We start from the raw sequence: 41,192 nt of genomic DNA on the forward strand, positions 1-41,192 counted from the left end.
CTCTTCGATCTCGGTGCCGCGCCCGCTCGCGCCGTGCCCGCTGGCGCCGTGTCCGCCGACTTCGGCCGCGCCGCGTCCACCCGCGCCCCGTCCACCGACTCCGGTCGCGCTGCGTCCGCTTCGACCGGCGGCTGGGTCTTCGTTGCGGCCAAGCGGTCGCGGAGGTCGTCGGCTTCGCGCTCCAGGGCGGCGACTCGTTGCCGGAGGTCGGCGGCCTCGGCTTGGGCACGCGCCAGGTCGTCCGGCGGGGGCACGTGCCGGACGCGTTCGTACGCGTCCACCCACCGCGTGACCTCGGTGCCGGGCAGCCCGCAGGCCGCCGCGAAGTGCCCGACCCGGGTGACCTCCCGGTCGCTCGCCGACCGCCACCGGTCCTTCTGGAGCATCGCGCTGATCGTGGCGTCCGGCAGCATGCCCCACGAGCGCTTCTCGATCTCCGACTGCCGGGGCGACCCCGCCCACGCCCGCAGCTCCCGCAGCAGCGCGTAGAACTCCCGGACGTCGCGCGCCGCCGCCGGATCGGGCAGCCGCCGCCCGCCGCCGAACACCGGCTCCGTCCACGGCGTGAATGCCAGCGGATGCCGTGCCGCCAGCCGCCGCCACGGCACCTTCGGCCGGTACGCCTCCACGATCCGCGTCGGCTTGCCGTGCCCGTTCCGCTCGAACGCGGCGCGCAGGCCGTTCCCCCGCTCGTCCCACTGGGCCTGCTCCACCGCCGCCCAGCGGCCCCGCACGTCCCCGACCTCGCCGCCGTCGATTCCCGCCGCCGCCAGGCACGCGCTGACGACCTCCCACGACATCAGCTCGCCCGTGCCGTCCAGCAGATCCCGGACCGTCGACTCCAGCAGACCGGTACGCTCCGCCAGGACGCCCGGTCCGCTCCCCTCCAGCCGGACGGCCAGATCGCGGGCGAAGGCGGCCTTCCGGTCGAGATAGGAGTCCAACGCCCGCTCCGTCCGTCTCACGCGTCCCCGCCCCGAGGCGACCAACCACGATGCAGTGCCCGCGCGCGCGAGGTGGGCGAGTTATCCGGATGTTCGCGTCCACGTGGCCATCTGTACGGACGAGGGCCCCGGCCGGGACGCTTCCGGGAACGGACCGGCCTTCCAGGAACGAACCAGGAACCCCCAGAACCCACCAGGACCCCGGCGAATCGGCGGTACCCGCCGGTGTTCGGCCACGCTGGCACCCATGAGACGTGGATGCCGACCCCGCTCCGTTTCCTACGCCGCCCTGGCCGTCGAGCGCTTCCGCAACTGGCCCCTGGCGGTCCGCCGTGCGGACTGCGGCCCCGGCCGGGCTCTCACCCTCGCCGGCATCCAGATCGTCCATCTCCACCAGGACGACCTCGCCGAGGTGCTCCTCACCGAACGGGTCATCGGCCGCCTCAGCCCCGCCCTCACCTCGTCCGGCCGCGTGGACATCCTCCCGGACACCCCCTGGGTCCAAGTCCACCTGGACACCGACGGCGACCTCTTCCTCCTGCAATCCCTGGTCAGCCTCGCCATCCAGACCAACGACCCCCCCACCCCAACCCACCGCCGCCCCAACACCCCCTGCCCCTACCTACGCCCCACACACGTCCCCGCCCCGCCCAGACCGTTTTCCCAATCCGCCCGCCTCTAGGGACCCCGAACGAACGGAAGGCCTCCGCGATCACGCGGAAGCCCTCTGTCCTCACTGCTCAGCCTTCGACGGCGATCGGTTCAGCCGACGGTACGGCTGAGCTCCTCGGCATCTTCGAGAGCGTGCTTCTGCATCTCGACGAGGTGCCCCACGGCCAGTCCCGGGACGCTTCGCAGGATCTCCTCGACCTGCTCGGCCCGTGGCTGGTCATCAGGAAGGGGGGCCGAGCCGGACACCTTGAACTCCGTGATCAGGCGCGCGAGCGCGACGCCGGCGACGATCTCGAACAGCGGTGGGGGATCGCCCTTGTCGATGAGGATCTGGAACGCCTTCTGCAGCCGGATCGGGACCAGGTGCCAGACCAGATCGAACACCAGGCACTGCGGGGCGTACCGACCGAGGGCGTCGACGGCCGCACGGCCGAGCGACTGGACGGGAAGCGACTGGCCGGCGAGTTCGATCACCGGATCCGACCAGAGGGCCTGCCACCAGCGCGCGGCGCGCATGGCGGCCTGCCTTCCCGGTGGCGCGAGCCAGATGGCGCTGTTGACGAAGAAGTGCTCGATCTTGCGGAACTGAGGCAGCCAGCCGTGGGTAACCGGATCGGTGAAGCCGGTGCGGTCCGGTACGCCGGGCAGGCCGCGGAGGTTGATGTCGAAGTGGTGATGCCAGGTCGAGTCGGCGACGATCCGTCCGACGGTCGCCGCGTGCCCTTCGTACGCAGAGAGGACACCGACCTCGCGACCGGGCGTGTTGGAGCTGGGGTCCACGATCGTCCCCCAGGCGACGACCTGCGGGACGGCTCCGGCAGGCCATTCCGGTGTCGGTTGCGGCGGCATCGCCGGAGCGACGGCCTCGCCCTCGTGTTGGTGGTCAGGGAAGATGTCGATCGGTCCGGCGGGGCTGCACAGCAGCGGATGCGGCGCCGTCAGGAACGGGCCGGCCCACCGCCGGCGGAGCCGCAGTGGCTGCGGCGTCGAATCCGACTGGTCGTCGAACTGGAAGGCGGTGTCGGCGCCGGATCGCAGGGTGGTGTTCCAGCCGGGCGGGGCGGCGTCCGGTGCGGGCAGCCGCCGCATCTTGCCCGCGCGCGGAAGGCTGCCCATGGCCATGCCGAGGTTCGCGTGGTCGCCGGTGATGAGGACGCCGCCCGCGCGGCCGTTCATGAACGCGGTGACGGCGTCGAGTTCCGCTCCGGCCAGTTGCGGTGCGGACTCGATGCTGTAGAGCCAGAGCTCATCGAACGCGTCCAACTCCAGTGCCCGGTCGAGCGTGAGGTTCTGGTTGGGCGTGGACGGGTCGGCGCGGCGATGCGCCGTCGTCACCTCGAACCGGACCCAGGGATAGTGGCTGCTCGTCAGAGTCGAGATGACCTGTTGCAGTCCGAGAAACGGGCCGCCGTCGAACCTGATCCCTCCGTCCGCATAAAGGAGGATCTTGACGACTGCCGGTCGCAGCCAGGGAAAGAGGCGCGGCCAGTCGGGTGGGGGAACAATGAGATCTGGCACGATTCACTCCCGTGCGCTCGACGTCGGGCCATGTAGTCCGTCGGGCCCGTGTTTCGATTCCCGCCCAGGGTAATCCCGTTAAGGAGCTATAGCCCTGTAATGGCCGAATGTGGGCATTGGTGACAATAAGGGGGGATTGTGAGATGGAAGTGAACGGTGAGGTCTTTACTTGAAAGATCGAATTTCATCGTTCATGAGGGAGAGATCGCCTGCGCTCGAGACGTGGGCCTGAGTCAGGCCCGCTGGGTCGGGCGCGGACGAGGAAAGTGCGGCGGTAGGTCGTCCGCCAACCCGGCGGCGGCATCCGGTCAGGACGCCTCGGTCGCTCCGGGCGATCACCTGCGCGAATGTCGGTCGACGGTGTCTTTCGGTTCTCTCGGCCGCCCGGAGTTCTTCCGCGTCATGCGCGCTCATCTCACTTGCTTGACTCTCGTCATTGCGGACAGATTGGCGCGGATACTCGTGCTGATAAGGTCGATCGCTCACGCGATGGTGTCCTAAGTGGTGGGCATGGCGTGATTCTGCCGTGTGCGCGTTCACCGCTCTGGCGGCGTACGGGGAAGTCAGGATCGCTCGTGGCGGCGACCACGCGGGAGCGGAAGCCGGATCCTCGGTCGTTGGGCCAAGGGATATGAGAGGAAGGAAAGTGTGCGAAAGGTCCATCGAATCCCGCACCCGGAACCTCCTTGATCTCTCGGTCGGCCCGGTGGCGGTATTCGTCGGACGCGCGCCGAGGTCGGCCGCTCATTCCTTCTACGGTCATATGACCCTGGCCAAGGCGGCATCGGGTCAGTGGTTCCCCGGTTGGGAGATAACCCGGACCTACGTCGAGGCGTGCGGGGAGACGTCCGTGTGTGGCGGCGGCACCGACACGAGACGGCCGCCCTGATCCAAGCCGCCGATCGGGCAGGAGGCCACGGGGCGTCGTGTTCCAACGGGTGGAATCGGGGCGTTGACAGGGGCGGGGGAGCGATCAGTGTGGAGGCATGATCCGTATCGCTGTCGCCGGCGTGGTGCTCGCGGCGTCCGGTGTTCTCATGCCCGCCGCTGCCGCTCAGGCCGGGACGGTTCGCGCGCCGGTGGTGAATCTGGCGCTGGCAGGGACGGCCACGGCGGACACCGGGACGGCATCGGCCGCCGTGGACGGGGACGCGGCGACGGCGTGGTGTCCGGCCGGGGCGTCCGGTGCCGTGACCGTCGATCTCAAGCGGGTCAGGCGGCTCGACGGGTTCGGGGTCACGCTGCTCGGCAGCGTCTCAGCGCGGGTCAGGATCGCTACGGCAACGGCGTCCGGGCGGTTCCGCGTCGCGCGCACGGCAGATGTCGCGGCCGGGACGCCGGTGTGGCTGCGCGCGCCGGGCAAAGCCAGGTGGGTGCGGCTGTCGATGGACGGGGACGGCGGCGTCCCCTGCCTCGGTGAGCTGCGGACGCTGGGACGCGGAGAGCCGATGATCGTCGGGCATGACCTGTCGTTCGCCGTGCAGGAGGCGGCGGCCGGTGCGCGGTACACCGACCGCGGTAGGGCCGCGCCGCCGGAGCGGATCCTCGCCGATCACGGCGCCAACTACGTCCGGCTAAGGCTGTGGGTCAATCCGCCCGCCGGGTATAGCGACCTGCCGAACGTGCTGGCCATGGCGCGGCGAGCCAAGGCCGCGGGGATGCGGTTGCTCCTCGACCCCCACTACAGCGACTTCTGGGCTGACCCGCAGAAGCAGCCGACCCCAGAGGCGTGGGCTGGCCAGGACCTGGACACCCTCGCCGCCACCGTGCGCACCTACACCCGCGACGTGCTGAACCGGCTGAGCGCCCAGGGCACCCCGGCGGACATGCTGCAACTGGGCAACGAGATCCGCAACGGGATGCTGTGGCCGACCGGGTACATCGACTGGTCCAAGGGGACCGGCTGGGACGCGCTCGGGACGCTGCTGCGTGCCGCCGCCGCGGGCGCCCGGGACGCCCGGGGCCGCACGCCGAGGCTCGTCGTCCATTTCGACCAGGGCGGCGACAACGCGTGGAGCCGGTCGTTCTTCGACCACGTCGTGGCGCAGCGCGTGCCGTTCGACGTGATCGGGCTGTCGTACTACCCGTTCTGGCACGGCACGCTGTCCGACCTGCGCGCCAACCTCGACGACCTCGCGGCCCGGTATCGCCGGGACGTGGCGGTCGTCGAGACGCAGTACGGCTGGACGCTCGCCAACGGCGACGGGCTCGGCAACTTCCTGTGGCAGGAGTCGCAGCTCGTCCCGGGGTATCCGGCGAGCCCGGACGGGCAGACGGCGTTCCTGTCCGATCTGCTGTCGATCGTCGCGGCCGTCCCGCACGGTCGTGGCGCGGGCGTCTTCTACTGGCAGCCGGAGTGGATTCCCGGTGTCGGCTGGGCGCCCGGGGAGGGGACGCCCAACGACAACCTCACGCTGTTCGACTTCCAGGGCCGCGCCCTGCGGTCGGTCGGCTTCACCGATCCGCTCCGCGGCTGACGGCCGCCCGGGCCGGTCCTCCGGCCGCGGCGGTCAGGCGGGGCGGGGGAAGGCGACCGGGCTGTGGTGCCCGTCGTGGTCGAGGGCGCGCACGCCGAAGAAGACGTTGTCCTTGGACAGGTCGATGGTCGCCGAGGTGACGTCGCCGACGGGGATGGCGTGTGTCCAGTCGGGGCTGGTCGTCTCCCGCCACACGACCTCGTATCCGGCGAGGTCGGGTTCGGGGCCGCGCGTCCAGACGAGGTCGGTGTCGTTGGTCAGCCGGTCGGTGCGGATCCGGACGTCCTTCGGCGTTCCGGGCGCCTGCGCCAGCGACCACAGGGCGGCGGCGTTCACGCGGGCGACGCGCGCGATGTAGGGGAAGTCGCAGAACTCGGGGAGGTCGCCGTACCGCTTGCCGCCCTCCACGCGGACGTCCTGGTGCTGGTGGTCGAAGTTCTCGTTCGGCTCGGTGAAGCGGGCGGCGGGGTAGCCCTGTTCGAGGAAGCCGATGTGGTCGCCGCCGCGCAGGTAGCGGTCGCGCCGGTAGATGATCCGGACGTCCATGCCGGTGGCGCCGTTGTGCGCGACGGAGCGGGTGAAGCGGGCGAGCTGGCGTGCGGGGGAGTCGTTCTCGCCGCCGACCGCGCGGCGGACGTTCGCCTCCTCGGGGGTCTCGGCGGTCGGGACGCCCTCGGCGAACAGCCGGACGGTGCGGGGGTCGCGCGTTCCGTCGTCCGCGGTGGCGCTGCCGACGATGTCGTTGGTGAACATCGCCTGGACGTCGGCGCCCGCGGCCTTGTAACGGCCGGCCATGTACCGGGCGCCGTACAGGCCCTGCTCCTCGCCCGCGACGGCGGCGAAGACGATGGTGGCCTTCGGGCGGCGGGTGGCCATGACGCGGGCGAGCTCCATGGCGACGGCCACCCCGGAGGCGTCGTCGTCGGCGCCGGGCGCGTCCGCGGTGGCGTTCATGACGTCGGTGACCCGCGAGTCGTAGTGGCCGGACACGACGTAGATCCGGTCGGGCGTGGCGGAGCCGCGCAGCGTCGCGACGATGTTCGTGATGCGCGTCGGGACGGGGATGCGGGACGCGGGCTCCTGGACGTAGGACTGCGCCTCGACCGTCATCCGTCCGCCGGACGCGGCGGCGTAGCGGCGCATCTCCGCGAGGATCCAGTCGCGGGCGGCGCCGATGCCGCGGTTCGGGTCGTCCTGGCTGGAGAGGGTGTGCCGGGTGCCGAAGCCCACGAGCCTCCGGACGGTCTCCTCGACGCGGCGCCGGTCGATGTCGCGCAGCAGCGCCCGCAGTTCGGCGTCGGGTGGCTGGGCGGTGACGGGGCGGCCGGGTCCGGCCATCGCGCCCGCCTCCCGCGCCGCCGCCGGACGGCCCCGCGCCGCGACGCCGGTGGTGACGGCGGCCGTCGAAAGGGTCAGGAAGGTCCTGCGCCGGTACTCGTTGATGCCCACGAAAACGGTCTATTCGGGTATTTCGGCGCTGTCCAGGGTCGAAGGATGCCAGGGATCGGGCCGCGCGGGTGGCGATGATTGCGGGCGGCGGTGCGTGATCGGCGCTTCCGCCGTACACTCCGGTTCCCGGAGCCGCAGGATTTCGTCCGGCTCCTTTTGATCCGCGGAGGCGGGCATGGCCGTGCCACGGGGTATGGGAATCCTTCTTCGTTTGCTCGTCGCCGCCGGACTCGCGGTCGACGCGTGGATCCACTGGCGTTTCGCCCCCGACATGGCCCCCGGCAAGAACGCCCCGAGCGGCACCATCGCGGGGGACGACCTGTTCCGCGCGCAGGCGATCGCGGCCGTCGTCGCCGCGGTCCTCGTGCTCGCGTGGGCGAGCAAGTGGACGTACGCGATCGCGTTCGTGGTGGCCGCCAGCGCCGCCGGGGCCGTCCTCGCGTACTACTGGTGGGACTTCGGCCGGATCGGCCCGATCCCGCGCATGTACGACCCGTCCTGGTACAGCGACAAGACGATCAGCCTGGCGGGCGAGGTCGTGGCCGCGCTCGCCGCGCTCGCGGGGTTCTTCACCGTGGGCGACCGGGAGCGCCGCCGCAGCACCGCCCCGACCCGCTGAGCCGCCCCGACCCGCTGAGCCGCCCCGGCCCGCTGAGCCACCCCGGCCCGCTGAGCCGCCCCGGCCCGCTGGGCCGCCCTAGCCCCGCGCGCCCGCTCAGTGGGGGGCGCCGGGCGCCGGGGGTCAAAGCGGCTCCTGGGGGCCGCCCCCCAGACCCTCGGGGCTACCGCCCCAAAGCGCTCAGCGCCGTGGCGGCACGCACATCGTGTCGAGGCCGAGGACGTGGTTGAGGCGGCCGAACGCCAGCCAGGAGCCGATGCTCATGCTCAGCTCCACGATCTCGGCCTGGGTGTAGTGCGCGGTCATCCGCGTCCAGAACTCGTCGTCGAGGCCGTGGTGGTCGAGCGCGTACCGTTCGGCGTACTCGGCGGCGAGCCGGGTGCGGTCGTCGAACGCCTCGGTGGTGCGCCATTCGGCCACCGCGCCCGCGAAGCCGTCCTCGACCTTCCGGCCGTCCCGCTCGGTGCGCCAGTCGAGGCAGAAGACGCAGCCGTTGATCTGCGCGATCCGCAGCCGCGCCGCCTCGAACTCGCGGAGCCCGAGGGTCGTGTGGGCGTAGACGGACAGCGAGAAGTGCGAGGCGGCCGTGCCGATGCCGGGGACCATCTCGCCCCACACGTACTCGATCGGGTCCTTGCCCTCGGGGATGTCGATGTTCACGGGCGTCTCCTTCCGAGCCTGCCGGTCGCGGGGCGCAGCGGGACGTCGAGCGCGTCGTAGAGGCCGGGCTCGGCGTCCGCGAGCCAGTCGATGGCGCCGACCAGCCGTCCCGCCGCGGTGGCGTTCCCGCCCGCGGACCGGTTGCCGCCCTCGTCGGTCGCCTCGACCGTGACCTCGATGCGCGGGCGGCCCTCGACGATGACGCGGTGCGCGCCGGCGCCGTCCGGCGGGACGGGCCAGTCCGGCGCGCAGGACGGGTGGACGCGGGTGACGTGCTCGATGACGATCAGCGGTTCGCCGCCGACGATCCCCTGGACCTCGAACCGCACGGCGCCCTGCGTCCCGGCCTCGAACGCGCCCATCGTCTCGGTGCGGACGGTCGCGTCGAGGGGGCGCCGCTCCAGGGTCTCGCGGATGTCGTCCAGTTCGGCGCCGAGGGCCCGCGCCATCAGCCGCACCTGGCCGCCCCACACCATCGCGGGCACGGTCGGCGCGAGCATCGGCGGCTCGTAGTCCATCGGCTGCCCCATGCCGACCAGGTACCGGACGGCGTCCTCCTGGTCGTAGGTGGAGTAGTCGAAGACCTCCTGGCAGCGGATCGCGTCGACCGTGCCGCCGAGGCCGCTGACCAGCAGCGGCAGCACGTCGTTGCCCCAGCCGGGATCGACGCCGGAGACGAACAGCGAGCCGCCGCCTTCCTTGATCGCGGCGAGCACGGGCCCCCGCACCTCCGGCGGCGCGTTGCGCTGGTCGTAGAGCGCGTACAGCGCGGGCGTCACGACGACGGCCCCGGCCCGGACCGCTCTGACGACGTCGGCGAGCGCCTCGTCCGGACGGACGTCGCCGGACGCCGCGTACACCACGGCCCTCGGGCGCGCGGCGAGCACGGCGTCCACGTCCCGGGTCGCCGCGACGCCGACCTCGCGTCCGAGGCCGCCGAGCGTGCCGGCGTCGCGCCCGTCCTTGGCGGGATCGTGGACGATCACGGCCGCGAGCTCCAGCGCCGGATGGGCGAGGACGGCGCGGACGGCCGCCCGCCCGACGTTGCCGGTGCCCCACACGGCCGTGGCAATCATGGCCCGGACGCTAGCAAGCGCTTGTTCAGAAGTACAGGCCTCCGGGAACGGTCCGGAATCGGCCTCGGCGGGGGCTTGTGCGGGAGGGAACGCCGCCGTCACCGTGGTGCCACACTCGGTGGCGGACGGGGCGGACGGCGATGAGCCTTGAGGCGGCGGGGCGACCGGAGGAGGGGCCCGGCGACATCCTCCGCCGGCTCGGCGCGGTCGACCGGCGGGGCAAGCCGGACGCGGCAACAGGGACCGAATTGCACCGGTTCGCCGAGGAGGGACGGAGCCGCGTCCTCGTGGTCCTGCTGGCGCGGGCGCTCGCCCGCGTGCCGTCCGGCCGGGTCACGGCACCGGCGGCGGCGCTGTCGGTCCTGCTCATGGGCGCCTGGCCGTACCTGCTCGCCGTCGCCGTCGGCGGGATGCTGGAGGACAATCCGCTGCGCGGCACGACGGGCGGCCTGGTCGCCCTCGCCACGACCGGCACCGCCGTCCTGATGCTGGCCCTCGGCTGGACCGCGTGGGGCTGGACGGCGCTGCTGGCCGGGAGCGTCTCGGACCTGCTGGCCGGGTCCGGCGAGCGCGGCGGGTTCATCGGCTGGCTGCGCGCCCGCCGCGCGCTCGTCCCGCAGGCCGTGGCGGGCGCCGCCGGGACGGGCCTGTCGGTCCTGCTGGTCTACGCGATGTCGCACCAGCGGACGGACTCCGTCTCGGTCAGCGTGTGGATCTACCTCTGCGCCGCGTGGACGGGCTTCCTCGGCGGCGGCGTCCTCTACTGGCTCTACACGCTCGCCGAGGTGCCGCTGCGGCTGCTGCGGTGCCGGGACCTCCAGATGGCGTGGCTGGACCCCGCGCACACGCCCGCGATCGTCCAGCTCTGCCGCGTGTACGGGCGGGTCGCGGTCTGCACGGCGCTGGGCGTCCTCGTCGCCGAGGGCTCGACGCTCGCCGTCACCAGCGACCACCCCGGCCCGCTCATGCGGGCGTTCTTCGTCGGCTTCCCCGTCCTCGCGGTCGTCACGGCCATGTACGTCGGCATCCAGCCCTACGTCACGCTCGCGCACGTCGTCCGGAGCCACATCGACACGATCGTGGACCCGCTGATGGCCCAGACGCACCGTCCTCCCGGCGACCTCCTGCTCGCGGACGACCTGGGCGGCGCCATCCAGGCCTACGCCCACTTCCGCGCCCTGCGCCGGCTGCCGATCAAGACGGCGACCCTGCTCCAGTACGTGACCGGGATCCTGGCGTCGCTCGTCGTCTTCTTCGTCCAGCGCTGGACGACCTAGCGCCGCGGGTCACCTTCCGCCCGGTCGTCGCGTCTGGTGGGTAGACGACCAAGGGAGGTGACGATGGGCACGCACCGGACGTCCGCGGACGAGGTCTTCCAGCGCGAGCGTCCGCGCCTGCTGGCCGTGGCGTTCCGCATCCTCGGATCGGACGCCGACGCGCAGGACGTCGTCCAGGAGGCGTGGACGCGGTTCGCCCGCGCCGACGTGGACAGCATCCAGAACGTGCAGGCGTGGTTGACCACCGTGGTGACCCGCCTCTGTCTGGACGTCCTGCGTCGCACACACGAGTTGCCCCAGCGGCCGGACGAGCTGCCCCTACCGGAAAGTGGCAACGAGCCGGAGGAGGTCGTGCTCCTCGCGGGGGAACTGACCGAAGCGCTGAAGGTTGTGCTGGACGAGCTGACGCCGCCCCAACGGGTCGCCCTCGTCCTCCATGACGTCTTCGGTACGCCGTTCGAGGAAGTCGCCCACATCCTGGACACGACACCCGGGTCCGCTAAGAAGCTGGCCAGCCGCGCCCGGGGACGCCTAAGGCAGGCCGACGGCGCAGCACGGGAATCGGGTGAGGCGCGTCACGTGGTCGAGGCGTTCCTCAGGGCCGCTCAGCAGGGCGACATCGACGGCCTGATCCGGGTGCTCGACCCGTCCGTCACCAGGACGGCCGACCCGCAGGCCCTCCCGGACGGCGCTCCGCAGCGGCTGCGGGGAGCGCAGGCCGTGATCGGCGAGACCCGCGCCCTCCGTTCCAGTGCCGAGCGGGCGCGCCTGGCCGCCATCGACGGACGGCCCGGCATCACCGTCCGGGCGGACGGGGAACTGCGCGCCGCCCTGGTCTTCCACATCGCCGGCGGCCGGATCGTCCACTACGACGTCGTCGCCGACCCCCGCCGCCTCACCCTCCTGGACATCGAGGACTGACCGCACCATGCACACGATCTACGTCACCGTCATCGTCGCCACGATCCTGGCCAACGCCGGCATGGCCGCCGCCGACTTCGCGAAGGCGCGATTCGTCCTGGCCAACTCCGCCGAGGTGGGCGTACCGCCCTCGGCGGTCCCGGTCCTGGGCGTCCTCAAGGCCGCGGGCGCGGTGGGCCTCCTCGCGGGCCTGCTGGGATTCGTCCCCCTCGGCATCGCCGCGGCGGTCGGCCTCGTCGCGTTCTTCCTGGGAGCTCTGGCCGTCCACGTAAGGGCCCGCGTCTTCTACAACATCGCGTTCCCGGGGACCTATCTCGCGCTGGCCGCCGCGTCCCTGGCCCTGCTGTTCACCCGCTGACACTTGTCGTTCAATGTCCGTTCATCTGCACGTTCTCCCTGGTTCACATTGATTGTGAGCTGTGTTACACAAGATCTGATCAACGATCGTCCCGGGAGGCGGACCATGGCGGTGACGCGGCGACAGATGCTGGCCGGCTCGGGGGCGGCGATCGTCCTGTCCGGGGCGGTCGACCGGCTGTTCGCCGGGACCGCCGAGGCCGCGCAGGCGGGCGGCCGCTCCGGCTACGGGCCGCTGGTGCCCGACCCGGCCGGCGTCCTCGACCTGCCCCGGGGCTTCCGTTACACGATCCTGTCGCGCGAAGGCGAGCCGTTGCGGTCGGGCGAGGGGCCCGTGCCCAGCCACTTCGACGGCATGGCCGCGTTCCGCTCGGACGGGGGACGGGTGCGCCTGGTGCGCAACCACGAGAACCGCGTCACCGCGAAGTACCGCGTCCCCGCGATCGAGCGCGTCACCTACGACCCGCAGGGTCTCGGCGGCTGCACCGCGCTGGAGGTGACGTCCGGCGGGCGGGTGCTGTCCGAGCGCGTCGCCATCGCGGGCACCGCGGTCAACTGCGCCGGCGGCCCGACCCCCTGGGGCGCCTGGCTGACCTGCGAGGAGACCGAGGACCGGGCCGGGACGAACGGCTACACCCGCGACCACGGCTTCATCTTCGAGGTCGACCCGCGCGGCCGCCGCACCGACCCCGAGCCGCTCACCGCCATGGGCCGCTTCCAGCACGAGGCCATCGCGGTCGACCCCCGCACGGGCACCGTCTACGAGACCGAGGACGCCTTCGACAAGCCGTTCGGCCTGTTCTACCGATTCCTCCCGAAACGGCCCCGCGGCGGGTTCGGCACCCTCCAGGCGGGCGGACGGCTGGAGGCGCTGCGCGTCCCGGGCGTCCCCGACCTGTCCGCGATTCAGGAGCCCGGGACGGTGTTCGAACACGTCGAATGGGTGAAGGTCCCCGACCCGCTGGCCGCGCAGACGCCGGTCCGGCTCCAGGACTTCGGCAAGGGCGGCATCACGCACGCCCAGAAGCTGGAGGGCTGCTACTGGGGCGGCGACCGCGTCTACTTCGTCTCCAGCTTCGCCCGCAGCCGCGACGGCTCCGCCGCCGACCACTTCGGCCAGGTGTGGTCCTACGAGCCGTCCCGCCGCCGCCTCACCCTGCACGTCGTGTTCGGCCCGGACACCGACGTCCAGGCCCCGGGCGACTCCCCGGACAACATCTGCCTGGCCCCCCAGGGCGGCCTCATGCTCTGCGAGGACGGCGACGGCGCCCAGCACGTCTTCGGCGTCACCCGCCGCGGCACCGTCTACCCGATGGCCCGCAACCGCCAGAACATCGGCACCGACCAGGCCCCCGCCTGGGGCGAGTTCGCCGGCGTCACCTTCTCCCCGGACGGCCGCACCATGTTCGTCAACGTCTACGAACCCGGCACGACCTTCGCCATAACCGGCCCCTGGTGACCCTCACAAACCGTGCCGGACCCACACGTTCGGCTCCACGTAGACGGCGTGACCATGGGCGGTGTCGCAGTGGACGGGCACCAGCGCCCCCGGCACCTCGACCGCGCCGCCACGGTCGAACGGCAGACCCGTCCAGCGGCGCCACTCGTCCAGCGAACCGCTGATCGTCATCGACGCGGGCGCCACCTTCCCGATGACCCCGCCCACCCTGGCGTGGACGCGAAGCCAGGGGTCGGCCGGGAGCCCGTCGCCACGGCGGCGCTGAATGTACTCGTCCATGGGCACGTGGGGACAAAGGTGCTTCTCCGTTGGACGCACCGGGGCCCACAGCGCGTCGTGCCCCTGCCGGGCCGCCGCGTCCCGCAGGGCGGCGAGCATCCGGCGGGACAGGCCCTGCCCGAGGTAGGCGACGTCGATCGTGATGTCGAGCGCGCTCGCCGCCGTGCCCGGACGGCCCGCCCGCCGATCCGCGAACGCCCAGACGAGCACCCCGTCCCACCCTCGTGCGGGCGGTTCCCGGCGCTCGGACAGGGTGGCGTCGTAAGGGACACTCTGGCCTCGGGCCACGACACGACCGCCATCCGTCGCGACCACGCAGTGCTCCGGAAACGCTTCGGGGACGCGTCCTAGCAGGGCGTTCCCAACCGGGTCGTGCCGCATGAACACGGGCCAGTTCTCGTCGATGCCGTACAGGTGGGGGACGAGCCCGGGGCGCTCCGCACAGGTCGTGATCTCGATCTTGGTCATGCGGTCCCAGTGTGCCAGCGCGCGATCTTCCCCGGGAAGGAGCACGATGGACCCCGGAGATCGCGACCCACCTGTCGGGGCGGCGTGAAGGGACTGGAAGAGTTGGGGGAGAACGGGTACCGGACGGGCAGGCGGGAGCGGGCATGAGTCGGCGGCCGGACGGCGAGGCGCCGTCCTCGCGGCGCGGCGGCGCGGCGGAGGACGCGGCACCGTCCTCGCGGCGCGGGGCCGTCGCCAGACTGCTGGCCCTGCTCTCGGTGCTGGCCGTCCTGGGCGTGGCCGTCGCGCTGGGCGGCGGCGCCTTCTGGGACGACATCAGCGACTGGGTCGACTCGCTCGGCTTCTGGGGACCGCTCGTCTTCGCGCTGTGCTACGCCCTGGCGGTGTCCGCGCTCGTCCCCGGCTCGATCCTCAACGCGTCCGCGGGAGCGCTGTTCGGCGTCGCCGTCGGGACGGGAGCCGTGCTGGTCGGCGCCACCGCGGGCGCCGCCCTGTCGTTCGGCCTCGCCAGACTCCTCGGACGCCCCGCCGTCGCCCGGTACGCCGGTTCCGGACGCCTCGCCCGCCTGGACGCCTACCTCTCGCGGCGCGGCTTCGAGTCCGTCCTGGTGCTGCGCATGGTGTCGATCTTCCCGTTCGGCGTGGTCAACTACGGCGCGGGCGTGGCGGGCGTCCGGTTCGCCCCGTACATGGCGGGAACGTTCCTCGGGATCGTCCCCGGCACGCTCGTCTACACGGGCCTGGGGAAGGCGCTGCGCGAGCCCGGCTCACCGCTCGTGTGGATCGCCCCGGCGGGCCTGGTCCTCCTCAGCGCCTTCAGTTGGTGGGCATCGCGCCTGATCCGCGTCCGCGCCACCCGAGCCACCACGTCCCCCGAAACCTCAGACGCCTAACCCCCACGTCCTCGCGGCGGGAGCGTCCCCACTCCTCACTTGAGTACCGCGAAAACGACCTTGCCGCCGCCCCCGGCGATCGGCCGAGCCCCCCAACACCGCGTGAACTGCTCGACAACGAACAACCCCCGCCCCGACTCCCCGGCGAGATCGGCCCGCTGAAGACGCGGGAGCTCACAGCTCGAATCCTGCACCTCCATCCAGACGGCCCCGTCCCCCGTCCGCTCACCCGAGGATGGAAAAGGGTCAGTCAGCGCGCCGTATTCAGCGGAGCTCTTGCCGATAGAGAGCCCATCGTTGGGCCGCAGCGACGACGGCACGCGCCCAGGGGTGGGTGTAGGACCACAGGGCTTGCAGCCAGGTGGAAGCGACAGTGCGAGCGTAGAAGTCGATGACTTCGGGATCGCTGTCTCGCCAAGCATGCAAGTCGGCGACCGTCGTTTCTGCGTCGCGCGGCGTGTGCCCGCAGGCGATCAGGTTGACGACGAGGTCGGCGGGGTTGACGAAGGCGGCGCCGCGGCTGGCCATCCCCCAGTCGACCAGCGTTGCGCGATGCGGGCCGATCAGGACGTTGCCGGGGTTGAGATCGGTGTGCAGTAGCGTGCCGCCGGCCAGGTGGACCAGCTCGCGCGGCGCGGGCGCGTAGGTGCTCCACCTGCTCTCGAACCACATCAGCTCGACCTCGTCGGGGACGGCTAGCTGGTCGAGGACCGCGATCGTCTCCAGGACGGCGGGCAGGTCGGGGGAACCGGGCGCGTAGGTGGCGCGATGCCCTTGGACGTGCTCGAAGCCCAGTAGCCGCCAGCCTGCCTGCTTGATATCGCAGAGCAGCGCCGGTGCGAGTGCGGTCAGGTGGGGGGCGAGGCTGGCCTCCCTGGTGAGCTGCGCGGCAGCTCGGGTGTCGTCGACCGGGGCGGCTTTGAGGAAGGCACGGCCCGTCTTGGTGTGCGCGAGCGCGGCGAGCGCTGAGCGTCTGCCCTCGCGGATGGGTTCGACCTTCACGATCGTCCCGAGATGTTCCTGGGCGAGGTCGCGGACGGGGGCAGGCAGGCTCTCCCACTCGACTCGGTCCATGTGGGAGAGCCTGCCAGGTGATCAGGCCCGCGCGACGGCGGTCACTTCGGGTGCCGTCGGATCGGCCGCGTGCGGCTCCTCTTCGGTGACCGCGGTGCACGGGTTGGGCGGGCAGCACGGATAGAGGCGGCCCGCCCAGTGCGTCTCGTCCACCGGGTAGCCGGTGGCGCGGAGCGCGGGCAGGGTCCGGGCGATGCAGTCGTCGTTCATGTACATTCCGGGCGCTGGCGGGACGTGGTGGAAGTAGCGGCCGAACAGGCGGTCGCAGAAGTCGGCGTAGTCCTGGCTGTGCAGTATGAAGGCGTGCCAGCCCGGGTCGACCGAGTCGCTCATGGCGAGCCGGAGCCGCGGGTTGTCGGCGCACGCCTTCAGCCAGACCAGCGTCTGGCCGACCACTCCTTCGGCGTAGGGCAGGGTGACCTGGTCGTGCTTGGAGACGTAGGCGGCCAAGACGTCGAAGACCTCGACGCCCACCAGCTCACGTGGGTCCTTGACGGCCGCGGCCGTCCGCTCGGCTGTGATGGTCATAGGAACCTCCGGCGCGCTGTGTTGGCACGGCCCTGAGCGCACGCCTGAACTCGGGGCCGTGTGCGTTACATGGCGCGACCGTCCAGCAGCATTTGCCACCACTGCTCGATCTGCTCGCGCGGTGTCGGTGTGGGCGTCTCGGTGACGATCTGATCCCCAGAGGAGCCCGGACGCTCGATGCGGCGAATCCGGTAGTCCAGGCCGACCCACCCGAGCACGTAGTGGAACCGGTGGTTGGTGCAGGTGCGGGCGTCCACCCGGCGCACCGGCAGGTGACGTATCGCCGGCCGCCATGGGACGTGGAGCGGCCATCGCACCGGGATGGGCGGACATGGTGGGGATGGCATCGGGCCTCCAGGGAGCGGCGCGGCGGGCCGTCTCCAGGACCGCCGGGGGAACGGTGCCCCGGACAGGCCCGCCGCGCCGTTCGGGCCGTACGACGTCGCAGCACGGGGGTTCCACTGGACGTGAGTACGGCGAGGTGGCGGAGAGCAGCCACGCTGCCGGCCGCGATTGTTTGGTGAGGACGAGACCGCGTCGTGGCGAGCCCGGCCTCGTCCCCCGCTGATGTGGGTCGTGGTCACGGCAGCGCACTGGTCGCGACCCGGCAACCAGTCCGGAAGGTGATGGGGGATGCACTGACCCCTTCGTGGCTGCTGAAGGGACGATGCGACTTCGGCAGCGCCGCCTCGGCCTGGGGCTCTCATCGGGACTCGCCTCGCTCCCCCATGACCTTCCCGACGGCGGCGAGCAGCGGTAGTTTCAGGTGATCGTCGTGCCGTATGGTTCCGGCCCGCCAGGCCTCCGCGCGCACCAGTCCGGGCGCCACCAGCGCCAGTCGGCGCAGCATGGCCGCGATCTCATGGCCCGTTCGGGGGCAGCCGCTTCCCAACCGGTCCTGGCACAGGGCGGCCGCCGCCTCCACCGCAGAGCTGCCGGCTTCGGCATGGCTGACCACCAGGTAGCTGCCATACGGCAGCTCGGTCACCAGGTCGAGCACGATCTCGCGGGCATGACCCGAATGCTCCAAGCTGCCCGCCAAGAGCACGGCGAGCGGCTCATCGAGATCCATGAGCAGCTCACCCGCGACGAGGTCGAAGATGCCGCCGACGTCACGCATATCCCATCGCAGAACGCGGACCGCGCTGGTGTGCACGGTAAGGGCGCGAGCCCGCGCAACGACCGTGGGGTCACCATCGACGCACACCACACGCGCGTCCGGAAGGACGGCCTGCGCGACCTCGTGCACGCGGCCCCCGACGGGCAGGCTCACCCCCACCTCCAGGAACTGGGAGATTCCAGCTCCGGCCAGGTAAGTGATGGCGCGGCTCACGAAGTCGCGGTTCGCCTGGGCCATGAGCGCTGCACAGGGCAGGACCTTCAGCAGCGCATCGGCCAGATCGCGGTCAGCGGCGCAGTTGTCCTTGCCGCCCAACAGATAGTTCTCAACTCGCGCTGGATGCGGCCTGTCGACGGAGCCGCTCAGCATGACGCACCACGCAGCCGCTCCTGCAGCCGGTCGGCCGCGCTCGGCGTGTGGCTCACCAGGGCGATCACCTCGCCGCCGGACGAGCGGTAGAAGTGACCCGTGACCGTGACATCCTCCGACCGGCCGGGGAGGAGCGGATTGGCGACGTGGAGGACCTGGCGCCCGCTCGGTCGGTGCTCGAACACCGCACGCCAGCCGCGGCTGGCCATCTCCATCTGCAGGGCCTGCAAGTAGGAATCAACCTGCCAACCGGCAGGGACGCTGTTCGGTGGGGTAAGGACGCACGGCCGCTGGGGAGCCGACGAGCCGCGAAGAGGGTGATGAGGAGGGAGCACCAGAGCCTCGCTGATCGGGTAGCGATTCGGTCGCAGCAAGTGAAGCTCTGCACGGGCCGCCCCCGGAAGTGCATACTGCTGGATAGGAATGTGGATATCGCCTCGTATCACCAATGGCGGTCGAGTGAATGGCGCAGCGCATGGCCGATGAAGATCGCCCAGACTGGGCACAAAAGATCCGATCTGAGCGCGAAGCGCGTAAGTGGAGCAAAGCGGAGATGGCCCGCCAGCTCTTCAAGGCCGCCGGTATCCCGCAGGGCAACGTCCGCAGTCTGGCCAGGCAGGTCGCCTGGCATGAGGCGGGCACGCACCGCCCGACCGACTGGGCAGCGGCATATGCGGTCGCATTCAACATGCCGGAAACCGTGCTCTTCGGCGGGCGCGGCACCGACAATGATGACGTGGAACGGCGCACTTTTCTGACCTTGGCCACCGCCGCGACCGCTGCTTCCCTGGCCCGCGACATCGAGCCGCTACGCACGGCGTTCGAGTCCGCGGCCGCCGTGGCAGTCGGCAGGCGAGATGCGGACACGTGGGAGCGCGTGGCGTGGGAGTACGCAGGGGAGGTCGGCTGGGCGCCGGCCGAGCTGCTGCAGCGCGAGCTCGCCACTGACTTCGGCGAGCTGACGCGGCTGATCGGCGAGGCGGCCGGCACGGCCCGGCTGCGCCTGGTCCACGTCGCGGCACAGTTGGCGGCGCTGACGGCCATCACGCTGACGAACTTGGGCGAGCCACGCGGCGCACGGCGGTGGTGGCGGACCGCCGGCCGGGCCGCGGACGAGACCGGCGACCACAGCACCGCGGCCCTGGTGCGCGGTCGCAGCGCGGTGTTCGCTCTCTACGGCGCGGCCTCCCCGCTGTCAGTCCTGAACATGGCCGACGAGGCCATCGAAGTCGGGCAGGGCACGCCCTGCACAGGTGTCGTCAGCGGGCACGCTGCCCGAGCCCAGGCCCTCGCCGAGCTGGGGCGCCACCGGGAGGCCAGCGAAGCCCTCGATGATGTGCGCAACGTCTACGACAGACTGCCCGAGTTCGTCCGCGCCGACCGGACGACCCAATGGGGCTGGTCAGACCAACGGTTCTGGTACGTGGCCAGCACGGTGCACACCCACGCCGGGAGTCTCGACGATGCCCTGAATGCTCAAGACAAAGCACTGGCGGCCTATCCGACAAGGAACTGGCAGGCACGTACCCAGGTCGAGATGCATCGGGCCGGCGTTCTGATGCGCGCTGGCGACGTCGACGAGGGCGCACGGCATATGGTGCGAGTGCTGGAGCGCCTTCCCGCTGAGCAACGCGCCGATGGGCTGTTGCAGCAGAGCGCGATGACGTCGCTGCGGCTGGCCCCCACGGAACAGACGCAACGGCGGACGATCCGGGAGGCGCGCGAATTGCTCGCGTCGAATGGGAGATAGATGACCCCGCCGAACCTGACCTTCATCCGCCACGACCCCGCCGAGACTCTCGACATCCTCACCGACGTGATCGTGCCGGTGTACGTGGCCAGCCATGGCGACGTCATCGACAGGTCCTTCTACAACGCGGAGCGGTTCGCCGAGCGGGTTCGCGGCTACGCCAAGGCGCCTGCGTTCGAGCTCGTCGTCGCCCACATCGACGGCGCCCCGGTCGGACAGGCTTTCGGATATGCGCTGCCGGTGAACGCGCGATGGTGGACGGCACTGACCACCGCCACCGCCGAAGGCTTCACCGACGAGACGGGACACCGTACGTTCGCCCTCAACGAGCTGATGGTCACGCCTGAGTGGCAGGGCCAAGGCGTCGCCCACGCCCTCCATGACGCCCTCCTCGGCGGTCGGCATGAGGAGCGCGCGACACTGCTCGTCCGCGAAGACAACACCTCCGCCCAGACCGCCTATGCGCGCTGGGGCTGGAAGAAGATCGGGAAGGCGCAGCCGTTCCCCGACAGCCCCCACTTCGACGCCATGATCGTCGACCTACCGCTACGGCGCTGACCCAGCGTTCTTGTTCGGGCGTACCGGGCGGGCGCGTCCCACTCGCCGCTGCCGCTGGCATCGCTCGGCCCGCAGCGCTCGTAGGGCGCCGACGATGATCAGTTGACCCTTTTTCATCCGTCCTGGGCAGGTGCTGATCACAACATGATCGCGGTGCGGGCTCTCGGCCGCTGACACGAAGGAACCCTGGTAGACGGGTTGATCACCACAACCAGCACGTCCGAACCAGGGGCCCTGCCTGCTTGTGTACCGTGCCGCCGTCGATTTGTCGCGTGCAACGCTGAACTACCTGGCCGGGGTGATCCGGCGGCGCCGCAAGGCGATCAGGGTGCCCTGGCGGCGGCTGAACGCCGGGCGGCAGGCCCTGCTGGTGCTGGTCCACCTGCGCAAGGGCGAGGCGTTCACCGAGCTCGGCGCTGGTTTCGGGGTGTCGACCAGCACCGCCTGGCGGTACGTCGAGGAGGCGGTGGCGCTGCTGGCGGCGCGGTCACCGAAGCTGACAGCGGCGTTGCGCAAAGCGGGCGAGGACGGGCTGCATCTGCTGCGGGACGCTCATCGCCTGCGGCCGGGTGCGATCGGGTGCGTGCCGACCGGCCGTACTACTCGGCCAAGCATCGCTGCCACGGCATGAACGTACAGGTCATCGCCGGTCCTGACGGGACGGTCCTGTGGACCTCGTGGGCGCTGCCCGGCAGCACCCACGACCTGACCGCCGCCCGCATCTGGGGGATCCTGCGTGAGCTGGACGCCGCCGGGATCCTCACCCTGGCCGACAAGGGCTACCAGGGCGCCGAGGCTGCGGTCGTCCTCCTGCCGTAGAAGGGCCGCGACAAGCCCGAATCCCACAAGCACGCCAACCGCGCGCACGCCAAGCACCGCGGACCCGGCGAACGCGCCAATGCCCAGTCTGAATGGAAGCTGCTCCGCAAGCTCCGCTACAGCCCCAGCAAAGCCGGCCACCTCGTCAAAGCCATCACCGTCCTACAAAACCACGAGGTCACCCGAGGATGAAAAAGGGTCAATGGATGCCCTGCGGGAACGGGCGGTGCCTTCGTGGTGGCTCCCATGGAAGACCGCAGTGAGGTGGCATACCTGGAGACGACCATACGCGGCATCACACTGGACGCCCCGTCGGACCTCGCAATGCTCTCGGGCGTGCTCAGGGAGCTCCGAGCGAGGGCGCTTCCGGAAGACATGTCACTGGACGTGATGAGGAAGGCGCTGGAGAAGTGGACCTGAGCGACGCGAGGTGGCGCAAGGCGAGTCGGAGCGGCGAGAACGGCGGCGACTGTGTCGAGCTGGCACGGCGTCCCGGCGCGGTGGCGGTGCGGGACAGCAAGGACCCGCACGGGCCTGTCCTTCTGGTGACGTCCGCTGATCTGCGTGCGGCGATCAGGGCGGTTTCTTTGGACGCTTGAGTGGTTGCCGGGGTGCGTGGACGGCATGGTTGCTCAGTCGATGATGTTGTCCGGTGAGTCCAGCCATAGCTCTTGGCCTTCAGGGGTCACTGTGACGCCGTACCGGGTGCAGTCTGGCTCGCCTGCGGCTTTCCAGCGTCGCTCGGCCTCGTCCGTCGTTCGGACGTCTACCCGTTGACCGTGCAGCGGCATGAACGGTGAGGGACCCAGGAAGCGTCCCTCGGCGATGCCGTCCGAGCGCACGGTAAGGCGGCACAGCGGCCAGTCCGGGTGGACGGTCGGCGCCCACGGCACGAGGATCATCCCGCCCGGACGAGTCTGCTCGACCCAGGCCGGCGGGACCGTGTGAGCGGACGCGGTGACGACTATCCGGTCATAGGGCGCCCCTGGCGGGTAACCGTCTTCGCCGTCCCCGGTCGCTACCCGAACGGGAAAACCGGCCCGCTGCAACGCTTGGCGGGCGCGGTCGGCCGCCACGGGGTCGAGTTCGACGCTTATGACGTTGTCGGCCCCGGCCAGATGTGCGAGGACCGCCGCGTTGTAGCCCGTGCCGGTACCGATTTCCAGTACGCGCATCCCCGAAGCCAGCTTCAACGCGTCCAGTACGCGGGCCATGATGAATGGCGCGCTGCTGGAACTGGTGGCCTCCACTCCTCGTCCCGTCGTCGCGTCGCGCAACTCGGGAGGGACGGACGGATCGAACGCGGTGCGTGTCACGATCGCGTCGTCAGCGGCCACGTGTTCTTGCCAGCGTTCCGGGTCATCGCCGCGCCGCAGCGGCACCAGCCAACCGCTCTCATCGAGTACGAAGATCTCATCCGGGATGAAAAGGACGCGCGGTACCGCTGCCAGGGCTTCGTGAACGTTCACTGCTTCCCCGAACCGTTGCATAGGGCACAGGGCGCCCAGAACCGCTTACCGTCGTTGGTCTTCCACGAGCCGCCGTTGCCGTTGCAGCCGGAGCATTGAGCTTCTTTGCTGTGCTTGCCCACGCAATTTTTCCTCTTCTGACCCCCGTTCACTCAGCTTACGGGCGTAGGTGCGGCTTCTCTTCGTGTTCGGGGATGGGCCGTCGTGTCGCTGAGTATGGGGTTGTGGGCTTTCTGTGTGGTGGGGGGGTAGAGCCTAGGGGCTAGTGGGGGGTTGGTGCTGGGAGCCCTGTTTGGGGTGGTGAGGGGGGCAATAGCTTGCCCGCATGACGACTTCCCGCCGTACCGCCGTCGCCGCGACGTTCCTCGCCGCCGCGCTGGCCGTTCCTCTCGGCACCGCCTCCGCGCAGGCCGCGCCCGTCCGGCACACCGCCGCGGCCCAGCCCGCGGCGGCGGCCGGGCAGGTCGGGGCGCAGGCGACCAAGAAGCTGACGATCAAGACCCAGAAGCAGCAGAAGAGCTACTGGTGCGCCCCTGCCGCCGTCCGGGCCATGGCCTCGCGGCACCGCAGCGGTTCGGGACTGCCGACCCAGGCTCAGCTGGCCAAGCAGATGAAGACGAAGACCAGCGGCACCAACATCCGCGAGGTGCTGCAAACGCTCAACAAGCTGGCCGGCAAGCACACCTACGACTTCAACACCGTCGGCTCGGGGACGCGGCTGAGCGCCGAGGTGAAGGCGTCCGTCAACCGCGGCCACGCCGTCTACGTGTCCGTCTGGTCGCAGTGGAAGCCGTGGAAGAAGACCGGCACGCGCGGCGCGGGCCACGCGATCGTCGCCTACGGCTACTCGGGCAGCACCATCTACTGGTGGGACCCGATCGACAACACCCGGCACAGCGCGTCGGCCGCCAAGTCGTACGCGGCGATGAAGAACCGCGGCACGCAGATCATCACCGGCTGACGCCCTCAGGGGCTTGGGCGGCCCGCGCGGCGCGAACGCGCGGGCCGCGGTTCGCGGTGTCCCAGGTGACCGGCAGGCCTTCGAGGGTGGTGAGGATGCTCTGCGGACGCCAGGTGAGCGCGCCGTCCGGTACCGCCTGCCGCAGCGTCGGGAAGGCGTCGAGCAGGGCGGTGAGCGCTTCGGCCACCTCCATCCGGGCCAGCGGGGCGCCCAGGCAGTGTTTGGCGCCGTGGCCGAAGCTCAGATGCCGCCCGGCTCGCCGTGTCGCCTGGAAGCATCCGGGGTCGGGAAAGTGCCGCGGGTCGTTGTTGGCCCGCTGGACATCGATGATCACTAGATCGGACGCGTGGATCGTGGCCGTGCCCAGGCGCATGTCCTCGACGGCGACGCGCGGTACGCAGCGGGGGAAGGGCGCCTGCCGCCGTAGTGCCTCGTCCACGGCACCGGTGAGCAGTGCCGGTCGCCGGCGAAGGAGCCGGAGCTGCTGGTCGTCCCGGAGCAGGAGGAGGACGGACGAGCCCAGCAGGGCCGCGGTCGACTCGTATCCGGCCGCCAGGAGGACGGTGCCGAAGGTGCGCAGCTCCTGGGGCGTCAACCGGTCCTGCTCCGTGGCGAGGATCAGGTCGCTCAGCACGTCGTCGGCCGGCTCGGCCCGCTTGGCCTGGACCAGGTCGCCGATGTAGCGGGTCACGCGGACGCGGCCGCGCCGTACCGTCTGGGACGGCGCGTGGGCGGCCATCGCGTCGATCACCCAGCGCTCGAAGCGCTCCCGGTGCCGGTAGGGCACGCCCATCAGCTGGCACATGACCGACATCGACAGGGGACGGGCCAGGTCGGTCATGAGGTCCGCGGGCCGTTCCGACACCCGCATGGCCGAGAGCAGCCGCCTGGCGCGGGCACGGACGTAGGGTCGTAGCCGCTCGATCCGGCGCGGCGTGAACGCGGGCGCGACCAGCCGCCGCAACCGGACGTGATCGGGACCGTCCACGCTCAGGATCGACTCGGGCAAAGGCTCGCCCAGCAATTCCCCCGGATATATGTCCCTGCGCATCGCCGATGTCGTGCTCAGTTGACGACTTGCCAAAGCGTGACGGGCTTCCTCATATCCGGTGACGAGCCAATAAGGGCGGCCCTCGGAGAGGTGCAATCGCTCTACTCCCACGGCGGCAAGATATCCTTAGGCCGTGCCTGATGTCATTGTGCTGAGCACCGGGCGATGCGGGTCCACTCTGGTCACGAAGTTCCTGGCGTCTCATCCGGATGTGCTTGGTTTGAGTGAGTTCTTTGCCGCCCTTCCTCGCGAGGCTCTCCTGCCGGATTCTCTGAACGGTCGAGGATTCTGGGACAGGTTGACCGGTATCGACCATCCGGTGACGCGGCTGCATCGGCTGGGCCTTCCGCTGCCGTCCGAGGCCCTCTACGGTTCGACGGGGGGACGCTTTCCGCCAGGCGCCGTACCCGCCATCTGCGTCACGACCCTTCCGGCCCTCAGCGACGACCCCGACAGCCTGTTCGACGAGCTGTCCCGCGCCGTCTGCGGACGGCCGTACGCGCCCATGCGCGAGCACTACCGCGGTATGTGCGCATGGTTGTGCCGCCGGCTGGGCGGTGGCGTCGTTGTCGAAAGGTCCGGTGCGTCGCTGGGAAAGACGGCCGCGCTTCGGGGTCTCTTTCCCGAAGCCAAGTACGTTCTGTTGCTGCGCGACGGCATGGAGACGAGCATCTCCATGAGCCGCCGTCCGCTGTTCCGGCTTGCCGCTCAGGATCAGCGGCGCCTGCGCGGTGGGCGCCGTCACATCGATGCGGCCGGTGAGCAGGTGGCCATTGAGGAGTTCGGCCGTCTGTGGAGTGGAATGATCTGTGCGGGAACATCCGCGTTAACCGGAATTCCCGCCGAGCAGTTGCTGGTACTGACCTATGAGGAACTCGTCGAGGACGCCCGTGCGCAGTTGCGGCGGCTGGCCGCGTTCATCGGCGTCGACGCCTTCGCCGAATGGCTGTCCGAGTGCGACGAGCAGGTCGAGCCGCCTCCGCTGCGGGCCGGTGGGCTCTCCGAAGGCGACCGGGCGGCACTGCGCCGCTCATGCGCCGCGGGAGGCAGGGCACTGCACCGCTTCCTGGCCGCGCACGGGGCCTCACCCGGTACGGATCACCGCGTCGGCGTCCGGGTGGCGACGTGAGGACTCGCGTATGACGGCGCCGGTCGGCATACGGACGGGCGGTGCCCGGTCCGGGCACCGCCCGCGTGCCGACGCCCTAGCGGTCGATCGCCGCAGCGCCGCCCTTGCAGCCGGCGTGGGCCACGCCGAGGACGGGACTGGCATTGCCGCACTTGTTCTTGACGAGGTTGATCGGCGCGTCCAGCAGCGACACGACCGGCCGTTCCACCGCGGCGACGGCCCCTCCGGCGCACCGGCCGTGGCCCGTGCCGAGGACGGGGTGGCTGACCCCGCACTTGTTCTTCACCTTGTTCACCGGAACGCTGATCAGTGACGCCAGGGGCGGCTCGTCGGCCTGCCCGTCCGCGGGCACGGCCAGTGCCAGGCTGGACGCCAGCACGCCGACCACGCCGATCCTCGGCAATATCCTGCGCATGAGTCTCCTTTGTCCTTTTCCCAGGTGCAGATGGGTGAGCGAATTGAGCTCATTGACTTCTGGGAGGATCGAGACACCGCTCATGCACGACCCTAGCCATTGATGATCTTGGCTTCGGGAAGCGACACCCTCCGGCGAGCGTCCCGTGGTCGAGCGCGAACGCCGTTGGCCAGGGCGCGCTTTGGCATAGTGGCGGTGTGAGCGAGCTGGTCACGGAGCGGTTGCTCCTGGTGCCGTGGGAGGAGCGGTTCAAGGACGAGCTGGCGCGGCTGACCTCGGATCCGCTCGTCCACCGTTATCTCGCGGACGGACGTCCATGGGACGCGGAGTTCGTCGAGCAGAGGCACCGCGTCTACCTGGAGCATTGGCGTGCGCACGGGTTCGGGTGGCGCGGCATTCTCGGTGACGGCGCCTTTCTCGGTGTCGCGGTGCTCGCGTACGCCGGGACGCGGTTTCCCGGGGTCGAGAGTTCGGCGTTCGAGATCGGCTGGTGGTTGTACCCGCGGTACTGGGGGCGGGGGTTCGCGGTGGAGGCCGCGACCGCGGTCCGCGACGACGCGTTCGAGCGGCTCGGCGCCGAGCGGGTGGTGGCGAGGTTCTGGCCGGAGAACGCCGCGTCCGAGCGCGTCGCGATCAGGTTGGGCATGCGCGTGGAGCGCGAGGCCGTCGGGGCGTCCGGGGAGCGGATCAGGATCTGCGTCCTCGACCGCGATGACTGGGAGCGGCACCGGTCCGCTTGACGGAGTCCTGAGCGTGCACGTGCCGGTCATCCGATCTTTCACCGGCAGTCGTCCTCCATCGCCGCCCGCAGGAGATCCTTCGCCAGCCGGAAATCGTCGTAGTAGTCCAGGCCCGACGGCAAACGGTCCAGATCGTGCACATGTGATCGTGTGCGGAGATGACCCGCCGTAACGGCCCTCGACGCGCCGGGAGGCGGGGCGGCGGTCAGGGCCCCGTCCAGCCCGCCGACGGAGGGCGAAATGGCCCAGCACGGGACTACTCAGCAGTGCGAGCGCGAGTGCGAGGGTAGCCGAGGACCGAAGGTGGTTCGGAATACCTGAGGTCAGGGATGTTCGGGTTCGGGGGTTCCCGGCATGGTTGTGGGCGTTCGTTCCGGACGGCGCGCGCGGCGTGCCGGGCCGGGCGGGCGGACTTTCGGGGGAGTCCGCCGCCGGGATCGGCGGCGGCCGGAGGCGGCCGGGTCGGGGGACCCGGGCGCCCGGCGTGGCGCGGCTCCCTCCCGCGGGCTAGGGGGCCACAGGTTGAGCGAGATCGCTTCCACCACGCCGTTCGTCGTGTTCGGGCCGATGGTCCGGAGGGTCGATCGGACGAGCGTGACCGTCGTCGTCGGGGTGCGGGAGCACTGCCAGGCCACGCTGCGGGTGTTCCCGCTCGGCCCGGCGCCCGGGTACGCGCGGGGCGCGCCGGAGGTGTCGGCGGCGGCGCCGACCGTGCGGCTGGGGGAGTCGCTGCACGTCGTGGCGGTGACCGTGCGCGGGACGTTCGGCGCCGGGGCGCTGTTCGGCTATGACCTCGACTTCGGCGGGCAGCGGACGTCGCTGCTTTCGGCGGGCGTCGTCCACGCCGATCCGAAGGAGGCGAAGGGGGCGCTGGCCTATCCGGGCGGTCCCGGGTGGCCGAGCTTCCCGACGCCGCCGGACGATCCGAACAAGCTGCGCGTCTTCCACGGGTCGTGCCGCCGGCCGCACGCGGAGGGCAAGGACCTGCTGCCCGCGCTCGACCACATCGTCCGGGTGAGTGTTGGGGATCCGCTGGCGCGCCCGCATCAGATGATCATGACCGGGGACCAGATCTACGCCGACAACGTGGCGGACCCGCTGCTGGTCATGATCCAGCAGGCCACCGCCGCGCTGGGGATGGCCGCGGAGACGCTTCCGGCGGAGGGCGGCCCGGCGGACACGGCGCTGCGTCCCGGTCTGCGGCGGGACGTGATGCAGAAGCAGGCGCACTTCACGTCCGGGCACTGCGACAGCCATCTGATGTCGTTCCGCGAGTACGTCGGCATGTACCTGATGGTGTGGTCGGACGTGCTGTGGACCGGGCCGGTCCCCAGGTTCGAGGACGTCTTCCCCGAGGACACCGCGATCCTCAAGGACCCGGCGCGGCGCAAGCCCGGCGAGGACGTGTACCGGCTGATCGTCCAGGGGCTGCCGTACCGGCCGTTCAAGCATCAGAAGGCGATCGCGGAGCGGTTCGAGCGCTGGCGCGAGGAGGCGCCGATGCTGGAGGAGTTCCGGGAGGGGTTGTCGCTGGTGCGGCGGGCGCTGGCGAACGTCCCGACGTACATGGTCTTCGACGACCACGACGTCTCCGACGACTGGAACATCGGCACCGAGTGGATCACCAAGGCCGTCATCGCGGACGGGCTCGGGCGGCGGGTCGTGCGCAACGCCCTCGCCGCGTACGCGGTGTTCCAGCACTGGGGCAACACGCCGGACCGGTTCGCGGACGGCACGCCGGGCCGCGCGGTGCTCGGGGCGCTGGAGCGCTGGCTCGCGGCGCCCGGCGCGGCCGACGACGCGGCGCTGCGCACCGGGCTCGGGCTGCCGCTGGAGCTGAAGGACGGCGTCCAGGTGAAGCCGCCCGCGGCGGACATGCTGGCCTACCACTACACGATCACCTGGCCGCGCTACCAGCTCGTCGTCCTCGACACCCGGACGTGGCGCCGCTACGTCGGCAACCGGGGCGTGCTGCTGCTGGACGACGGCCCGATCGACGCGATGGTGGGCGCCGAGCCGCCGCTCGGGGACGACGCGGTGACGATCGTCGCGCAGCCGACCGCGTTCCTCGGCGTCCCGGCCGTCGAGCAGATCGTCCAGCCCCTCGCCAAGGCGTGGGGCGGCCGGTACGCGGCGGACGCGGAGGACGCCTGGTTCCACGACGACGCGTCGCTGCACAAGATGGTCGGGCGGCTGTGCGCGGCGGCGCCGAAGGACGCGGACGGGGTGCGGCGGCGCCGGCTCGTCCTGCTCGGCGGGGACGTCCACTACGGGTTCGCGGAGCGGTCGCGGTACTCGGCGGTGCTGCCGTACGCGTGCGGGCCCGACCGGACGAAGCCGTACGAGGGCGAGAACCGGACGGAGGCGGTGCTCGCCACGTTCGTCGCCAGCGCGCTCCGCAACGAGGACGACCTGACGAAGCTGCTGCACAAGACGGGCTACGGGATCGGCGACGTCGTCCCGCACCTGCACTATGTCGGCTGGTCCGGGGAGGACCGCGGCGGGGCGCGGCGCCAGGTGGGCGTCGAGGTGCCGCTGACGGGCGGCGATCCGGTCGGCTGGTCGGTGCAGGGCAAGCCGTCCGTCGGCGAGCTGAGCGAGGGGCGGATGCTCACCGTCCAGCCCGAGTGGCGGCTGGCGACGCGGTTCGTCCGGCATGACGAGGCCGATCCGAAGCGGAGCGCCACCGGGGCCGTGCCGGTGGGCGACCCGACGGGGAAGTCGGGGCCCGAGGCGCTCGCCGAGTACCTGGCGGCGTCCCGCGACTTCGACGGCTACACCGGCGACTGGGGCAGCGGCAAGGAGATCGTCGGGTACTGCAACCTCGGGGAGCTGTCGTTCTCCTGGGGGCAGGGCGAGGACAAGAAGGCCACGCAGACGCTGTGGTGGCATCTCGGCGACCGGCCGGAACCGGGCCCGTTGACGACGTACGAGGTGAACCTCGACCTCGGCCCGTCCCTCACCGAGGACATCCCGTACGGGTTCGTGCTGCGGGAGTTCGACCACGACGCGAACGCGTCCGGGCCCGCCGTGTACGACGGGTTGCGGCGCCCGGCCGTCCTGACCGCGGGCAAGGTCGTGGAGAAGCTCCAGAAGGACCTGCTCGAACTCGGCTTCCTCGCCCCGTCGGGGTTCTACGGGACGTACGACACCGAGACCGTCCGGGCGGTGCGGGAGTTCCAGACGTACGCGCGGCGCTCCCGCGCGGCGCGCGAGGACGGCAACGCCGCCCGGTACTCCGACCGCCTGCACCCGGTGGACGTCCCGGACGCCGACCGGTACGTCGGCCCGGTCAGCGGCGTCGCCGACCTGCCGACGCAGCTCACGATCGCGAAGTGGAAGCGGAACCGCTGGCGGTGCCCGGTGGTGGTCGAGGGCTGGCGGATGTCCGGGACGACGCTCGCCGAGCTGGTCGACCCGAACGTGTGGGGCGCCGGGCAGGTGTCCGCGTCCACGCGGCTGTTCGCCCGCGACATCGCCGGTCCGGCCGTGGGCCCGGCGCCGCCAGGCCACCCCGAGCTGACGCCGCTCGGTTCCGTCGTCACCGACCCCTCGTATCCGGACGGGCCCGGGCCGGTGCTGCCGGGCCGCTCGGAGCTGCTGCCCGAGCACCTGCTGCCGCGGCTCCCGGACACCTCGTCCGGGCCGACGCTGGCGCAGCTCGTCGCCCGCCGCGCGGACGAGCACGTCGCGAAGCAGCTCTCGACGTTCAAGGTGCTCCGCGCGGTCGCCGAGGCGACGGCCGGGGCCTGGTTCGACGCCGTCACCGCCAACGACGCCGCGCTGCTGCGCCTCGGGCCGTTCGGCTGGGCCGCCGACGGGCCGTTCCCGCCGGTCACGACCGTCCGGCAGAACCGCGAGTGGTCCGGCGAGCTGTGGGCCTACATCGCGTTCCTGCGCGCCACCGACCGGGACGCGTTCGACGTGCTGACCGGCGGCGCCGGGCTCGTCCCGCTGCCGGGCTGGGGCGCCGACGGCGGCGGCCTGCTCGACACCGGGCTGCGGATCCCCCGGTCGCGTCCCACGCTCACCGCCGAGAACGGCAAGCCGGGCGCGCCGCTCGCGCACGAGTTCTCGCTCGGGATCTTCCGCGACTGGCACTGGATGTACCGCTTCGCCGCCGCCACCCGGACGGACGGCGCCGTCCGCCGGAGCTTCTGGAAGCCGGCCCGGCAGCGGCTCCACGATCTGCTGGCCGCGCCGTGGGACGGTCCCGCCGCGCCCGCGACCGTCGGGGCCGTCCCCGGCGCGGACGGCAACCCGCGTCCCGCCCGGGTCGGGGACCTGTTCACCTCCGAGCGCGCGGCGGGGATGCTCGCCTGCCTGCACCTGCTCGAACCCGGGTTCGTGCTGTCCGCCGCCCAGCCCGGCGCGGCGGAACCGCCCGAGAGCCGCTTCGCCGGACGCGCCGCGACGCCCCTGCACGAGGTCCTCAACGCCGCGAAGGCGCTCGGCCCGGACTTCTCCGGCGCGCCGAACACCTGGACCGGCGACCACGAGACCGCGCTCATCACCGCGCTGGCCCGCGCCACCGCGACCCGCGCCGGGGTCGCCGCGCCGGTCGAGTCCGTCCGGAACTGGCCCGCGTGGCCGACCGGTACCCCCTACACGCTCCCGATCGACGCCCTGCCTCCCGCCGACCGCAATCTCTCCGGCGGCCGGAACTCCCTGCGCCTGGACACCGACGACCTCCCGAGGAGGCAACCGTGACCGACCCGACGCACACCGCAGGCCCCATGGACACAGACGCGGCGGACGTGGAGAGGAGCGTCCTCGCGCAGATCTTCGCCGAGTTCGCGCTGTTCGTGGAGCCGGCCCGGGCGGCGGCCGATCCGTGGCGGCGGAACCAGCTGCTGCGGGCGCTGGGATGGGACCTCGGGCCGCTGATCGGCTACGACTCGCAGGCGTTCCAGGAATGGGCGGACGGCATCGGCAAGGCCGTCACGGACATGGCCGAGCTCGCCGCCGAACTGCCGCGCGACTCGCTCAAGGCGTGGAAGGCGGCGTTCCAGAAGCTGGGCGAGGCCGCGGGGCCGCTGAAGGCGCTGCCTCCGGAGATCGGCGGCGAGGTGCCGGACGAGCTGTACACGGCCATGCTCGGCGACCTGCTGGACTACCTGCCGACCGCCTACCTCGCGCGGCGCGCCCGGTGGACGCTGCCGGCCGCCGTCCTGCTCGGTGTGGCGACGCTCGCGGGGGACCAGGAGAACCCCAGCGCGCCGATGCCGCCCGGCGACAACCCGGTCCGGCTGCCGCGGCGCCGCGCGGACTTCGACCTCGGCCGGCTCATCGACCTGCTGTCGGACCCCGGGGGGTACTTCCGCGCCCTGTACGTGCCGGAGGGGATGGACACGCCGGAGGCGGTCGACACCGCCGCGGCGCGCATCCTCCCGAAGGCGGCGGCGCTGCTGCGCGGGCTCGGCCTGGACGCCGCCTACGGCGTCAAGCCCGGGGTGGGGCCCGACCTCGGGGCGGACGGCGAGCGGCTCGCCGGGCACCTGCTGTCGGTGCGCGCACGCGTCCCGGACGGGGCGGGCGACGAGGTGGAGCTCGGCGCGAACTTCGGGCTCGGGCTCATCGAGGGGCGCCCGGCGCTGATCGTCGTCCCGCGGATCGCGGCGCACGTCGTCGGTCGGGCCGGGGGCTGGAACGTCAGCGCCGACATGGACCTGTCCGCCGAGGCGTTCGCGTTCGGGCCGGGCGGCGTCACGGTGGCGGGCGCGGACCCGGCGGTGAGGGTGGCGGCGGAGGTGGCGCGGATCTCCGCGCCGGACGAGCCCGCGTGGGTCGTGGGCGTGCCGGACGGCGTGCACCTCGCGGTCGGCGAGCTGGGGCTCGCGCTCCGCGCCGCGCTCGGCGCCGGACGCGACGACATCGAGATCGGCGTGCGGGCCGGACGGGCGGAGGTCGTCATCGCCGGGGGCGACGGCGACGGGTTCGTCAAGCAGGTCCTGCCGCACGAGAAGGTGACGGTGCCGTTCGAGCTGGGCGTGGCGTGGTCGCACCGGTCCGGGCTGCACCTGACCGGCGCCGCCGGGCTGATCGCGGAGTTCCCGGTGCACGCCACGGTGCTCGGCGTCAGCCCCGAGATGGTGCGGATCGGGGTCGAGGCGTCGCTGGCCGACGAGGCGGTCACCGCCTGGGCGACCACGACGCTGTCGGTGCGGGTGGGCAGCCTGACCGCGGTGATCGAGGACGTCGGCATCGCCGCCGACCTCACGTTCCCGGACGAGGGCGGCAACCTCGGCAAGGCGAACATCGCGCCGCGGTTCAAGCCGCCGTCCGGGCTGGGGCTGCACCTCGTGCTCGGCGTGGTGGACGGCGGCGGCTACCTGTCGATCGACGAGCCGCGCGGCATGTACTCCGGGGCGTTCCAGTTCGGGATGGCGAGCAGCGTCGCGCCCGGGTCGAGCGGGTTCCGGCTCCAGGCCGTCGCCGTCCTCAACACGAAGACGGCGGACGGGAAGCCCTTCACCGAGCGGGACGGCAGCGAGAGCTACTCGCTGCTGGTGTCCGGATCGTTCCAGTGGCGCCCGGGGCTGGTGCTGCCGGCCGGGATCACGCTGACCGGGCTCGGGGCGATCGTCGGCCTGAACCGGCGCGCGAACCTGGAGGAGCTGCGCAACGCGACCCGGTCCCGGAGCCTGGACGCGGTGCTGTTCCCGGCCGACCCGGTCGGCAACGCGCCCAACGTGATCGCGACGCTCGGGCGGATGTTCCCGCCCGACCCGACCGGCACGCTCGTCGGGATCATGGCGCGGCTGGAGTGGCTGGCCGGGACCGTCCGCGCCGACCTCGGCATCATCATCGAGTTCCCGGAGCCGATCCGGCTGGTCGTGCTCGGCCGGCTGGTGATCAACTTTCAGGAGGCCGGGAGGTTCCAGCTCGACGTGGTCGGGACGCTCGACCCGGGCGCGGGCGAGGTCTCGCTCGACGGCAGCCTCGTCGACTCCAAGCTGTTCGGCCGCCCGGCCAGCGGCGACATGGCGCTGCGGCTGCGCTGGAAGGGCGAGAAGAACTTCGCCGTCTCCATCGGCGGCTTCCACCCCGCGTTCCAGAAGCCGGCCGGGTTCCCCGACCTGAAGCGCTTCTCCATCAACCTCAACAAGAGCGGCGACCTGCTCCGCCTTGAGGCGTACCTCGCCGTGACGAGCAACAGCGTCCAGTTCGGCGGCGCGGTCTACCTGCACTTCGCGCTCTCGAAACTGGTCGTGGACGGCCGCGCCTGGCTCGACGCGCTGATCCAGTTCAAGCCGTTCTGGCTGACCGCGGAGCTCGGCGTGACCCTGTCGGTGAAGTGGGGCGACACGACCTTCCTCGCCATCACGGCGCTCATCGGCATCAGCGGCCCGGGACCCTGGCGGCTGCACGGCGAGCTGACGATCCACCTCCTGTTCCTGGACGTCAGCAAGCGCATCGACAAGGTGCTCGGCGACCCGACCGAGGAGAACCGGCCGACGTTCGTCAACGCCGCCGACCTGCTGCTCGACGCCCTCAAGCAGCCGGGGACCTGGGACGTCACCACTCCGGACGGCGGCGGGGAGATGGCCGCCCTGAGCACTCCGGAGCTGCCCGCCGGGCAGGTCCTCATGCACCCGGGCGCGGTCCTCGGCGTCCGGCAGAACCTCCTGCCGCTCGGCGTGGACCTGGACCGCCTCGGCACCAGCCGCGTCGAGGGCCCCCGCCGCTTCGACATCACCTCGTTCACGATCGGCGGGGAGGCCGGGACCCTCGGCGACACGATCGACGACTACTACGCGCCGGGCCAGTTCTTCGACCTGACGCAGGCGGAGATGGTCGAGCGCCCGCAGTCCGAGCGCCGCCCGGCGGGACGGCGGCTCGTCGCGCCCGCCGGGACGGACCTGCCCGGCGCCGCGCTGACCGTCTTCACGACCGCGGGCGACGACGCGTCCTACGACCGGATCATCATCGACGACCCCGACACCGCGGCCCGTCCCATGGAGGACGCCCACCGCGCCGCCCGCGACGCGTCCGCCCGCAACGGCGACGGCGGCGGCGACGGCGGGCTGCTCGCCCTGTTCGCCGGGAACGGACCCGCCGCGAACGCGCGGACCCGCACCACCGGCCCCGCCCGCTTCGCCGCGCGACCCCTCGCCGCCCGTATCGACCATTCGACCGACCACTCGGAGGTGTCCTGACATGGCCGCCGGACTGCGTTTCCTGCCCTGGGTCCGGGACGGCCTGGCCCGCGCCGTCACCGGCGCCGACCCGCTGAGCGGCGCCCTGCCGAGGCTGCGCGGCGAGATCCCGCTGCACGTCGGCTTCACCGCCGACGACGGGCGGGTGGTCCCGGCGGACGCGACCGCGGCGATCCACGGGCCCGGCGACGTCACCGGCCTGGACGACCGCCAGGTCATCCGGAGCTTCCCGGCGCCCGGCACCGACGGCGCCGAGGACACCCTGTTCGCCGCGGTCGAGTTCGACCGCCCTGACCTGCCGTGGGCGTTCACCCCGGCCGAGGCCGACGCGCAGGGCCGGCTCCGCCCCTGGCTCGTGCTCGTCGCCGTCCCGGCGGAGGACGGCGAGATCAACGAGCCCGCCGGGGCGCTGCCGACGCTGACCTGCGCGGTCCGCGAGCTGCCGCCGCTGTCCGAGTCGTGGGCGTGGGCGCACGCGCAGGTCCTGCTCACCGAGGAGGGCGGCGACGTCGCGGACGTCCTGCGCGACCATCCCGAACGCACGCTGTCGCGGCTGGTCTGCCCGCGCAGGCTCCAGGCCGGGACCCGCTACCACGCGGCGGTCGTCCCCGCCTTCGAGGCCGGACGGGTCGCGGGCACCGGCGGGCGGCCCGCCCAGACCGGGGCGCTGGTCCCCGCGTGGGGGCCGGGCTCCCCGAAGCCCACCCAGCAGGACGTCGTCGTGCTGCCCGCCTACCACCACTGGTCGTTCACCACGGGACCGGAGGGCGACTTCGAGTCCCTGGTCCGGAGGTTGCGCGCGCGCCCGCTGCCCCCGGAGGTCGGCAAGCGTCCGGTGGACATCTCCGCGCCGGGCGGCGGGCTGCCCCCCACCGAGCCCGCGGGCCGGGAGGGCACGTCCGTGCTCGGCTTCGAGGGCGCGCTGTCGTCGCCGGTGATGGAGCCGACCGTCTGGGACGAGGGCGTCCGCGCGTCCTGGCGGGAGGTGATCGAGGAGCTGCTCCAGGACACCGACGAGTGGCTCACCCCACCGCTGTACGGGGCCGTCCACACGGCGGAGGTGGATCTCCCCGCGAACGAGCCGAAGTGGCTGCGGGAGCTGAACCTCGACCCGCGTTACCGGGCCGCGGCCGCGCTCGGGACCGAGATCGTCCAGCGGCACCAGGAGGACCTGGCGGCGGCCGCGTGGGAGGCGGCGGCCGCCGTCCGCGACATGAGCGAGGTGCTGCTGAAGGGGCAGGCGGCGCGCGACGTGTCCGCCGCCCTCCACGCCAAGCGGCTCGACCCGGAGCAGCCCGGCGGGGCGCTCACCGACGCTCAGCTGCTCGCCGTCACCGGTCCCGTCCTCGGCGAGATCGAGGCGCCGGACGCGAGCGCCGCCCGGACGGGCGCGGGCATCGGCCCGAAGGGGCCGGACGGCCTGAAGGGCGACGGTCCGGTGGGCGGCGACGTGGAGGGCGGGCCGAGCGTCGGCGACGAGCTGGCCGGAAACGCCGGGCTGCGGGCGGCCACGTCCGTGCCGATGCGGCGGCTGCTGCGCCCGCGCGGCCCGCTGGCGTCGCGCGCGGGCACCGTGCCCGCCCCGGTGGAGCGGCTCGCGACGGGCGAGACCGCCGTCCCGCCGGCGGACGTCCCGGCCGGAGGCACGCCGTTCACGAAGGTCGCGGGCCGGTTGCTGGGCTCGGTGGACGAGGCGTCCATCCGCGCCGCGATGGCCGACCCCTGGTGGAACACCACCCGAGCCGGCGTGGCCGCCGCGACCGCCCCCGCGGAGGACTCGGCCCCGGTCGTCGTCTCGGCCGCCGTCTCGGCCTCGGGCCCCGCCGTCGTGCCGGACGACAGGCCGCGGACGCTCGCGTCCGAGGGCGGGGACATGGTGCAGGGCCGGTTCTTCGTCGCGACGGACGACGGCCACCTGTTCGAGCGGCGCCTCGTCGAGGGCGGCTGGCTGTGGCTCGACCACGGGATGCCGCCGAGCGGGCAGCCCGTGCGGTCGGCCGGTGCCGCCATCCGGACCGGCGGAGCACCGCAGGTGCTGGTCCGCACCGCCGACGGGAGGCTGTGGGAGCGGTACTGGGACGCGCCGAGCGCCGGTTTCCTCTGGGCCGACCGCGGTGCCCCTCCGGGCGGGGCCCGGACCGACCCGCACGCGGGCGGCACCAGCGTCTACGTCCTGGGAGGCGACAACGGCCTGCACGCCCTCGACTGGGACTACCAGGCCCGCACCTGGACGTGGCGGGCCCTCGGCCGCCCCTCCTTCCCCAGCCCGAAGGAGGTGCTGATCGGCCCGATCTCGTCCCGCAACCGCGACTTCGTCTACGTCACGACCAACCTGGGCGGGCTGCACGCGTGCGTCCGGCAGGTGTCCACCACCCCGGAATGGATCAACCTGAACGTCGGCGAGAACCCCACGCCGCTGGTGAACGGCAACCTCGCGGCCCCCTGGCCGGACTACGAGCACCTCACCGGGATGGCCTACGCGTCCCGGGACGGGAACTTCATCCTCACTCGCGGCGACCTCCGGCCGGCCTCCAACTACTGGGAGCCGTACAACGGGACGTCCGTGGTGTCGGTGGCGCGGCAGGCCGGGGTGGACTTCTACGGCCGCCCCACCATCAGCATGCTCGTCGTCCCCGACGCGAACCCGAACGACGTCGTGATGTGCCGTCTGGAGCACGCCGGCGGCGACACGTGGAACTGGAGCAACGCGCGGCTGCGCCCGCCGGGCGGCCTCTCGCTCCGGCAGCCGGGTCCCGTCCTGCCGCGGGAGGGCCGGGACAGCGAGCTGTTCGCGGTCACCGCCGACGGGCGGCTCGCGTCCGTCGACCACAACAACCTGTGGACCGACCACGGCTTCCCCCGCGACGTGCGCGGCGCCGGGGGGCCGGCCGACGTCCCGGTGCCCGACAAGCGGTGGGCGTCCCGGGTCGGGCTGTTCTCGTCCCTGATCGTCGCCGACTTCGCCAAGGAGGGCGGCGCCGGGCGCGTCCGGCACCGGGTCGCGCACGGCTTCGACGCCGACGGGCGGATCGGCGGGTTCTCCGGCGCCCGCACCGGGCCGAACCTCGGCGGCATCGACGTGGAGGTGATGGCCGTGACGGCGGGCCGGATCACCCCGTCCGGTCCGCAGGTCATGGTGGTCCTCGGCGACGAGCTCGGACACGTCACCTACCAGCTCGGCCTCGACCTCGACACCGAGGGCGTGCCCGCCCGGTGGAGCGCGCCGCGCAGGCTGCACGACCCGCTCGGCGCGCCCGCGCAGGGCGCCGACATCGCGCTCGCCGACATCGACGGCGACGGCCGCGCCGAGCTGGTCTTCGTCTACACCGCGAACGGCCGGATCTGCTACCGGATCGGCTGGCGGCTGTCCGACGACGGGGTCGTGACCGGCGGCTGGAGCGACACGGTGACGCTGCCTTACACGTTCGCCTCGTTCGGCGACGTGGCCGTGGACGTCGCGGACGTCACCCAGGACCTGCGGCCCGACCTCGTCGTGTTCCTCAGCGGCACCGACACCGCGGGCAAGCCGTTCGCCGGGTACGGGATCGGCCGGACGCTCAACCGGCGCGGCGTCGTCCTCGGCGGCTGGAGCGGCCTCGTGCCCGTCCCGCAGGACCGGGAGGCGGGCTGGGGGCACGGCGCCGGGATCGTCGTCGCCGACTTCAGCGGGACGCGCCGCCCCGACCTGCTCGTCTACCGGGTCGGCAGCGCCGGGGGCGGCAACGACGCCGCCTACCGCATCGGGTTCGACCTCGGCGCGGACGGCACCGCCACCGGCTGGACGGAGGCGCGGACCGTCGAGCGGCTGCCCGGCGCGTCCGTCCGCGGCGGCGGCGTCGCGCTGGCCGACCTGCGGCCGAGCCTGGTCGCCGACCGCGCCGCGATGGGCGACGACTTCATGAAGGCGGCGCTGAAGCACCAGCAGTACCTGGCGCCGGCGCAGGCGCTCGCCCGGAACGAGCGCGGCGCGGAGGTCCCGGTGGACGCGACGGCGGCGGCCGTCAGGGAGCAGCTCCGGCCGGAGGCGACGGTGCCCCGGAAGGTCCTCGACGGGCTGCGGCTCGGCGACGGGCCGCTCGCCGCGGCGATCCCCGACACCGGGGACCCGCTGCGGCGGCTGCTCGCGGGCGTCCGGTTCAACGTGCCCGCGTACGAGCTGCTGCGCGGGCTGTCGCAGGAGAACGTCGTGCCCGGGCTGCCGGAGGTGGCGCCCGAGACGCTGACCGCGCTCGCCGCGAACCCGCGGTTCATCGAGGCGTTCCTCGTGGGGCTGAACCACGAGATGAGCCGGGAGATGCTGTGGCGCGGCTTCCCCGCCGACCCCCGCAACACCTGGTTCCCGCAGTTCTGGGACGTGCGGAACGCCGCCTCCGCCGGGGCGCCGCTGACCGACATCCCGCCGTTCACCGATCCCGTGTGGCGGAACGGGCCGCTCGGCAGCCACCTCACCGCCGTCGGCGCGCCCGGCGAGCGGTCGCTGATCCTCGTGATCCGCGGCGAGGCGATGCGCCGCTACCCGTCCACGGTCGTCACCATGCGCGCCGCGACGTGGAAGGACGGCCGCCGCGACTGCACCGGACCCGACGTCCTGCCCACCTTCCACGCCTGGCTGAACCCCGACCTGCTGCTGTTCGGCTTCCCGCTGACGGCGGACGAGGCCCGGGGCGACGCCGACCCGGGGAAGAACCGGCCGGGGCACTTCTTCGTCCTGCGCGAGCAGCCCACGGCGACCCGGTTCGGCGTGGACGACCCGCCCGAGGACTGGGTGCCCGGAACTCCCTGGGCGGGCGCCCACTGGGACGACCTGCACTGGGGCCACCTCCCGGCGGACGCCCTGTTCCTGTCGCCCTACGCGCCCGGCTTCGGCGGCGAGCCGCTCGACGGCGCCGTCTTCGGCCGCAACGCCGCCGACATGGCCCGCGTCGCCCTGCAACGCCCCGCGCTCGTCGCCCGGCACGCGAGCGACCTGCTGCCTCCCGACCCGTCCCCGGACGGTCTCGCCGAGCCGACCGCCCTCGCCGGGGCCGCGTCCGGCGCACTCATCGTCCCCGCGGCCACTGGACCGATCGGAGCCCGCTCATGAGTCCCGCACTGTCCGGCCAGGTGCCCGCCACGGGCTGGTCGCTGTCCGCCCGGTACCCGGTGGCGCTGCTGCCCGTCCGCCTGGAGACGAGGTTCGACGGCCCCCGGCTGCTCGTCCGGGTCTACCCGGACCAGATCCACGTCGACTCGCACGAGGCGAAGCTGACTCCCACCGAGCGGGACGCCGGCCACCGCTACTGGACGCGCCAGAACGAGCCCGAAGCCGCGTGGGAGGAGCTCGTCCTGTATCACGGCGCGCCTCGCGCGGCCTGGATCGCGCGGGTCATGCAGCCCGACGACACCGGCACGTTCCCCGGCCCGCTCGAACGCACGGACACCTGGGAGGAGGCGCCCCACGCCCGCGCGATGCCCACCCGCTGGCGGCTCGCCGCCCGCACGGCCAGCGGACGGGTGATCACGGCCGACTTCCCCAAGGAGGTCCGGCCGGACCTCGCGGTCGGCCCGTCGCCGCGCGCGCCGCAGGGCCTCGCCGCGCTCACCGACGAGGACGCCCCGGTCGACGAGGGCATGCGGTGGCTCGTCGACTTCCCCGCCGCGGTGGACGCCGGGATGGCGGTCGCCGTGGACGGCGTCACCGAGGAGATCACGCTGCTCGTCGTCTACGGCGTGGACGAGAAGGCCGCGCCGGAGACGGCCGCCGCGAAACTGGCGGAGCTGCTGGAGGCGCAGGCCGCGACGGTCGGGCTCGGGTTCGTCCCGCCCGGCACGCCGACCAACAACACCGAGACCGTGTCCAGCGGGTACGCGCCCAGGTCCCGCGAGACGGCGGCGAGCGCCCGCGTCACCGGCGCGCCCGCGACGGCCGTCGGCCCGGACAGCGCGGCGGCGCTGCTCGCGGAGGCCCTGGCCCTCCCGCTCGCCTCCCGGACCGGCGACCT

At 72.3% G+C, this 41,192-nt stretch carries 32 protein-coding genes and 2 pseudogenes; 20 read left to right on the top strand and 14 right to left on the bottom strand.

The genetic code is table 11. The annotated features are described in order from the left end of the window. Positions 1 to 944 (bottom strand): coiled-coil domain-containing protein (locus E1300_RS22865; protein WP_131759092.1); only part of this gene is annotated, 944 nt, incomplete at its 3' end. A 247-nt stretch (positions 945 to 1,191) separates the two neighbouring features. Between E1300_RS22865 and E1300_RS22870 the strand changes: the two genes are divergently transcribed. Further along, a complete protein-coding gene (locus tag E1300_RS22870; protein ID WP_131759093.1) occupies positions 1,192 to 1,626 on the top strand; it encodes a luciferase domain-containing protein in 435 nt (144 codons plus the stop codon). 80 nt (positions 1,627 to 1,706) lie between these two features. Here the strand turns inward: E1300_RS22870 and E1300_RS22875 are convergent, their stop codons facing one another. After that, a complete protein-coding gene (locus E1300_RS22875) occupies positions 1,707 to 3,134 on the bottom strand; it encodes a hypothetical protein (protein ID WP_131759094.1) in 1,428 nt (475 codons plus the stop codon). Positions 3,135 to 4,120: 986 nt separating this feature from the next. On the opposite strand from E1300_RS22875, the gene E1300_RS22880 reads away from it, so the two are divergent. Next, positions 4,121 to 5,611, top strand: a complete 1,491-nt coding sequence (locus E1300_RS22880; RefSeq protein WP_131759095.1) for a glycosyl hydrolase 53 family protein — start codon at positions 4,121 to 4,123, stop codon at positions 5,609 to 5,611. Between the two features lie 33 nt (positions 5,612 to 5,644). Here the strand turns inward: E1300_RS22880 and E1300_RS22885 are convergent, their stop codons facing one another. After that, entirely contained in the window at positions 5,645 to 7,060 is a 1,416-nt protein-coding gene (locus E1300_RS22885; RefSeq protein WP_207399908.1) for a M20/M25/M40 family metallo-hydrolase, read from the bottom strand. A gap of 175 nt (positions 7,061 to 7,235) precedes the next feature. Here E1300_RS22885 and E1300_RS22890 point away from each other — a divergent pair, with 175 nt between their 5' ends. Next, on the top strand, positions 7,236 to 7,679 hold the full coding sequence (locus E1300_RS22890; protein ID WP_131759096.1) for a hypothetical protein: 444 nt from the start codon (positions 7,236 to 7,238) through the stop codon (positions 7,677 to 7,679). A 180-nt stretch (positions 7,680 to 7,859) separates the two neighbouring features. Here the strand turns inward: E1300_RS22890 and E1300_RS22900 are convergent, their stop codons facing one another. Together E1300_RS22900 and E1300_RS22905 are read right to left on the bottom strand one after the other, a co-directional pair. Beyond that, complete coding sequence (locus tag E1300_RS22900) at positions 7,860 to 8,339, bottom strand: carboxymuconolactone decarboxylase family protein (RefSeq protein ID WP_131759097.1); 480 nt, start codon at positions 8,337 to 8,339, stop codon at positions 7,860 to 7,862. Further along, complete coding sequence (locus tag E1300_RS22905; protein ID WP_131759098.1) at positions 8,336 to 9,415, bottom strand: NAD(P)H-dependent amine dehydrogenase family protein; 1,080 nt, start codon at positions 9,413 to 9,415, stop codon at positions 8,336 to 8,338. Before E1300_RS22905 ends, E1300_RS22900 begins: the two co-directional genes overlap by 4 nt. 140 nt (positions 9,416 to 9,555) lie before the next feature. Between E1300_RS22905 and E1300_RS22910 the strand changes: the two genes are divergently transcribed. The 4 genes from E1300_RS22910 (at position 9,556) to E1300_RS22925 (ending at position 13,429) form a co-directional block, all read left to right on the top strand. After that, complete coding sequence (locus tag E1300_RS22910; RefSeq protein ID WP_131759099.1) at positions 9,556 to 10,692, top strand: hypothetical protein; 1,137 nt, start codon at positions 9,556 to 9,558, stop codon at positions 10,690 to 10,692. A gap of 63 nt (positions 10,693 to 10,755) precedes the next feature. Then, complete coding sequence (locus tag E1300_RS22915) at positions 10,756 to 11,613, top strand: sigma-70 family RNA polymerase sigma factor (RefSeq protein ID WP_131759100.1); 858 nt, start codon at positions 10,756 to 10,758, stop codon at positions 11,611 to 11,613. 7 nt (positions 11,614 to 11,620) lie between these two features. Then, complete coding sequence (locus E1300_RS22920) at positions 11,621 to 11,971, top strand: DoxX family protein (protein WP_131759101.1); 351 nt, start codon at positions 11,621 to 11,623, stop codon at positions 11,969 to 11,971. A 105-nt stretch (positions 11,972 to 12,076) separates the two neighbouring features. Then, a complete protein-coding gene (locus tag E1300_RS22925) occupies positions 12,077 to 13,429 on the top strand; it encodes an alkaline phosphatase PhoX (protein ID WP_131759102.1) in 1,353 nt (450 codons plus the stop codon). A 3-nt stretch (positions 13,430 to 13,432) separates the two neighbouring features. On the opposite strand, the gene E1300_RS22930 is transcribed toward E1300_RS22925, so the two are convergent. Beyond that, positions 13,433 to 14,176: an N-acetyltransferase gene (locus tag E1300_RS22930; RefSeq protein ID WP_131759103.1), complete on the bottom strand. Its 744-nt coding sequence runs from the start codon at positions 14,174 to 14,176 to the stop codon at positions 13,433 to 13,435. A 143-nt stretch (positions 14,177 to 14,319) separates the two neighbouring features. Between E1300_RS22930 and E1300_RS22935 the strand changes: the two genes are divergently transcribed. Continuing rightward, positions 14,320 to 15,069: a TVP38/TMEM64 family protein gene (locus E1300_RS22935; protein WP_131759104.1), complete on the top strand. Its 750-nt coding sequence runs from the start codon at positions 14,320 to 14,322 to the stop codon at positions 15,067 to 15,069. Positions 15,070 to 15,333: 264 nt separating this feature from the next. Here the strand turns inward: E1300_RS22935 and E1300_RS22940 are convergent, their stop codons facing one another. The 5 genes from E1300_RS22940 to E1300_RS22960 all read right to left on the bottom strand — a co-directional run bounded on the left by E1300_RS22940 (position 15,334) and on the right by E1300_RS22960 (position 18,390). Beyond that, positions 15,334 to 16,143 carry an aminoglycoside phosphotransferase family protein gene (locus tag E1300_RS22940; RefSeq protein ID WP_131759105.1) on the bottom strand — a complete coding sequence of 270 codons (810 nt, stop codon included), beginning with the start codon at positions 16,141 to 16,143 and terminating at the stop codon, positions 15,334 to 15,336. Between the two features lie 21 nt (positions 16,144 to 16,164). Continuing rightward, positions 16,165 to 16,671, bottom strand: coding sequence for a UCP032817 domain-containing protein (locus E1300_RS22945; protein WP_131759106.1), 507 nt, complete (start codon positions 16,669 to 16,671; stop codon positions 16,165 to 16,167). A 65-nt stretch (positions 16,672 to 16,736) separates the two neighbouring features. Beyond that, entirely contained in the window at positions 16,737 to 16,928 is a 192-nt protein-coding gene (locus E1300_RS22950; RefSeq protein WP_131759107.1) for a hypothetical protein, read from the bottom strand. A gap of 446 nt (positions 16,929 to 17,374) precedes the next feature. Continuing rightward, positions 17,375 to 18,160, bottom strand: a complete 786-nt coding sequence (locus tag E1300_RS22955; RefSeq protein WP_131759108.1) for an SAM-dependent methyltransferase — start codon at positions 18,158 to 18,160, stop codon at positions 17,375 to 17,377. Then, positions 18,154 to 18,390: a hypothetical protein gene (locus E1300_RS22960; RefSeq protein WP_131759109.1), complete on the bottom strand. Its 237-nt coding sequence runs from the start codon at positions 18,388 to 18,390 to the stop codon at positions 18,154 to 18,156. Before E1300_RS22960 ends, E1300_RS22955 begins: the two co-directional genes overlap by 7 nt. A gap of 245 nt (positions 18,391 to 18,635) precedes the next feature. Between E1300_RS22960 and E1300_RS22965 the strand changes: the two genes are divergently transcribed. The 5 genes and pseudogenes from E1300_RS22965 (at position 18,636) to E1300_RS22980 (ending at position 21,886) form a co-directional block, all read left to right on the top strand. Continuing rightward, positions 18,636 to 19,910: an XRE family transcriptional regulator gene (locus E1300_RS22965; RefSeq protein WP_131759110.1), complete on the top strand. Its 1,275-nt coding sequence runs from the start codon at positions 18,636 to 18,638 to the stop codon at positions 19,908 to 19,910. Further along, positions 19,911 to 20,468, top strand: a complete 558-nt coding sequence (locus E1300_RS22970; RefSeq protein WP_131759111.1) for a GNAT family N-acetyltransferase — start codon at positions 19,911 to 19,913, stop codon at positions 20,466 to 20,468. 238 nt (positions 20,469 to 20,706) lie between these two features. Continuing rightward, positions 20,707 to 21,479: pseudogene (locus E1300_RS22975) on the top strand (transposase family protein). Positions 21,480 to 21,512: 33 nt separating this feature from the next. Next, positions 21,513 to 21,707, top strand: a pseudogene (locus E1300_RS50230) (Scr1 family TA system antitoxin-like transcriptional regulator); the annotation flags it as partial. After that, positions 21,698 to 21,886, top strand: coding sequence for a DUF397 domain-containing protein (locus tag E1300_RS22980; RefSeq protein ID WP_131759112.1), 189 nt, complete (start codon positions 21,698 to 21,700; stop codon positions 21,884 to 21,886). The pseudogene E1300_RS50230 and the gene E1300_RS22980, both read left to right, overlap by 10 nt. A 33-nt stretch (positions 21,887 to 21,919) precedes the next feature. On the opposite strand, the gene E1300_RS22985 is transcribed toward E1300_RS22980, so the two are convergent. Next, positions 21,920 to 22,756 (bottom strand): methyltransferase domain-containing protein, encoded by an 837-nt coding sequence (locus tag E1300_RS22985; RefSeq protein WP_242619332.1) that lies wholly within the window; start codon positions 22,754 to 22,756, stop codon positions 21,920 to 21,922. 325 nt (positions 22,757 to 23,081) lie between these two features. Here E1300_RS22985 and E1300_RS22990 point away from each other — a divergent pair, with 325 nt between their 5' ends. Next, positions 23,082 to 23,717 (top strand): C39 family peptidase, encoded by a 636-nt coding sequence (locus E1300_RS22990; protein WP_131759114.1) that lies wholly within the window; start codon positions 23,082 to 23,084, stop codon positions 23,715 to 23,717. On the opposite strand, the gene E1300_RS22995 is transcribed toward E1300_RS22990, so the two are convergent. Then, positions 23,707 to 24,768 carry a cytochrome P450 gene (locus E1300_RS22995; RefSeq protein ID WP_131759115.1) on the bottom strand — a complete coding sequence of 354 codons (1,062 nt, stop codon included), beginning with the start codon at positions 24,766 to 24,768 and terminating at the stop codon, positions 23,707 to 23,709. The two genes, E1300_RS22990 and E1300_RS22995, sit on opposite strands and share 11 nt — an antisense overlap. Positions 24,769 to 24,901: 133 nt before the next feature. On the opposite strand from E1300_RS22995, the gene E1300_RS23000 reads away from it, so the two are divergent. Continuing rightward, positions 24,902 to 25,897 (top strand): sulfotransferase, encoded by a 996-nt coding sequence (locus E1300_RS23000; RefSeq protein ID WP_131759116.1) that lies wholly within the window; start codon positions 24,902 to 24,904, stop codon positions 25,895 to 25,897. Between the two features lie 76 nt (positions 25,898 to 25,973). Here E1300_RS23000 and E1300_RS23005 read toward each other — a convergent pair whose 3' ends face one another. Continuing rightward, on the bottom strand, positions 25,974 to 26,312 hold the full coding sequence (locus tag E1300_RS23005; protein ID WP_131759117.1) for a hypothetical protein: 339 nt from the start codon (positions 26,310 to 26,312) through the stop codon (positions 25,974 to 25,976). Positions 26,313 to 26,509: 197 nt separating this feature from the next. On the opposite strand from E1300_RS23005, the gene E1300_RS23010 reads away from it, so the two are divergent. The 5 genes from E1300_RS23010 to E1300_RS23030 form a co-directional block, all read left to right on the top strand. Further along, on the top strand, positions 26,510 to 27,052 hold the full coding sequence (locus E1300_RS23010) for a GNAT family N-acetyltransferase (RefSeq protein WP_165502947.1): 543 nt from the start codon (positions 26,510 to 26,512) through the stop codon (positions 27,050 to 27,052). Between the two features lie 522 nt (positions 27,053 to 27,574). After that, positions 27,575 to 31,762 carry a peptidoglycan-binding protein gene (locus E1300_RS23015; protein WP_131759119.1) on the top strand — a complete coding sequence of 1,396 codons (4,188 nt, stop codon included), beginning with the start codon at positions 27,575 to 27,577 and terminating at the stop codon, positions 31,760 to 31,762. Then, positions 31,759 to 35,211: a DUF6603 domain-containing protein gene (locus tag E1300_RS51675; protein ID WP_207399909.1), complete on the top strand. Its 3,453-nt coding sequence runs from the start codon at positions 31,759 to 31,761 to the stop codon at positions 35,209 to 35,211. The genes E1300_RS23015 and E1300_RS51675 overlap by 4 nt, the downstream gene beginning before the upstream one ends. A 1-nt stretch (position 35,212) precedes the next feature. Then, positions 35,213 to 40,294, top strand: coding sequence for a VCBS repeat-containing protein (locus tag E1300_RS23025; RefSeq protein WP_131759120.1), 5,082 nt, complete (start codon positions 35,213 to 35,215; stop codon positions 40,292 to 40,294). Next, positions 40,291 to 41,192 (top strand): hypothetical protein (locus E1300_RS23030; RefSeq protein ID WP_207399910.1); only part of this gene is annotated, 902 nt, incomplete at its 3' end. The genes E1300_RS23025 and E1300_RS23030, both read left to right, overlap by 4 nt.

Source organism: Actinomadura fibrosa (genome assembly GCF_900659615.1).
Taxonomy (GTDB): domain Bacteria; phylum Actinomycetota; class Actinomycetes; order Streptosporangiales; family Streptosporangiaceae; genus Spirillospora; species Spirillospora fibrosa.

Bases quoted from the DNA above. Each gene is read 5' to 3' on its own strand.
- E1300_RS22870 (WP_131759093.1), top strand. From the start codon at position 1,192: ATGAGACGTGGATGCCGACCCCGCTCCGTTTCCTACGCCGCCCTGGCC.
- E1300_RS22880 (WP_131759095.1), top strand. From the start codon at position 4,121: ATGATCCGTATCGCTGTCGCCGGCGTGGTGCTCGCGGCGTCCGGTGTT.
- E1300_RS22890 (WP_131759096.1), top strand. From the start codon at position 7,236: ATGGCCGTGCCACGGGGTATGGGAATCCTTCTTCGTTTGCTCGTCGCC.
- E1300_RS22905 (WP_131759098.1), bottom strand. From the start codon at position 9,415: ATGATTGCCACGGCCGTGTGGGGCACCGGCAACGTCGGGCGGGCGGCC.
- E1300_RS22910 (WP_131759099.1), top strand. From the start codon at position 9,556: ATGAGCCTTGAGGCGGCGGGGCGACCGGAGGAGGGGCCCGGCGACATC.
- E1300_RS22915 (WP_131759100.1), top strand. From the start codon at position 10,756: ATGGGCACGCACCGGACGTCCGCGGACGAGGTCTTCCAGCGCGAGCGT.
- E1300_RS22920 (WP_131759101.1), top strand. From the start codon at position 11,621: ATGCACACGATCTACGTCACCGTCATCGTCGCCACGATCCTGGCCAAC.
- E1300_RS22925 (WP_131759102.1), top strand. From the start codon at position 12,077: ATGGCGGTGACGCGGCGACAGATGCTGGCCGGCTCGGGGGCGGCGATC.
- E1300_RS22930 (WP_131759103.1), bottom strand. From the start codon at position 14,176: ATGACCAAGATCGAGATCACGACCTGTGCGGAGCGCCCCGGGCTCGTC.
- E1300_RS22935 (WP_131759104.1), top strand. From the start codon at position 14,320: ATGAGTCGGCGGCCGGACGGCGAGGCGCCGTCCTCGCGGCGCGGCGGC.
- E1300_RS22940 (WP_131759105.1), bottom strand. From the start codon at position 16,143: ATGGACCGAGTCGAGTGGGAGAGCCTGCCTGCCCCCGTCCGCGACCTC.
- E1300_RS22945 (WP_131759106.1), bottom strand. From the start codon at position 16,671: ATGACCATCACAGCCGAGCGGACGGCCGCGGCCGTCAAGGACCCACGT.
- E1300_RS22955 (WP_131759108.1), bottom strand. From the start codon at position 18,160: ATGCTGAGCGGCTCCGTCGACAGGCCGCATCCAGCGCGAGTTGAGAAC.
- E1300_RS22965 (WP_131759110.1), top strand. From the start codon at position 18,636: ATGGCCGATGAAGATCGCCCAGACTGGGCACAAAAGATCCGATCTGAG.
- E1300_RS22970 (WP_131759111.1), top strand. From the start codon at position 19,911: ATGACCCCGCCGAACCTGACCTTCATCCGCCACGACCCCGCCGAGACT.
- E1300_RS22990 (WP_131759114.1), top strand. From the start codon at position 23,082: ATGACGACTTCCCGCCGTACCGCCGTCGCCGCGACGTTCCTCGCCGCC.
- E1300_RS22995 (WP_131759115.1), bottom strand. From the start codon at position 24,768: ATGCGCAGGGACATATATCCGGGGGAATTGCTGGGCGAGCCTTTGCCC.
- E1300_RS23005 (WP_131759117.1), bottom strand. From the start codon at position 26,312: ATGCGCAGGATATTGCCGAGGATCGGCGTGGTCGGCGTGCTGGCGTCC.
- E1300_RS23025 (WP_131759120.1), top strand. From the start codon at position 35,213: ATGGCCGCCGGACTGCGTTTCCTGCCCTGGGTCCGGGACGGCCTGGCC.